The sequence below is a fragment of the Streptomyces sp. NPDC025806 genome, assembly GCF_055558275.1.
Window position 1 is genome coordinate 17796 of record NZ_JBVHMU010000015.1, and the last position, 57325, is coordinate 75120.

Consider the following 57325-nt stretch of genomic DNA (forward strand, 5'->3'; position numbering starts at 1 on the left):
GTGGTGGTGTGGCGTGGCGCCCCGGGGGGGGGGGGGGGGGGCCCCCCCCCGCCCGCCCCCGCCCCCCCCCCCCCCCCCCCCCCCCCCCCCCCCCCCCCCCCCCCCCCACCGGAGCCGCAGCCGCACACCAAGCGCACCCGGCAGACGAAGCCGCGCTCACCGCAACGCAGGCTCGGCCAGAGCCACCGTGCCGGACTCCGCGTCGAGAACGGCCCGCACCCCCAGAGGCACGGTCAAAGACCCCACCCCGTGCCCGAACCCGAAGTCGTCCACCACGGGAACCCCGAGCCCACCCAACCGGTCCACCAGAAGATCCCGCACCGGCTCGCACTCCGCCCAGGACCCGAGAACGAACCCGGCGGCCCCGTCGAACCACCCCGCCCGCGCCAACTGCGTCAGATACCGGTCGATCCGGTACGTCTCCTCCCCCACGTCCTCCAGACACACCAGCCCGCCCCGCGCGGAGTCCCGCACCGCCGGCGCCCCCAGCTCCGCCGCGAGCAGACTCAGGCACCCGCCGAGCAGCAGCCCCTCCGCGACCCCGGGCACGAGCACCCGGTGATCCGCGGCGGCGGCGATCGTGCGCACCGACTCCGGCTCGAACAGCGTGGCCCACAGATGCTTCTGCGCCCGGTCGTCCGTGGGAAAGTTCGCCGCCGCGATCATCGGCCCGTGCAGCGTCGACACCCCGAGCCGGACCGCGAACGCCTCGTGCAGCGCCGTGATGTCGCTGAACCCCAAGAACACCTTCGGCCTGGCCGCCCGCATCGACTCCCAGTCGAGGAGCTCGACCATGCGCTGCGCCCCGTATCCGCCGCGCGCGCAGAACACGGCGTCGATGCCGGGGTCGCACCAGGCCGCCTGGAGGTCGGCCGCGCGGCCCGCGTCGGAGCCGGCCAGGTAGTCGAACTCCGGGTGGGTGTCGAGGACATGGGCACCCACCACCGGCTCCAGGCCCCAGCCGCGCAGGATGTCGAGGCCCGCCGCGAGCCGCTCCCCGGGCACGGGCCCGCTCGGCGCGACGATCGCGACCCGGGCGCCGGGGGCGAGCCGCTCGGGGCGGACCAGGGACTCCGGCGATGTCACTTGTTCAGCTCCAGGGTCGGGATCCCGGTCGGGTGCAGGCCGAACACCTGGGCGTACAGGGAGAGTTCGGCCTCCAGCGCCCGCCGCATCGTGTCCGCCCTGCGGAACCCGTGGCCCTCTCCCTCGAAGGCGATGTACGCGTGCGGCACCCGCCGCCCCTCGCTCTCGACCCGCGCGAGGAAGCGCTCGCACTGCGCGGGCGGGCAGATCACGTCGTCGAGGCCCTGGAGCAGCAGGAACGGGACGGTGATCTGCTCGGGGTGCTCGGCCGGGGAGCGCTCGGCGTAGCGGGCGCCGACCTCGGCGAGCGGCCCGACGAGCGACTCCAGGTACCGGGACTCGAAGTCGTGGGTCTCGCCCTGGGCCCAGCCCGTGAGGTCCAGGATCGGGTAGATGACGGTGCCGCACGCGTACACGTCCGTGCTCGTCAGGGACGCCGCGCTGGTCCAGCCGCCGGCGCTGCCGCCGCGGATGGCGAGGCGGTCCCGGTCGGCGGTGCCCTCGTCGGCGAGCGCGAGGGCGACGGCGGCGCAGTCCTCCACGTCGACGACGCCCCACTGCTCGCGCAGCCGCTCGCGGTACTCCCGGCCGTAGCCGGTCGAGCCCCCGTAGTTGACCTCGGCGACGCCGATGCCGCGCGAGGTGAAGTAGGCGATCTCCAGGTCGAGGACGAGCGGGGCGTGCCCGGTGGGGCCGCCGTGCGCCCACACGACGTACGGCGGGAGTTCGTCGTCGGGGGCGGCGTGGGTGGGGCTGTGCGGCGGGTAGATGTGCGCGTGGACGTCCCGCCCGTCGGGCCCGGCGAAGGTGCGGATCTGCGGCTCGGGGTAGTACGCGGGGTCGACCGGGTCGTCGTGCGCGGCGCCGATGACGCGGGCCCGCCCGGTGCAGGTGTCGAGCTCGACGACCTCGGCGGCGGTGCGGGGGCTGGCGGCGACGCCGACGACGCGGGTGCCGTGCGCGGCGAGGGTCGAGCCCCACGCGGTCCAGGGTCCCGCCGTGTCGACGACCTCGCCGGTCTCCGGGTCGAGGATGCCGAGCGCGGTGGAGCCGACGCCGTGCACGACGGCGATCAGTCCGCCGGCGAGCGGCGTGAACCAGTTGAGGCCGATCTTCCACAGCGGCCCGCCGAACTCCTCCTCGCGCGGGCACAGCGGCCGGGCGGCGGCGAGCGTCGGCGTGGCGAGGGCCCCTTCGGGGGTGGTCGGTACGGACAGGGCGGGCGCCGGGCGCAGATCAACACCGCGCGGGGTGGCGCCGGACGGGGCCGGGACCTGCCATCCGGAGCGCAGGTCGAGCCGGTACAGGTTCCACCAGCCGTCGGCGTCGCCGGAGTACAGGAGTGCGCCGTCGGCGGCCCAGTCGGCCTGGCAGACGGATTCCTCCGGGCCGCCGGCGACCACCTGGGCGGGGCCGAAGGTGCCGTCCTCACGGACCTCGGCGACCAGCAGCTCGGTGCCGTCCCAGGGCATGCGCGGATGGTCCCAGGCGATCCACGCGGCGCGGCGGCCGTCCGGGGAGAGCCGGGCCCCGGTGACGAACCGGTGGGCGCCGTCGGTCAGTTCACGCACCGCGCCCCGGTCCTCGGCGGCCGATCCGTCGAGCGGGACGGCGGCGACGACGCGGCGCACGTCGCTCGGTCCCTCGCCCGTGAACTCCTCCAGGACGCACCACACCTCGCCCCGCTCGGGGTGGAGCACCGGATCGGCCCAGCGCAGGCCACCGCCGACGGCGGACACCGGGGTGAGCGGGCGCGGCTCGGCGTCCGGCGCGTCGGGCTCGTAGGCGTAGAGGCGCTGGTCGGTGAAGTGCACGAAGACGACGAGGGGGCCTTCGGGGCGGTCGGCGCCGGCCCAGGGGACGCCCCCGTACTCGATGACGCGGCTGCGCACGTTCCACGGCGCGGGCAGCACCGAGTGCTCCGTGCCGTCGGGCCTGCGGCGCACCAGGGCGCGGCGCCCGCCCTCGGCCGGCCGCGGTTCGGTCCACCACGCCTCGTCGCCGACGTAGCCCAAGTACTCCGGCCGGCCGTCGTGCGCGGCCGCCAGCGCGGCGTCGATCGGCGACGGCCACGATCCGTACGACTGGATCTCCACCATCTCGTCCCCGCCCCCCATGTGTCCTGAGGCCTCCATGTCCTTCGCGTCCGCCATCTTCGCCCAGTCCGTTCGCTTCTGTCTGCCTCGTGCGCTCAGGCCGTGCGCAGGAACCGGTCGAGGACGCGCACTCCGAAGTGCAGCGCCTCGACCGGAACCCGCTCGTCCACTCCGTGGAACAGGGCCTGGTAGTCGAATCCCTCGGGCAGCTTGAGCGGCGCGAAGCCGTAGCCCGTGATGCCGAGCCGGGAGAACTGCTTGGCGTCGGTGCCGCCCGACATGCAGTACGGGACGACGTGCCCCTCGGGGGCGAACTCCTCGACGGCGGCCCGCATCTTCGCGAAGGCCGGCGCGTCGACGGGCGCGTGGAGGGCGACCTCGCGGTGGTGGTACTCCCACTCGACGTCGGGCCCGGTCAGCGCGTCGAGCGTCGCCTTGAACTCGTCCTCGGTGCCCGGCAGATACCGACCGTCGACGTGCGCGGTGGCCTCGCCCGGAATCACGTTGATCTTGTAACCGGCGGACAGCATCGTCGGGTTGCTGCTGTTGCGGACGGTCGGCGCGACGAGGTCGGCGGCCGGTCCCAGCCGGGCGAGCAGCGCGTCCACGTCGAAGTCCGGTGCGTCGACGTCGGTGTCGATGCCGTACACCTCGGCCATCCCGGCGAGGGCGGCGCGGACGGTGGGCGTGAGCCGCACCGGCCACTGGTGGTCGCCGATCCGGGCGACGGCGGCGGCGAGCCGGCTCACCGCGTTGGCCGGATTGACCTTGGAGCCGTGGCCCGCCTTGCCGCGCGCGGTGAGCTTGAGCCAGCCTGTGCCGCGCTCGCCCGCCGCGATCGGGTAGAGCTGCCGGCCCGCGCCGTCGTGGAAGGTGAAGGCGCCGGACTCGCTGATGCCCTCGGTGCAGCCCTCGAACAGCCCGGCGTGCTCGTCGGCGAGGAAGCCGGAGCCGTCCTCCGCGCTGGCCTCCTCGTCGGCGGTGAAGGCGATGACGATGTCGCGCCGGGGCCGGAAGCCGACCCGCGCCCAGTTCCGCACCGTCGCGAGGATCATCGCGTCCATGTTCTTCATGTCGACGGCGCCGCGGCCCCAGACGACGCCGTCGCGCACCTCGCCGGAGAAGGGGTGCACGCTCCAGTCGGCGGCCTCGGCCGGGACGACGTCGAGGTGGCCGTGGACCAGGAGGGCGTCGGCGCCCGGGTCGGTGCCCTCGATGCGGGCGACGACATTGCCGCGCCCCGGGGTGCGCTCCAGGATCGTCGGCTCCAGACCCGCTTCGGACAGCAGCGCCGCCGCGTACTCGGCGGCCGGGCGCTCCTTGCAGTCGCCGCCGCCGCGGTTCGTGGTGTCGATGCGGATGAGGTCGGACGTGAAGGTGACGACCTCGTCCAGCGCCTGCTCGTCGACGGCGCCCGCCGGGGCCCTGGTGGGCTGCTCAGCCATACTGCTCCTCCACCGCGGCCGAGGCGATCGTGGTGACCGCCTTGAAGGTGCGGATGCCCTCGTACATGGTCTCGTGGGTGTAGGCGATGCGGCGCTCGCCGGTGCGCTCGACGCCGGGCACGACGGTCGACGCCATGGCGAGGTGCTCGGCGTCGAACTCGACCTCGACGGTGAACGGCCCCGCCTGCACCGGCTCGTGCCGCACGGCGATCGACGCGGCGTCCTTGGCGGCCGCCCGGATGTCGGCGGCGGTGCGGGCCGGGGTGCGGCACACGGCCGCGTACCGGGAGACGTGGTCCTTGACGGCGACCTTGCGGGCCTCCGGCGCGTACCCGAGCGCGTCGTCGCACGCGTGGTCGTCGCCGGTGACGAGAACGACGGGGACCCCGTACTCGGCGACCACGTGCGCGTTGAGCAGGCCCTCGCTCGCGCGCACGTCGTTGACCCAGACGCCCGTGATCTGGTTCGCCAGGTACGTGTGGGCGAGGACGCCCTCCATGCCGGCGCCCGCGTGATAGCCGATGAACGCGATGCCGTCGACGTCCCCGTGCTGGACGCCCTCCACCATGGACAGCGACTTGTGCCGCCCGGTGAGCATCTCGACGCGCTCGTCGAGGCGCTCCAGGAGCAGGTTGCGCATGCTCCAGTGGGCCTCGTTGATCAGCACCTCGTCGGCGCCGCCGTCGAAGAAGCCGAGCGCCGCCGCGTTCACGTCCGAGGTGAACATCGCGCGGCAGCGCTCCCACTGCGGCGTGCCCGGAAGCACGTCGGCGGGCCAGGTGACTCCCGTGGCGCCCTCCATGTCGGCGCTGATGAGGATCTTCATGGCCAGCACCGTACGCGGATCGGGCCGCCGCTCACCAGGCCTGTGGACAACCCCCAGTGGTGTAGTCCAATGTCCCACCCGGAAGGCCCAGTTCGCGCACGTCACAGCCCTGCGGCGAAAAGACTCAGGAGCGCCGCCCCACGACTGCCCATGTCGACGGCAGCTCCAGCCACGCGCCGTCCGCGGCGCGCTCGGTCGTGGTCAGCGGCAGTTCGCCGGCGGCGAGGACGTCCAGGCCCGCGGCGGCCATGTACTCGGGCACCGCCGCGTCGGACACCTCGCCGGGCGCGATGCCGTGCGCGAAGACGGGGGCCAGCTTCGGCGGCGGGCCCGACGGGGACTGGGCCAGCCCCTGCAGGATCGGCCGGGCCCGCTCGGACAGCTCGACGACGAAACCGCGGCCCCGCTCGCCGACGAGCGCCGCGACCGCGTCGACGAGCCGCTGCCGGTCGGCGGGGTCGCTCTGGTGCAGGACGCCGCGCATGTAGACGTTCACATCGCCCAGTTCGGCGTGCAACATGCCCACCTGGTCGTGGTCGGTGCCGTCGATGCGCCGGTACTCGGCCTGTTCGGCGCGGTCGGCGGCGCGGGCCCGGTCGACGGCGGCGGCGGACAGGTCGACGCCGACGACCTTGCGGTAGCGGTCGGCGAGGAAGCGGGTCTGTGTGCCGTTGCCGCAGCCGAGGTCGACCATGGGAAGCCCGGGTGACGCCAACCTCGGTTCGAACAGGGCGACATGGAGGGCGGCGGTCAGGGCGGGCTCGGCGTCCCAGAAGACGCCGCCCGGCTCGTCGGGCGCGTTCTCCCAGAAGCTCTCCCACGCATCCTTGTAGCGCTCCGTCACGCTCATGGGCCCTCCCGGTGGTACGCACAGCGCCGTCGGTCGACGTGTCCGATCGGTCTACCGTGCCCCGCGCCGTCCCACAAGCGGGCGTCGGCCGGGCACCCGGGTCAGCGTGCCGTCAGCTCGAACCAGACGGTCTTGCCGGTCGCGGTACGGCTCGTGCCCCACTCCCGCGCGAGGCGGGCGACGACCCGCAGACCGCGCCCGAACTCGTCGCCCGGACCGGCGTTGAGCAGCGTCGGCAGGGTGTGCTCGGTGTCCTCCACCTCGCACAGCAGGGTGCCGGACCGGATCAGGCGCAGCTGCACCGAGCCGCCCCGCGCGTGCCGCACCGCGTTGGTCACGAGCTCGCTCACCATCAGCTCGGCGGCATACTCGCAGCCCGACAGCCCCCACGCGGCGAGCCGCTCCCGGACCAGGGCGCGCGCCCGCGCCACCTGGGCGGGCTCGGCGGGCAGCTCCCAGTGCGCGACGTCCCCGCCCTCGATACCGGCCAGGCGGACCATGAGCAGCGCGACGTCGTCCTTGCGTCCGCCGCGCGTGGCCAGGGAGCGGATGATGGTGTCGCAGGCGTCGTCCATGGAGGCCGCCGGGTGCGCGGCGGACTCGCAGAGCGTCGCGAGCCCCACACCGATGTCCTCCCCGCGCACCTCGACCAGGCCGTCGGTGCACATCACGAGGCGGTCGCCGGGCGCGACGGGCACGGTCACCGACTCGAACGGGACGCCGCCCACGCCGATCGGCGCCCCCGTCGGCAGGGCGAGCAGCTCGCTGCGGCCGTCCTCCGCGCGCACCACGACGGGCGGGATGTGCCCCGCGTTGGCCAGGTGCAGCTCGCCCGCGATCGGGTCGTAGACGGCGTAGAGACAGGTCGCGAGGTAGGTGTCGCCGAGGCGGTGCGCCAGGTCGTCGAGGTTGCGCAGGAGCTGGGCGGGCGGCAGGTCGAGGGCGGCCATGGTCTGCACGGCGGTGCGCAACTGGCCCATCATCGCCGCCGAGTTGAGCCCGTGCCCCATCACGTCGCCGACCACGAGCGCGGTCCTGGCCCCCGGCAGCTTCACGGCGTCGAACCAGTCTCCGCCGACCCGCCCGAGCAGCGTGCCCGGCAGGTACCGGGTGGCGATGTCGCAGCCCGGCAGGCGGGGCGCGATCCGCGGCAGCATGCTGTCCTGCAGCGTCTCGGCCACCGACTCCTGGTACGTGTACATGCGGGCGTTGTCGAGCACGAGTCCGGCCCGCGCGGCGAGTTCGGCGCCGGTGACGCGGTCCATGTCGTTGAAGACCGGCCGCTCCCGGTGGCGCAGCAGGATCATGAACCCGAGGACCACGTTGCGCGCCTTGAGCGGGACGACGAGCATCGAGCGGTGCGTGATCAGCGGCCGGATGTCCCGCTTCTCGAACTGGCTCGCGATCGCGTTGCCCATCTCCTCGGAGATGTACGGGACGAGGACCGGATCCCCGCTGGTCATGCACTGGAAGAACGGCGTGTGCACGGGGAACGGCATGGACTCGCCGACCGGCACCACATCGTCCCAGCGCCCCGGTTCGTCGGTGTGCTCCAGGGCGACGCGGTGCCACAGCGTCGTCGCGTCGGGCGGCCCTTCGGGGAACCCCTCGCCGGCCACGACCTGCTCGCGCAGATAGGTGCCGGCCACGTCGGTGAAGCGGGGGACGACGGCACGGCTGACCTCGACGATGGTGCGGGACAGGTCGAGGGACGAACCGATGGCCCCGCTCACCTCGTTGAGAAACTCGAGGCGCTCGCGCACCGCCACGTACTCGAGGTCCTCGGCGTCGTCGAGGGGGCTGCGCGGGGAGGGCACTCCGGCCGCGGCGGCGCGGGCTGCTCGGGCGCGCCGCTCCTTGCGCTCGGTGCGGCGCGAGACGCCCCAGTCGGCGGTCACGGGCACGCGGTCGCGGTGGCTGAACTCCAGGACCGGATACCCCAGTTCGAGCACCTGGGCGACGATCCGGGCGCTCTCCCCGACGCTCATGCTCGGCAGGATCTCGGGCAGGGCGCGGGCCAGTTCGTCGGCGGCGGGGAAGTCGGTGTGCCGGGCGAACCCCGGGGCGAGCTGCTCGCTCACCGGCCCGGCACCGCCTTCCGCACCGGCCGCGTCCGCCGCGAGCACGAGCAGCCGTTCGGGCCCCGGTCCTGCCAGGGGGTACGCCCACCAGAGCACGTCGATCCGGTCCGGGTGCCCCGCGCCCGCGTCCAGCCGGGCCCGCCCGCAGGCCGGGTACGCGGCCCGCCCGTCCTGCGGCAGGGCGCCGCTCACGGGCAGCAGATCGGTGGCGGGGCGGCCGACGGCGTCCTCGCGGGCGGGACCGAACAGGCGGCGGGCGCCGGTGCTCCAGTGGGTGACGTCGCCGGTGTGGTCGATGACGACTACGGCGAGCGGAACGTGGCCCTGCGGGGCTTGACCCGTTCCATTCATCGCCGCGCTCCTTCTGTCCGGGTCGCCCTTCTTCAACGGTACGGGTGGGATGACGGGCCCGGGGCCCGGACGTCGAAATTCGTCCGCGGCTCTGGTGGGGCCTGGTCGCGCAGTTCCCCGCGCCCCTGATGAGGCTGCGCCTCATCGGGGAAATGCGACCCGAAGGGTCTGCATTTCAGGGGCGCGGGGAACTGCGCGAGAAGCCCCACCGGCCGTCAGCCGACGACGAACAGCCCGAAGTCACGGCGCGTCAGTCCTCGTGGCCGAGCTGGAGGTCCCGCTCGGTGCGCCCCCCGCCGGCAACCTGGAGCACGGTGGCCACCGGAGGGTAACCCGCCGCGATCACCGTGTACTCCCCGGAGGAGAGGTCGACGAACCGGAACGCCCCGTCCCCACCGGTGGTGAGCGTGTCGACGACGTTCCCGGCCGCGTCGAGCAGCGTCACCCGCGCGTCCTCGACCGGCCGCCCCCCGAGCGCCCGCACCGTCCCCCGGAGCACCGCCCCGCCCGCGAGCTCGACGTCCTGCCGGGTCTCCCGCGCGGCCATGACCGTGACGGGCAGCGCGGCGGGCCGGAACGCGGGCGCGCTGGCGGCCAGCGTGTACTCCCCGGCGACGAGTTCGGAGATGACGTAGCCGCCCTCGCGCCCGCTGCGGGTGGTCGCGACGACCTCCCCGTGGACGTTCGTCAGCGTGACGGTCGCCTCCCGGACGGGGGATCCGTCGGCCGTGACGACGGACCCCGCGAGCCGTCCCGCGCCGCCGAGGACCACGTCGAGCTCGACGGGCCGCTCCCCCACCGTGACGGTGACGGCCTGCGGCTGGTGGCCCCCGGCCGCGGCGATCAGCACGTACGAGCCGGAGCCGGGGGTCGAGAGGGCGTACCGCCCGTCGTCGCCGCTCGCGCCGCGCCCGATCTGGGTGCCGCCGACGTCGATGAGGGTGAGCGCGGCGCGCGGCACGACGGTGCCGTCGGGGTGCTGGACCGTGCCGCAGACCGGGATTCCGGCGGCGTGCGCGGCCCGCTCCTGGGCCGGGATCACGGGGTGCGCGGAGGAGGAGGTGGAGGCGGCGCTGGACAACAGAGGGGTCTCCTTGAGGAAGAAGGCGAGCAGCAGGCCGAGGACGAGGACCGGGACCAGGTAGAGGAAGATCCGGGGCATCGCGTCGGCGTACGCCTCGATGTACGGGGTGCGCAGCGCCGCGGGCATCGCGTGCACGAGCTGCGGGGTGATCGATTCGGCGTCGGGTCCGTGGCCGCCTGCGGGCAGCCGGTCGGCGAGGGAGTCGGCGAGCCGGTTCGCGAAGAGCGTGCCGAAGATGGCGGCGCCGACGCTGCCGCCGATCTGCCGGAAGTAGTTGTTGGCGCTGGTGGCGGTGCCGAGGTCGGTGGGCCGTACGGAGTTCTGCACGGCCAGGACGAGCACGGGCATGATCAGGCCGATGCCGGCGCCGAGGACGGCCATGTAGACGCTGTACTCCAGGCGCGGGGTGTCGACCTCCAGCCGGGAGAGCAGATACATGCCGAGCGTGGACAGGGCGCTGCCGAGGATCGGGTAGATCCGGTAGCGGCCGGTGCGGCTGATGAGCTGGCCGGAGAGGACGGAGGCGCCGACGACGCCGCCCATCATCGGGAGCATGAGGAGCCCGGACTCGGTGGCGCTGGCGCCGTCGACCATCTGGAGGAAGGTCGGCAGATAGCTGGCGGCGCCGAAGAGGGCGACGCCGACGACCATGCCGACGAGCCCGCTGAGGTTGAACACGGAGTCGCGGAACAGCCGCAGCGGGATGAGGGGTTCGGCCGCGTACTTCTCGGCGACGACGAAGAGCACGGCGCAGACGGCGGCGCCCGCGCCGAGTCCGACGATGACCCGGTCGCCCCACGCGTACTCGGTGCCGCCCCAACTGGTCAGCAGGACCAGGCAGGTGGAGGCGGCGGCGAGCAACAGGGCGCCCAGGACGTCGAGTCGGGCCTTCCTCGTCGGCTTGGGGAGCTTGAGGACGGCGGCCGTGACGGCGAGGGTGACCAGGCCGAAGGGCACGTTGATGTAGAAGCACCAGCGCCAGGACAGATGGTCGGTGAAGTAGCCGCCGAGCAGCGGTCCCGCGACGGAGGCGAGGCCGAACGCGGCGCCGATCAGGCCCATGTAGCGGCCTCGTTCGCGCGGCGGCACGATGTCGCCGATGATCGCCTGCACGCCGATCATGAGGCCGCCGGCGCCGACGCCCTGGACGGCGCGGAACGCGATGAGCTGGTCCATGCTCTCGGCCCGGCCCGCGAGGCCCGAGCCGATGACGAAGACGACGATCGCGAAGAGGAAGACGCCCTTGCGGCCGAAGAGGTCGCCGAGCTTTCCGTAGATCGGCAGACCGATCGTGGAGGTCAGCAGGTAGGCGGTGATCGCCCAGGACATCTTGTCGAGGCCGTGCAGCTCACCGACGATCTTCGGGAGCGCGGTGGCGACGATCATCTGCTCCAGCGCGGCGAGCAGCAGCGCGAGCATCAGACCGACGAAGACCATGCGCACCCGGCGCGGGCTCAGCCCGTGTCCGGGGAGCGGAGGCGGGGCGGCCTCCTGCGGCGGGTCGGCCGCGGTGACCGGCTCCGGGGCGGGGGCCGTCACCGGGCTCCCCACCGGCTCGGTCTCCAGCGTCGTCGTGCCCACCTGCCACTCCCCTCGTCGCCCTTGCGCCGCCCATTTCTCGCATTACGCGACAACGGGGGGCAAGCGCGACGAGATGCCGCTCAGGGGGCAGGCGGGGACGAATGCGCCGGTCGGAGCCCTACGGCGTACAACCGGCGCGAAACGAAAACCACTCGAAACGGTGAGCGGTGAATCGGTGCGCGAGGCGCGCCTGCCGGGTTACTTCTCCACCTCGGCGGCGAGCTTGGCGAGAACGGCGTCGTAGATGCGGCCGAGCCCCTTGGGCGCGAAGGTCTTCTCGAAGAAGCCGCCGATGCCGCCCGCACCGTTCCACACGGTCGTGACGACGACGCGGGACTTCCCCTCGCCGGCCGGGGTGACGCGCCAGGTCGTGACCATCGAGGAGTTGCGGTCCTTCTCGACGAGCTCGCCGTCGGTGGGCTCGGAGACCTCGAGCAGGCAGTCGCGGACGCGCTTGCTGGTGGCCTGGAGCTTCCAGTGGACGAGGGTGCCCTCACCGTCGCCGCCCTCGCGGACCTCGTACTCGCTGAAGTGCTCGGACAGCAGCTTCGGGCGGGTGCCGCTGTAGTCGGCGAGGGCGTCGAACACGTCGTCCGGCTTCGCGGCGACGACACGCTCCGTGATGGCCTCGACCTGCGCCATGACTCTTCCTCCAGCACTTGGTTCTTCAGGGGTCACCCCTTGACTGCGCCCAGCCAATCACCCGGCACTGCGGCCACCAAATCCGGCCCCGGAAAGGGTTCGCACGATCAAGGGAACATGTGTTCTATTCTGTGGCCAGTGCTAGCGAGGAGGCGTCATGCGCTGGGAGAACCTCACCGACCCGACGGGATCCACAGACCCCACGGGATCCATGGACGACGGGCGGACCGAACACGGCCGCGCGCCCGACGCCGCGCTGTTCGGCGCGGACGCGGTCACGACCCGCACGATCGACACCCCCGAGTTCGCCGGCGTCACGTTCCACGAGATCCGGGCCCGCTCGATCGTCAACCGGGTGCCGGGCGCCTCCCGGATGCCGTTCGAGTGGACGGTCAATCCGTACCGGGGCTGCACGCACGCGTGCGTGTACTGCTTCGCCCGCAACACCCACCGCTATCTCGACCTCGACACCGGCCTCGGCTTCGACAGCCAGATCGTGGTGAAGGTGAACGCGCCGACGCTGCTGCGCCACCACCTCGCCTCACGCCGCTGGCACGGCGACCACATCGCGATGGGCACCAACGTCGACTGCTACCAGCGCGCGGAGGGCCGCTACCGCCTGATGCCGGGCATCCTGGAGGCGCTGCGCGACTACGCGAACCCGTTCAGCATCCTGACGAAGGGCACGCTGATCCTGCGCGACCTGCCCCTGCTGCGGCAGGCCGCCGACGTGACCGACGTCGGGATCTCGGTGTCGGTCGGCTTCGTCGACCCGGAGCTGTGGCGCACGGTGGAGCCGGGCACGCCCGCGCCCGAGCGCCGGCTCGACGTCGTCCGGGCGCTCACCGACGCGGGGATCGGCTGCGGGGTCCTGATGGCCCCGGTGATCCCCTTCCTCGGTGACCGGCCCGAGCAACTGCGCGCCACGGTGCGGGCGGTCGCGCGGGCGGGCGCCACCTCCGTCACCCCGCTCGTGCTGCACCTGCGGCCCGGGGCCCGCGAGTGGTTCATGGCCTGGCTCGGCCGGCACCACCCGTATCTGGTGCGCCGCTACGAGCGGCTGTACGCGGAGGGCGCGTACGCCCCGAAGTGGTACCAGCGGCGGGTGACCCGTCAGGTGCACGAGCTGGCGGAGGAGTTCGGGATCGGGCCGTCCCGGGCGGCGCTGCGACGCCGGGTGCCGGAACCGGAGCCCGGGCCGCCGGCACCCACTCAGCTGACCCTCCTGTGACCGCAATCGGGTCAAATTCCCGCTGAACAGGTTCTGACGGGCCCCCACTCCGGGACGATCCGGCTGGGCCGTGGACTCGCGGTCCTCCCCTTCGCCCTGGGAGGCTCCATGAAGAAGCGCGCAGCCGCACTGTGCGGCGTCGCCGCCCTGGCCGCCGGTGCCGTCACCCCCGCCACCGCCGCCGCGGGCCCCGCGTCCGCCCCGTCCGCCGCCGCTTCCCCCACCTGGAAGAAGTGCGGCACCAAGAGCTACCCGGCCCTCCAGTGCGCCTCCCTGAAGGTGCCGCTGGACCACGACGACCCGCACGGACGGCAGATCACCCTCGCCCTGTCGCGCGTCCCGCACACCGCGAAGAAGTCGCAGGGCCCGCTCCTGGTGAATCCCGGCGGCCCCGGCGGCAGCGGCCTGACCCTCGCCGGATTCGTCGCCTCGAACCTGCCGAAGAAGATCGCCGCCCAGTACGACGTGATCGGCTTCGACCCGCGCGGCGTCGGCAAGAGCAAGCCGGCCCTGGACTGCAAGCCCGGGCACTTCGACCCGGTACGCCCCTCCAGCGTGCCGACGACGCAGGCGATCGAGACGGCGAACCTGAACCGGGCCCAGGCCTTCGCGCGCGCCTGCGGCGAGAAGTACGGGGACCTCCTGCCGTTCATGGACACCGTCTCCAGCGTCAAGGACATGGACGCGATCCGCCGCGCGCTCGGCGCCCCGAAGCTCAACTACTTCGGCTACTCGTACGGCACCTACCTGGGCGCCGTCTACGCCAAGTACTTCCCCGAGCGGGTGCGGCGCTTCGTGCTCGACTCGATCGTGGACCCGACCGGGGTCTGGTACCAGGACAACATGTCCCAGGATCTCGCCTTCAACGCCCGCCACCAGGCCTTCCTCGCCTGGGTGGCGCGGCACGACGCCACGTACCGGCTCGGCAAGGACCCGGCCGTGATCGAGGCGAAGTGGAACGCGATGCGGGACGCGCTGGCGAAGAAGCCGGCCGACGGCAAGGTCGGCGCCGGCGAGCTGGAGGACACCTTCCTGCCGGGCGGCTACTTCGACGGCTACTGGCCCTTCCTCGCCGAGGCCTTCGCCGCGTACGCGAAGAAGAAGGACACGGACCCGCTGGTCGAGGCGTACGAGAACTTCGCGGCGGTCGACGCCGAGGGCGACAACGGGTACAGCGTCTACACCGCGGTGCAGTGCCAGGACGCGCGGTGGCCGCGCAACTGGAACCGCTGGAGCGTCGACAACCGGCACATGAACGAGAAGGCGCCGTTCTCGACCTGGAACAACGCCTGGTACAACGCGCCGTGCGCCTTCTGGCCGACGCGCGCCGGGCACCCGACGAACGTCGTGAACCACGCGGTGCCGCCGGTGCTGCTGTTCCAGGCGACGGACGACGGGGCGACCCCGTACGAGGGCGGCGTCGAGATGCACCGGCGGCTCGCCGGTTCGAGCCTGGTCGTCGAGGAGGGCGGCGGCAACCACGGCATCACGCTCAGCGGCAACGACTGCCTCGACGACCACCTGTCCGCCTACCTGGCGACCGGGAAGGTCCCGCGGGGCGACGGCGGCGAGGCGGACGCGGTCTGCAAGAAGCTGCCCGACCCCAAGCCGCGCACCACGAAGGTGCTGCCCCGCTCCTCGGGCGGCACCGCGCTGCACGGGCTGCTCGGCTTCCGCGGCTGAACCGCTCCCCCTGCGCTCCCGGTCTCCGTCAGGAGGCCGGGAGCCGGGCCAGTGCCGCGGCCGCCGCCATCGCGAGCCGCGGCTGCGCGCTCGCCTCGGTCAGCACCTCACGGGCCCGGGGGTCGGCGAGACTGCCGAGGCCCTCGACGCAGGCGAGCGCCACCTTGCGGTACGGGTCGTGCGGGACCAGGCGCCGGCGCAGCGTGGTGATCAGGGCCGGGGCCGATTCGGGGGCGCGCAGCCGGGTCAGCAGCCGGATCGGGTGCAGGGCGTAGGCGACGCGCAGTTCGTTCGTGGCGAGGGCGGCGGCGGCCCGGGCGGTGCGCGGGTCGCGTAACGCGGCGAGGGCGTCGGCGGCGGCCGCGCAGCGGTCGGGATCGCGGTGGTTGAGCAGCAGGACGAGGGCCTCGAACGCGCGCCGGTCGCCCGCGAAGCCGAGCCGGTGAGCTGCCAGTTCCCGCGCCCACAGCGGCTGTTCGGGCGCGGTGAGCACCGCGGCCAGGGTGTCGCGGTCCTCGGTCGCGGCGAGCCGCTCGAAGGCGGGCGTCCCACCGGCTTCCTTCCGGATGCGTTCCGTCACCGTTCGCGACTCTTCGTCCATGGCGGCCAGAGTAGACGCGCCCGGCCTGCGGCGACATAGATCACAGCGAATGACCAACCGCGAGGACTGGCGCGCTCGTTACCCGGTGGTTAAGCTCAGTTGAGCGGGACACACCCTCCCGCAGCACCACTCCAGGCGGCCTGGTGACGCAGCCGCCCCGAGTGTCAGTCGGTTCGGTACCGCACTTCGCAGTACCAGCACTTCTTTTCTCAGTACGGCACGGCTCCGGGACAGGGCCGTCCGGTTCCGCCCCGCGACCCGCCCTGCACGGCCGGTCGCGCGGATCAACTCCCGTACGCCCTCCGCCTTTCCGGCGTCCGCGTACGACCCCTCAGTCGTCACCCTCACTCCTGGAGTTCCCGGATGGACGCTCCCCTGTCCCCTCTCTCGACGATCGCCGTCGTCGGTCTCGGCACGATGGGCACCGGCATCGCCGAGGTGCTCGCCCGCGCCGGCCGCGAGGTCATCGGCATCGACATCAGCGAGGCCGCCACCGGGCAGGCCGTCGCCGCCCTGGAGGCCTCGACGGCGCGTGCGGTGCGCCGCGAGCACCTCACCGAGCAGCAGCGGGCGGACCTGCTCGCCCGCTTCCGCACGTTCACCGATCTGCAGGCCGCGGCCGAGGCGGACCTGGTCATCGAGGTCGTGCCCGAGTCGTACGAGATCAAGCAGCAGGTCTTCCGGGACCTGGACGCGATCGTGCGGCCCGAGACGATCATCGCGACGGGCACCAACGCGCTGTCCGTGACCCGGCTCGCCGCCGACTCGGCCCGCCCCGAGCGCGTGCTCGGCCTGCACTTCTTCAACCCGGCGCCCGCGATGAAGCTCGTCGAGGTCGTCTCCAGCGTGCTGACCGCGCCGACCGCGGTCACCGCCGTCACGGAGCTCGCCGTCGAGCTGGGCAAGGAGCCCGTCGCGGTCGGCGACCGGCCCGGTTTCGTCGCGGACGGTCTGCTCTTCGGCTACCTCAACCAGGCCGCCGCGATGTACGAGGCCAAGTACGCCTCCCGCGAGGACATCGACGCCGCGATGAAGCTCGGCTGCGGTCTGCCGATGGGCCCGCTGGAACTGCTCGACCTGATCGGCATCGACACCGCGCGCACCGTCCTGGACGCGATGTACGCCGAGTCCCGCGACCGGCTGCACGCGCCCGCGCCGATCCTCAAGCAGCTCGCCGAGGCGGGCCTGACCGGCCGCAAGGCGGGCCGCGGCTTCTACTCGTACGAGGCGCCGGGCAGCGAGGTCGTCGTGCGGGACGCGCTGACACCGCTGACCGACGCGGACGCGGCGCCCACCCGCACGGTGCGCTCCGTCGGTGTCGCCGGCTCCGGGACGATGGCCTCCGGCATCGTCGAGGTGTTCGCGAAGGCCGGCTACGACGTCGTCCTCGCCGCGCGCAGCGAGGAGAAGGCCGAGACGGCAAAGGCCCGGATCGCCAAGTCGCTCCAGCGTTCCGTCGGCCGGGGCCGGATGACCGCCGAGGCCGCGGAGCAGACGCTCGCGCGGATCACGCCGGCCGGCACCTACGAGGCCTTCGCCGATGTCGACCTGGCCCTCGAGGCCGTCGCCGAGGACCTGGAGATCAAGCAGCAGCTGTTCGCCACGTTCGACAAGGTCTGCAAGCCGGGGGCGATCCTGGCGACGACCACCTCGTCGCTGCCCGTCGTCGCCTGCGCCCGCGCCACGTCGCGGCCTCAGGACGTGATCGGCATGCACTTCTTCAACCCGGCCCCGGCGATGAAGCTCGTCGAGGTCGTGCGCACGGTCCTGACCGGGGACGACGTGCACGCGACCGTCCGCGACCTCACGCTGAAGGTCCGCAAGCACCCGGTGGACTGCGGGGACCGCGCCGGCTTCATCGTGAACGCTTTGCTGTTCCCGTACCTGAACAACGCGATCAAGATGGTGCAGGAGCACTACGCGACGCTGGACGACATCGACGCCGCGATGAAGCTCGGCGGCGGCTACCCGATGGGTCCGTTCGAACTGCTCGACGTGGTGGGCCTGGACGTCTCCCTGGCCATCGAGAAGGTGCTGCACCGCGAGTTCCGCGACCCGGGGCTCGCTCCGGCGCCGCTCCTGGAGCACCTGGTGGCCGCGGGCTGCCTCGGCCGCAAGACGGGCCGTGGCTTCCGCGAATATGCCCGGCGCTGAGTCGGGGACGGGAGCCGCTTCGGACGTGGGTGCGGACTGGGGCGGGCTGCTCGGGGAACCGGGCGGCCCGCTGACCGGGGAGCGTCTGGGAACGTACATGCAGTACGTTCGGGTCATGCCCAAGGCCGATCAGACCTCCCGTACCCCAGCTCAGCCCGACGCTCCGGCGGAGATGAGCGCCGCGGGCAGCCGCGCCGCCGCCCAGCGGCTCAAGATGCGCCGGGAGCTCGCGGCGGCGGCGATGGAGCTGTTCTCCACCAAGGGGTACGAGGCGACGACGGTCGACGAGATCGCCGCCGCGGCGGGCGTCGCGCGGCGCACCTTCTTCCGGCACTTCCGCTCCAAGGAAGAGGCGATCTTCCCGGACCACGACGACACGCTCGTGCGCGCGGAGGCGGTGCTCAACGCGGCGCCGCCGCACGAGCACCCGCTCGACACGGTCTGCCGGGGCATCAAGGAAGTCATGAAGATGTACGCGTCGTCGCCGACGGTCGCCGTCGAGCGGTACCGGCTGACGCGTGAGGTGCCGACGCTGCGCGAGGCGGAGATCGCCTCGGTGGCCCGGTACGAGCGCCTCTTCACCCGGTACCTCCTCGGTCACTTCGACGAGCAGGCTCACCACGACGGCAACGACGATCCGCTGCTCGCGGAGGTCGCCGCGTCGGCCGTCGTGACGGCGCACAACCACGTGCTGCGGCGGTGGCTGCGGGCGGGCGGGCAGGGCGATGTCGAGACGCAGCTCGACCACGCCTTCGCGATCGTGCGCCGCACCTTCGGCACGGGCATCGGCGCGGGCCGCACCCCCGCCTCGCCGCCGCCGGCCCAGGTCTCGACCTCTGGAGAGGTCCTGGTCACGGTGGCCCGCACGGACGCGCCTCTCTCCGAGATCATGCACACGATCGAAGAGGCCCTGCACAACCGCTGAACCCGGCCCCGGAGGCCGTCCGGCCTCCGGGGGCACGGACCGAGCGAGGACGAGGGACCGATGGAGACCGAGCCGAGGCCCGCCCGGCAGCGCCAGGCCGCCGCTCTCGCTCTGTGGCGGTGGCGTGCGCCGCTCGTTCTGATCGAACCGGACGCGGAGTGGGGCCTCGACCGCTCCGTGCTGGAGTCACTGTTCCGGCTGGCCGCGTCGCCTCCCGGCGAGCGGTCGGACCGCGCCTACCGGGACGCCGTCGCCGAGCTGCGTACGGCCCCGCTCTTCACGTCCGAGGTCGACCCGGACACGGTCCAGCTCGTCCAGCTGGAGACCATCGACAACCTCCTGACCTTCGCCGCACTGCTGGACACCCCCGGTGAGGACGAGGCCGACCGCGTGCTCGAAACCTCGGCCGGCCTGGCGCGCCACCTCGACGGCCTCGTCGAGGACTCCCTCCACCCCCACCCTTCGGCGGGGGCCCACCGCGCGTACCTGACCTCTCTGACGGACCCGGCGCCCGGGGGCTACTTCGCCTCCCGTCACTCCACCGTGGAAACGGCCTGCCACGGCGCCCTGGAGTCCCTCCCCGACTCCACCGGCCTGACCGACTCGCCCACGGGCCGCGGACTGCTCGCGCTCTGCGAGCACTTCGGCGAAGAGCTCGCCACCACGCTCCGCTGGCTCCGCACGACGGGCTACTAGCGACGGGCGATCCGTCGCGAACCCGGGGGCGCGGCGTTCGCCCGGCGACACAACAGCCCGGCGGCCCCGAACCGACCCCGGCACGGCGGACGCCCGGCGACGGAACAGGCTCGGCCGCCGGCGGCCCCACCCCACCAGGCCGCCCCGTCACCCCATCAGCAGAACCCCCCGTGTCGCCCCACACCCCCACTGGCACGCAGTGCCACACATTCCGCCCCTCCGGCACTCCTCCCCACCCCACCCCCACCACCCGTGATCGATCATCGATCCCTTTCAGGGCACGGAAACCCCTTCTGACCACGGATGATCGATCATCGCTCAGTTGGAGCCAAAAGATTTCAGCTGAGCGAAATTGATGGCACGCAGTGCCTTGTGCACCGTCACGGCGTGCCATACGTTGAAGGTGTCCGGGCGGCCGGCGTGCAGAGAACTTCCGTACGCCGGCTGTCCCCGCAAGCCTCGACCGACCGTGGCTCGCGCGCCCGGACGCCTGCGTCACAGGCAACCTTCCGCGCCACACCAAGCGCTGCCAGAGCACCATCCGCCGAACCGACGGCACCGCACCACCACCCGCAGCAGCCCCCTACCGACCCCGACTCAGCGTTCCCCTCAGACGCTCATCGCCGGAGGCACCACCGTGAAGGAAATCCTGGACGCGATTCAGTCGCAGACCGCCACGTCTGCCGACTTCGCCGCCCTGCCACTGCCCGACTCGTACCGCGCGGTCACCGTGCACAAGGACGAGCAGGACATGTTCGCGGGGCTCAGCAGCCGCGACAAGGACCCGCGCAAGTCGCTGCACCTGGACGACGTCCCGGTCCCCGAGCTGGGCCCGGGCGAGGCGCTCGTCGCCGTCATGGCCTCCTCCGTGAACTACAACTCGGTGTGGACCTCGATCTTCGAGCCGATGTCGACCTTCGGGTTCCTGGAGCGCTACGGCCGGCTCAGCGAGCTGACGAAGCGCCACGACCTGCCGTACCACATCATCGGCTCCGACCTGGCGGGCGTCGTCCTGCGCACCGGCCCGGGCGTCAACGCCTGGAACCCGGGCGACGAGGTCGTCGCGCACTGCCTCAGCGTCGAGCTGGAGTCCTCGGACGGCCACAACGACACGATGCTCGACCCCGAGCAGCGCATCTGGGGCTTCGAGACCAACTTCGGCGGCCTGGCCGAGATCGCCCTGGTCAAGTCGAACCAGCTGATGCCGAAGCCGGACCACCTGAGCTGGGAGGAGGCCGCGGCCCCGGGCCTGGTGAACTCCACCGCCTACCGCCAGCTGGTCTCGCGCAACGGCGCCGGCATGAAGCAGGGCGACAACGTCCTGATCTGGGGCGCGAGCGGCGGCCTCGGCTCGTACGCCACCCAGTTCGCGCTGGCCGGCGGCGCCAACCCGATCTGTGTCGTCTCCTCCCCCGAGAAGGCCGACATCTGCCGGGCCATGGGCGCCGAGGCGGTCATCGACCGCAACGCCGAGGGCTACAAGTTCTGGAAGAACGAGCACGAGCAGGACCCGCGCGAGTGGAAGCGCTTCGGCAAGCGCATCCGCGAGCTCACCGGCGGCGAGGACGTCGACATCGTCTTCGAGCACCCGGGCCGCGAGACCTTCGGCGCCTCCGTCTACGTCACCCGCAAGGGCGGCACCATCGTCACCTGCGCGTCGACGTCCGGCTACAACCACGAGTACGACAACCGCTACCTGTGGATGTCGCTGAAGCGGATCATCGGCTCGCACTTCGCCAACTACCGCGAGGCCTGGGAGGCGAACCGCCTCATCGCCAAGGGCAAGATCCACCCCACCCTGTCGAAGGTCTACTCCCTGGAGGAGACCGGCCAGGCCGCCTACGACGTGCACCGCAACCTCCACCAGGGCAAGGTCGGCGTCCTCGCGCTGGCCCCCGAGGAGGGTCTGGGCGTCCGCGACCACGAGAAGCGCGCCCAGCACATCGACGCCATCAACCGCTTCCGCAACATCTGATTCCCCGGGGGAGCAAGAGCAGATGACTGAGCGTCAGAAGGACCGGCCGTGGCTCATGCGCACGTACGCCGGTCACTCCACGGCGGAAGCGTCCAACGAGCTGTACCGGCGCAACCTCGCCAAGGGCCAGACGGGTCTGTCGGTCGCCTTCGACCTGCCGACCCAGACCGGCTACGACCCGGATCACGTCCTCGCCCGCGGCGAGGTCGGCCGGGTCGGCGTCCCGGTCTCGCATCTCGGTGACATGCGACGGCTGTTCCAGGACATCCCCCTGGAGCAGATGAACACCTCGATGACCATCAACGCCACCGCCATGTGGCTTCTGGCGCTCTACCAGGTCGTCGCGGAGGAGCAGGGCGCGGACATCGCGACGCTCCAGGGCACGACGCAGAACGACATCGTCAAGGAGTACCTGTCGCGGGGCACCCACGTGTTCCCGCCCGGGCCCTCCCTGCGTCTGACGACCGACATGATCACCTACACGGTGGCCCACATCCCCAAGTGGAACCCGATCAACATCTGCTCGTACCACCTCCAGGAGGCGGGGGCCACACCGGTCCAGGAGATCGCGTACGCGATGTCCACCGCCATCGCTGTTCTCGATGCCGTACGCGACTCAGGGCAGGTCCCCGAGGAGAAGTTCGGGGACGTCGTGGCCCGCATCTCCTTCTTTGTGAACGCGGGAGTCCGCTTCATCGAGGAGATGTGCAAGATGCGGGCGTTCGGGCGGATCTGGGACCAGATCACGCGCGAGCGGTACGGCATCGAGAACGCGAAGCAGCGCCGGTTCCGCTACGGCGTGCAGGTCAACTCCCTCGGCCTGACCGAGGCCCAGCCGGAGAACAACGTCCAGCGCATCGTCCTGGAGATGCTGGCCGTCACCCTCTCCAAGGACGCGCGCGCCCGCGCCGTCCAGCTGCCGGCCTGGAACGAGGCCCTGGGCCTGCCGCGGCCGTGGGACCAGCAGTGGTCGCTGCGCATCCAGCAGGTCCTCGCCCACGAGAGCGATCTGCTGGAGTACGAGGACATCTTCGCGGGCTCGCACGTCATCGAGAAGAAGGTCGACGAGCTCGTCGCGGAGTGCCTCGCCGAGATCGACCGGATCCAGGAGATGGGCGGCGCGATGGCCGCCGTCGAGTCCGGCTACCTCAAGTCGCAGCTCGTCTCCTCGCACGCCGAGCGGCGCGCCCGCATCGAGGCCGGTGACGAGAAGATCGTCGGCGTGAACATCTACGAGTCGACCGAGCCGAACCCGCTCACGGCCGACCTGGACGCCGCGATCATGACCGTCGACCACGCCGTCGAGGCGAAGGTCGTCCGGGCCATCGGCGAGTGGAAGACCACCCGTCAGGAGTCCTCCGACCGCCAGGGCATGGGCGACCCGTTCCACTACCCGACCACCGGTCAGGCCCTGGAGCGCCTCAAGGAGGCCGCGGCCGGCACCGAGAACCTGATGGAGGCCACGCTGGAGTGCGCCCGCGCGGGTGTCACGACCGGCGAGTGGGCCGGCGCGCTGCGCGAGGTCTTCGGCGAGTTCCGCGCCCCCACCGGCGTCTCGTCCGCCCCGGTCGCGGTGACCGCCGAGGCGGGCACCCCGCTCGCCGAGGTCCGCGAGAAGGTCCGCCGCACCGGCGAGGAGCTCGGCGGCAAGCTGCGCCTCCTGGTCGGCAAGCCGGGCCTGGACGGGCACTCCAACGGCGCCGAGCAGATCGCCGTGCGGGCCCGCGACGCCGGGTTCGAGGTGGTCTACCAGGGCATCCGGCTCACCCCCGAACAGATCGTGTCCGCCGCGCTCGCCGAGGACGTGCACTGCGTCGGCCTGTCGATCCTCTCCGGGTCGCACGCCGAGCTGGTGCCCGACGTCCTGGACCGGATGCGCGAGGCGGGCGCCACCGACGTCCCCGTGATCGTCGGCGGCATCATCCCCAACGCCGACGCCGAGGACCTGAAGCGGGCGGGAGTGGCCGCCGTCTTCACCCCCAAGGACTTCGGCATCACCGAGATCATCGGCCGTATCGTCGACGAGATCCGGAAAGCGAACCAGCTCGACCCTCTGGAGGTCCCCGCATGACTGTGAACCGTCTCCGTCCGCGCCGCTCCTGCCTCGCGGTGCCCGGAAGCAACCCCCGCTTCCTGGAGAAGGCCCAGGGTCTCGCCGCCGACCAGGTCTTCCTCGACCTGGAGGACGCCTGCGCCCCGCTCGCGAAGCCGGACGCCCGGCACACCATCGTCAAGTTCCTGAACGAGGGTGACTGGACGGGCAAGACGCGCGTCGTGCGGGTCAACGACTGGACCACCGAGTGGACCTACCGCGACGTCGTCACGGTCGTCGAGGGCGCGGGCCAGAACCTCGACTGCATCATGCTCCCGAAGGTGCAGACGGCCGACCAGGTCGTCGCCCTGGACCTGCTGCTGACCCAGATCGAGAAGACGATGGGCTTCGAGGTCGGCAAGATCGGCATCGAGGCGCAGATCGAGAACGCGCAGGGCCTCAACAACGTCAACGCGATCGCGGAGGCCTCGCCCCGCCTCGAGACGATCATCTTCGGCCCGGCCGACTTCATGGCGTCCATCAACATGAAGTCCCTGGTCGTCGGCGAGCAGCCGCCCGGCTACGGCGCCGACGCCTACCACTACATCCTGATGAAGATCCTGATGGCCGCCCGCGCCAACGACCTCCAGGCGATCGACGGCCCCTACCTGCAGATCCGCAACGTGGACGGCTACCGCGAGGTCGCCCGGCGCGCCGCCGCGCTCGGCTTCGACGGCAAGTGGGTGCTGCACCCCGGTCAGGTCGAGGCGTCGAACGAGATCTTCTCGCCCTCGCAGGAGGACTTCGACCACGCCGAGCTGATCCTGGACGCGTACGACTACTACACGTCCGAGGCCGGCGGCAAGAAGGGCTCGGCCATGCTCGGCGACGAGATGATCGACGAGGCCTCCCGCAAGATGGCCCTGGTCATCTCGGGCAAGGGCCGCGCGGCCGGCATGCAGCGCACCAGCAAGTTCGAGGCCCCGGAGGCGTAAGACACATGCAGTTCGGCCGCACCTACGAAGAGTTCACCGTCGGGGACGTCTACAAGCACTGGCCCGGGAAGACGGTCACCGAGTACGACGACCACCTCTTCTGTCTCCTGACGATGAACCACCACCCCCTCCACATGGACACGAACTATGCGGAGAAGACGACGGACTTCGGCAAGAACGTCGTCGTCGGCAACTACATCTACTCCCTGCTGCTCGGCATGTCCGTCCCGGACGTCTCCGGCAAGGCGATCGCCAACCTGGAGATCGAGTCGCTCAAGCACGTGGCGCCGACCTTCCACGGCGACACCATCTACGGCGAGACCACGGTCCTCGACAAGACCCCGTCGAGGTCGAAGAACGACCGCGGCATCGTCTACGTGGAGACCAAGGGCTACAAGCAGGACGGCACGCTCGTGTGCGTCTTCCGCCGCAAGGTGATGGTGCCCACCGAGACGTACATCAAGGAGCGCGGCGGCGAGCAGCCCGGCCGCCCGGACCTTCAGGAGAAGCAGAAGTGAGCCGACTCGCCCAGACCCACGGCCTGACGGATGTGCAGCGAGAGATCCTGTCCACCGTCCGGGACTTCGTGGACAAGGAGATCATCCCCGTCGCGACGGAGCTGGAGCACCGCGACGAGTACCCGCAGCAGATCGTCGACGGGCTCAAGGAACTGGGTCTGTTCGGTCTCATGATCCCCGAGGAGTACGGGGGTCTGGGCGAGTCGCTGCTGACGTACGCCCTGTGCGTGGAGGAGATCGCGCGCGGCTGGATGTCGGTCTCCGGCATCATCAACACGCACTTCATCGTGGCGTACATGCTCAAGCAGCACGGCACGCAGGAGCAGAAGGAGTACTTCCTTCCGCGGATGGCGCTCGGCGAGGTGCGTGGCGCGTTCTCGATGTCCGAGCCGGCGCTCGGCTCCGACGTCTCGGCGATCTCGTCGAAGGCGGTCAAGGACGGCGACGAGTACGTCCTGAACGGTCAGAAGATGTGGCTGACCAACGGCGGAACGTCAACGCTCGTGGCGGTTCTCACACGAAGTGACGAAGGACACCCCGAGGGCACGGCCCCGCACAAGTCGATGACGACCTTCCTCGTGGAGAAGGAGCCCGGTTTCGGTGAGGTCCGTCCCGGACTCACGATCCCCGGGAAGATCGACAAGATGGGTTACAAGGGCGTCGACACCACCGAGCTGGTGATGGACGACCTGCGCATTCCGGCCAATCGTGTGCTCGGCGGCGAGACCGGCCGAGGATTTTACCAAATGATGGACGGCGTCGAGGTCGGCCGCGTGAATGTCGCGGCGCGTGGCTGCGGTGTCGCGCAGCGTGCCTTCGAACTGGGTGTCTCGTATGCCCAGCAGCGCCACACTTTCGGCAAGGCGATCGCCCAGCACCAGGCCATCCAGTTCAAGCTGGCCGAGATGGCTACCAAGGTCGAGGCCGCGCATGCGATGATGGTGAATGCAGCACGCAAAAAGGACTCCGGGGAACGAAACGATCTCGAAGCGGGAATGGCCAAGTACCTGGCCTCCGAATACTGCAAGGAAGTCGTGGAGGACGCGTTCCGGATCCATGGTGGATACGGCTTCTCGAAGGAGTACGAGATCGAGCGTCTCTACCGTGAGGCTCCGATGCTGCTGATCGGCGAAGGTACCGCCGAAATCCAGAAAATGATCATTGGTCGTCGACTGCTCGAAGAGTATCGGTTCCAGGGCTGAGCCTGGGCGTGATGTCCGGTTACGGGGTGTTTTCTTCGCAAGGAAGATCACACCCCGTCAACACTCTTCGGCCGCCGACTCGGCTTCCTGGCTTGCCCAGTTGTGGCTCGCAACCGATAGCATCCCCGGAAAAGCCGCCGTCCCCCCGTAACCAGCGCGGCCTCATCCGCTACGAAGGTCATCCATGCCCCACAGCCAAACCTCTGCACCACGCGACGGCTTCCTCGGTGGTCGCCTTGCGCGCGGAGCATCGCCGTGGCTCCTTCCGACCGTCGCCACGGCCGCCCTGAGCCTGGCCCGTTCGCGTCGGTCCAAGAAGGCCGCAGCACTCGCCGTCCCGACCACCGCTCTGGCGGCCGGCATGCTGTGGTTCTTCCGCGACCCCGAGCGCGAGATCGCCTCCGGCCGGGTCATCTCCCCGGCCGACGGCGTGGTGCAGAGCATCATGCCGTGGAAGGACGGCCGCACCCGCGTCGCGATCTTCATGAGCCCGCTGAACGTCCACGTGAACCGCGCGCCGCTCTCCGGCACCGTGACCTCCGTCGAGCACATCCCCGGCGGATTCGTCCCGGCGTTCAACAAGGAGAGCGAGAACAACGAGCGCGTCGTCTGGCACTTCGACACCGAGCTCGGTGACATCGAGATGATCCAGATCGCCGGCGCCGTCGCCCGCCGCATCGTGCCCTACATCCCCCAGGGCACGAAGGTCGAGCAGGGCGAGCGCATCGGTCTGATCCGGTTCGGCTCGCGCGTGGACATCTACCTGCCCGAGGGCGTCGAGGTCGACGTCGAGGTCGGGCAGAAGACGGTGGCTGGGGTGACTCGCATTGACCGTGACTGATCCCGAGACCCAGGCCTGGGCCTCCGACGCCGACGGCGCCGACGAGGCGGAGGAGATGCCGCTCTCCCTGCGTCTGTCGATAGCGGACACGCTCACGCTCGGCAACGCCACGTGCGGCTTCATGGCGGTCTACTTCACGACGACCGGCATCCTGATCCCGCACATCCAGGGCAGCAACGACTCCGGCATGGCGCGGCACTCCGCCGCGACCGCCGTGATCCTGATGCTGGCCGCCGCGATCTTCGACCTGTTCGACGGTCTGGTGGCCCGCAAGCTGCGTTCGTCGCCGATGGGCGCGGAGCTGGACAACCTCTCCGACCTCATCAGCTTCGGGCTCGCGCCCGCCTACTTCGTGCTCGTCTACGGCATGGTCGCCGACGACGCGCACCAGAGAGTGGCCGCGGTCGGAGCGATCGTGGTGCTCCTGGCGGTGGTGCTGAGACTCGCGCGGTTCTCCTGCGTGACCGTGAAGGACGGCACGTTCCAGGGCATGCCGTCGCCGTTCGGCGCGCTGACCGTCGTCTCGATCGTTCTGCTGGAGCTGCCCTTCGTGGCGACGCTCCTGGCGATCATCGGCACGGCGTGGCTGATGGTGAGCCGGGTCGAGTACCCGAAGCCGCGGGGCCGCACGGCGGTCGCGATGCTGTCGTGGATCGTCCTGAGCATGGCTCTGCTGGCCGCGTGGGCCTTCGACGCCCCCGGGGGCCAGCTGCTCCTCCAGACGGGCTGTGCGCTCCAGCTGGTGCTCGGAGCGGTCATTCCGCTGTTCGCCACGGCTCGCCGCGTGAACAACTTCCGCGACAACCGTCGCGAGGCGCGTGCCGCGCAGCTTCCGTAGTTCGCCGGGTACGCAATTTTGAAGGGCCCCGAACCTTTGAGGTTCGGGGCCCTTCGTCATGCGTTCGGCGTGCGGCCCGGTGGGGGCTGGTCGCGCAGTTCCCCGCGCCCCTGAGATGCACACCCTTCGGGCGGCATCTCCCCGATGAGGCGCAGCCTCATCAGGGGCGCGGGGCTGTATCTATAGCGGCTTCGCCGCGGGGCGCGAGAAGCCCCACCGGGCCGCACTCGGTGACGGACCGGCGGAGCTACGGCGCGTGGCCGGGCCTCAGCTCAAGAAGTCCCGCGCGATGCGCTCCGCCACGTCCTCCAGGATGGGCCCCGCCTCGGCGATGCAGCGAGCCACATCCGGCTCGAGATCCGTCAGCGCGTAGGCCCGGCGAATCCCGGCCCGCCCGAGCGCCTCCGGCGGAAGCGCCAGCCGCCCGCACACCGCGACGACCTCGACCCCGGCCGCCCGGGCCGCCGCCGCGACACCCGCCGGCGCCTTCCCGTGCAGGGTCTGCTCGTCCAGCGACCCCTCACCGGTGATCACCAGCGTCGCCCTCGCGAGCGCGGGCGCGAACCCGAGGACGTCGAGCATGACCTCGATGCCGGGCCGGAAGCTCGCGCCGAGGCCGACCAGCGCCCCGTACCCGATGCCGCCGGCGGCACCCGCCCCCGGCGACGCCGCGTACTCGAGCGCGGCGGGCCCGACGGACTCGCCGAGCACCTTCGCGAAGTGGTCCAGGGCGGCGTCGAGCTCAGCCACGTCCTCGGGCGTCGCGCCCTTCTGCGGGCCGTACACCGCGGGCGCGCCCTTGGGGCCCGTCAGCGGGTTGTCCACGTCGCTGGCGAGCACGATCTCGACGTCGGCGAGGCGCGGGTCGAGGCCCGACAGGTCGGCCGAGGCCAGCGTCGCCAGCGGACCGCCGCCGGGCGCGACCGGGTTGCCCGACGCGTCCAGGAAACGGGCGCCGAGCGCGGCGAGCATGCCCGCGCCGCCGTCGGTCGTGGCGCTGCCGCCGACGCCGAAGACGATGCTGCGCGCGCCCGCGTCGAGCGCGGCCAGGAGGACCTCGCCGGATCCGTACGTGGTCGACGTCAGCGGGGCGAAGACGCCCTCGGGCAGGAGCTGGAGGCCGGAGGCCTCCGCCATCTCGACGACCGCGGTGCCCTCGCGCAGCGCGTACGCCGCCGTGACCTTCTCGCCGAGCGGCCCGGTCACCTCGACCTCACGGCGCTCGAAGCCCGCCGCGACGGCCGCCGCGACGGTCCCGTCGCCGCCGTCCGCGACCGGCACCGACTCGACCTCGACGTCGGGCGCGATCCGGCGCAGTCCCGCCGTCACACGCTGTGCGACCTGCACCGCGGTCAGCGAGCCCTTGAACTTGTCCGCCGCGATCAACACGTGCCGCGCGGCCTGTGCAGCGTCCGCCACCTTGCTCTCCCCTTGCTGTTCGGGCCTTGCTCGAAACAAGGCAGTCGCGCCGCTGCGACCTTAACCTCAGGAGGGCCTCCCTGCCCATGGTCGTCCGCCTCGCGGGACGCCCTCGCGCCCGAATACATCCGGACATGTGCGTGGACAGTAGGGCGTCCGGACCTGCGAAACGATCGATCAAGTGGCCTCGCGCTCGCTAGGCTGGGCCGGATGAGCACCCTGGACTACGCCACGTACATCGCCGGACTCCCCCGTGTCCTGGTCGGCGCCGCCGCGCTGTTCCGGGACGAGCGCGGGCACGTCCTGGTGGTCGAGCCGAACTACCGGGAGGGCTGGGCGCTGCCCGGCGGCACCGTGGAGTCGGACGACGGGGAGACGCCCCGGCAGGGCGCCCGGCGCGAGACGCTGGAGGAGATCGGGCTCGACGTGGACCTCGGGCGGCTGCTCGTCGTGGACTGGGTGCCGGGCCCGGGACGGCCGCCGATCGTGGCCTACGTCTACGACGGCGGGGTGCTGGACAGCGGGCGGATCGCCGCGATCCGGCTCCAGGAGGAGGAACTGCTGTCGTGGCGCTTCGTCCCCCACGACGAGCTGGGCAGCTACCTCCTGGGGACGCTGCACGGCCGGGTGAGCACCGCCCTGGACGTCCTCTCCTCCGGCTCCGGCACCGTCGAGCTGGAGAGCGGGCGGCCCGTCGGCGACCACCGGAGGTGAGGTCGTCTTCTAGAACAGGGCGGTGCCGCGCTCGAAGTCGAGCAGGCGGCGCTTGCGGCTCAGGCCGCCGCCGTAGCCGGTGAGGCTGCCGTCCGCGCCGACCACGCGGTGGCAGGGCACGATGACGCCGACCGGGTTCTTCCCGTTGGCGAGGCCGACCGCGCGGGAGGCCCCCGGATTGCCGAGCTCCTCCGCGAGCTCGCCGTAGGTGCGGGTCTCGCCGTACGGGATCTGCCGCAGTCGCTCCCACACGGACCGCTGGAACGGGGTGCCGTGCAGGTCGAGCGGCAGGTCGAACTCCGTCAACTCGCCCTGGAAGTAGGCCTCCAGCTGCTCGACGACGGCGCCGAACGGCCGGTCGTCACGCTCGCCGAAGGTCTCCTCGGCGGGGCGGTGGCGCTGGCCGGTCATGTAGAGGCCGGACAGGACGCCGTCGGTGGCGACGAGGGTGAACGGTTCGTACGGGGTGTCGATGACGGTGTGCTGTCTGCTCTGTTCCATGATGTTCGCCTTACGCGGGCAGGAAGTTGATCGGGTGGTCGTCGGTGGCCCAGAGGTACTGGGTCGCGTAGGCGCGCCAGGGCCGCCAGGCCGCCGCCCTCGCGGTGAGCGCGGCCGGGGTGTGCGGCAGGCCCAGCGCCTGGGCGGCGCGGCGCATGCCGAGGTCGGTGGGCAGGAAGGCGTCGGGGTCGCCGAGGGCCCGCATGGCGACGGCCTCGATGGTCCAGGGGCCGAAGCCCGGCAGGGCGGCGAGCGCGGCCCGCGCCTCGTCCCAGTCCGACTCGGGGCCCAACGTGAGCCCTCCGTCGGCCAGTTCCCGTACGAGCGTCAGCAGGGTGGTGCGACGGGTGCCGGGCAGCGCGAGGGACTCCGGGTCGAGGGAGGCGAGGGCGTCGGGGGTCGGGAAGAGGTGCGTGAGGCCGCCCTCGGGGTCCTCGACGGGGTCTCCGTGGGCGCGGACGAGCCGGGCCGCGTGGGTGCGGGCGGCGGCCGTGGACACCTGCTGCCCGAGCACGGCGCGCACCGCGAACTCCGCCTCGTCGACGGTGCGGGGCACGCGGCGTCCCGGCGCCTTGTCGACGAGCGGGGCGAGCAGCGGGTCGGCGCGCAGCTGGTCGTCGACGGCCACGGGGTCGGCGTCGAGGTCGAGCAGGCGGCGGCAGCGGCTGATGGCGACGGTGAGGTCGCGCTGGTCGGTGAGGATCAGCCGGCAGCCGATGTGCTCGGGTCCGGGGGTCAGCGCCACGATCCCGTACCCGTACGGGAGCCGCAGCGTGCGCCGGTACGCCCCGTCGCGCCACTCCTCGACGCCGGGCACGGCGGTGGCGGCGAGGTGGCCGAAGAGGTTGTCGGGATTCAGTGGGGTGCGGAACGGCAGGCGCAGGGTGATGGCCCCGGGCGCCCCCGTCCTCGCGCGCGGTGCCCGGTCGCGCAGTGCGCTCGGCGACAGGGCGAAGACCTCGCGGACCGTGTCGTTGAACGAGCGGATGGAGGCGAACCCGGCGGCGAAGGCGATGTCGGCCATCGCAAGACCTGTCGTCTCGATCAGCAGCCGCGCCGTCTGGGCGCGCTGGGCGCGGGCCAGGGCGAGCGGGCCCGCGCCCAGCTCGGCGCGGAGCTGGCGCTCGACCTGGCGCTCGCTGTAGCGCAGCCGGCGCGCGAGGCCGGGCACGCCCTCGCGGTCCACGACGCCGTCGCCGATGAGCCGCATGGCGCGGGCGGTGAGGTCCGCGCGCCGGTTCCACTCGGGCGAGCCCGGGGTCGAGTCGGGCCGGCAGCGCTTGCAGGCCCGGAACCCGGCCTGCTGGCAGGCGGCGGCACTCGGGTAGAACGTCATGTTCCGGGGCCGGGGCGGAACGGCGGGGCAGCCCGGCCGGCAGTAGATCCGGGTCGTCACGACGGCGGTGAAGAACACCCCGTCGAACCGGCTGTCCTTGGCCTGCACGGCCCGCACGCACCGCTCGGTATCGGTGTACATGCCTCAAGCATCGGTCACGGAAGAAGCGCGCCGCTGGCGAAATTCCGACATGTACGTGAGCACGGGGCAGGGCCGCCGGTCACTCCACATACGCCGAGAACGCCTCGAACGCCCGCTCGTCGAAGACCACGAACCGGACCTCGTCCAGGCCCGCCCTTCCGGCCCCCACGAACGCCCGGACCGCCGCGACGGCGACCCGCGCCCCGTCCTCCAGCGGCCACCCGTAGATGCCGGTGGAGATCGCCGGGAACGCGACGCTGCGCGCCCCCAGCTCCCCGGCCACCCGCAACGACTCCCGGTAGCAGGACTCCAGCACCGCGCTCCGGTCCTCCGAGGCGGACCAGCGGGGCCCGACCGTGTGGATGACCCAGCGGGCCGGCAGCCGCCCGGCCGTGGTCGCGACGGCCCGACCGGCCGGCAGCCCCTTGCCGTAGTGCGAGGCCCGCAGCGCGCGGCAGTCCGCGAGGATCTCCGGCCCGCCCTTGCGGTGGATCGCCCCGTCGACGCCACCACCCCCGAGCAGCGAGGAGTTGGCCGCGTTGACGACCGCGTCGACCTCCTGCTCGGTGATGTCGCCCCGCACGAGCGTGATCCGTGTGTCGCGTGTGTTCATGACCGGTCCCTCAGTCTCCGCCAGACGGCCTTCGCCGCGTTGTGCCCCGACATGCCGTGCACGCCCGGACCGGGCGGCGTGGACGACGAGCAGATGAAGACCGCCGGGTGCGGGGTCGTGTACGGGGAGAGGGACAGTTTGGGCCGCAGGAGGACCTGGAGCCCGGCCGCGGCCCCGGCGGCGATGTCCCCGCCCACATAGTTCGCGTTGCGCGCGGCGAGCTCGGGCGGCCCCATGGTCGCGCGGGCCAGCACGAGATCCCGGAACCCGGGTGCGAACCGCTCCAGTTGACGCTCGATCGCGTCGGTCAGATCCCCGTCCCACCCGTTCGGCACGTGCCCGTACGCCCAGAACGTGTGCTTGCCCTCGGGCGCCCGTGTCGGGTCGGCGAGGCTGGACTGCACGGTGATGAGGAACGGCGTCTCGGGCGCCCGCTCCCCGCCGGAGGCCTCCCGCAGCGCCCGCCCGATGTCGGAGCGGTACGGGCCGACCTGGACCGTGCCGGCGGATCGGGCCTCCTTCGCGGCCCACGGCACGGGCCCGTCGAGCGCGTAGTCCACCTTGAACACGCTGGCCCCGTAGCGGAACCGGTCGTAGTAGCGGCCGAGCCCCGCGATGCGGGCGAGGGCGGTCGGCGAGGTGTCGAAGACGTAGGCGCGGGCGGGCGGCAGGTCGTCGAGCCGCTTGACCTCGTAGCCGGTGTGGATCTCGCCGCCGAGGTCCTTCAGGTACCCGGCGAGCGCGTCGGAGACGGCCTGGGAGCCGCCGCGGGCGACGGGCCAGCCGCGGGCGTGCGCGGCGAGGGCGAAGACGAGGCCGATGCCGCCGGTGGCGAGGCCGTTCAGCGGGGCGATGGTGTGCGCGGCGAGGCCGGAGAAGAGGGCGGGCGCTCGCTCGTCGCGGAAGCGCCGCATGAGCCAGGTCGCGGGCAGCAGTCCGTTCACCCCGAAGCGCGCGAGGCCGACGGGGTCGCGGGGCAGCGAACTCAGCGGCAGCGACATGAAGTCCCGTACGAGGGTGTCCCAGCGGTGCAGGAGCGGCTCGATCAGGCGGCGGTACGTGCCCGCGTCGCGCGGCCCGAAGGAGGCGGCGGTCTCGGCGACGGAGCGGGACAGGACGGCCGCGGTGCCGTCGGGGAACGGATGGGCCATGGGCAGGTCGGCGTGCACCCACTCCAGGCCGTACCGGTCCAGCGGCATCGCCCTGAACGCCGGGGAGTTGATGCCGAGGGGATGGGCGGCCGAGCAGGGGTCGTGGCGGAAGCCGGGCAGCGTCAGCTCCTCGGTGCGGGCTCCGCCGCCGATCGCGTCCCGCGCCTCGAACAGGGCCACGGAGAAGCCTCTCCTGGCCAGTTCGACGGCAGCGGTCAGCCCGTTCGGCCCCGCACCCACCACGACGGCATCGAACATCGACGGCACCTTCGGGCTCCTTCGTCAGGCGACGGCCACTGCCCGCCCAGGATATGCCGGGGTGCCGACAGTGCCGGGGTCAGGCCCCGGCCGACAGCGCCTGCGCCACGCGCCGCGCGGTGGCGGCGTCCCGGGCGGCCGTGAAGGGCAGCACATTGCCCCCGGTCACGGCGAAGGGGACGCCCGCGCCGGTGAGGTGGGCGCCGCCCGCCTCCTCGACGAGGAGCAGCCCCGCGGCGTGGTCCCAGGCGAGCTCCCAGCTGAACGCCGTGGCGTCCAGCGCTCCGCGGGCGACCGCGAGGTACTCCAGGCCGGCCGAGCCGCACGGGCGTGGTGCGAAGCCGTCCGCGCGCAGGCCGAGCAGGGCGCGCTTCTGGTCGTCCGTCGTGTAGTCGGGGTGCGAGGTGGCGATGCGCAGGTCCTCGCCGGGGGCCGGGGAGCCGGAGACGAGCAGCTCGCCGTCGAGCCGGGCGCCGCGGCCGCGGACGGCGACGGCCATCTCGCCGAGCGCCGGCGCGTACGTCCACGAGGCGAGGACGACGCCGTCGAGCGCGAGGGCGACGAGGGTGCAGAAGCCGGGGTCGCCGTGGACGAACTGGCGGGTGCCGTCGACGGGGTCGACGATCCAGACGGGGGCGGAGCCGCGCAGCGCCTCGTATGTCGTCGGGTCGGCGGCGACGGCCTCCTCGCCGACCACGACGGAGCCGGGGAGCAGGGCGGGCAGCTCGCGGGTGAGGTACTCCTCGGCGCGCTTGTCCGCGACGGTGACGAGGTCGTGCGGGGCGCTCTTCTGCTCGATCTCGTGCGCGGCGAGCTGCCGGAAGCGCGGGGTGATCTCGGCGGCGGCCGCGGCGCGGACGATCCGCTCGACGTCCGTGACGAGCCGGTCGGTGACATGGCGGGACAGAAAGTCGTCGATGCTTTCCGTGATGGTTTCGATCATGCGTCCATGAGAACACGCCCCACTGACATCGCGTTCCCGCGGGGTGAACGGGCGGTGGAATCGCCTTGAAATCGCGGCTCCACCGCCGTCCCGTGCACGGGGTCGTCGGGGTCAGCGGCCGACGGCGTAGCCCTGCATGCCGCGGGGGTTCGCCGCGGCCGACAGGACGCCGGTGCGCGGGTCGCGGGCCACGGCGCACAGCCGGCCTTCCGACCAGGCGTCCCCGACGGTCACGTCGTGGCCGCGCCGGCGCAGCTCGGCGACGACGTCCTCGTTCATGCGCGACTCGACGGTGACGGATCCGGGCCGCATGCCGCGCGGGAAGAAGGAACCGGGGAAGGCGTCGGTGTGCCAGTTCGGGGCGTCGATCGCGCCCTGGAGGTCGAGTCCGCCGCGCACGCGGTCGCGCAGCGCCACCGCGAGGAAGAAGTGCACCTGCCACTGGTCCTGCTGGTCGCCGCCGGGCGTGCCGAACGCCATGACGGGGACGCCGTCATTGAGCGCGAGGGAGGGGGTGAGCGTGGTGCGGGGGCGGCGGCCCGGGGTGAGGGAGTTCGGCAGGCCCTCCTCCAGCCAGGTCATCTGGAGCCGGGTGCCGAGCGGGAAGCCGAGCTCGGGCACGACGGGGTTGGACTGGAGCCAGCCGCCGGACGGGGTCGCGGCGACCATGTTGCCCCAGCGGTCGACGATGTCGAGGTGGCAGGTGTCGCCGCGGGTCAGTCCGTCCTCGCGCACGTCGGGATCGCCCGGCACCGGGGACGTGGGGCGCTTGGCGACCGTCGGCTCGCCCGCGCCCGCGACGCCCAGCGCGTCGAACTCGTCCGCTCCGGAGGCCACCGCGAGGGCGTGCGCGCTCAGCCGCGGCTCCTCCCCCAGCGGGCTGCCCGGCCGCAGTTCGTACGAGGCCTTCTCGGGGTCGACCAGGGCGCGGCGGGCGGCGTTGTAGGCGTCCGAGAGGAGCGCGTCGACCGGGACCTCGGCGGCGTCCCCGTACCAGGCCTCGCGGTCGGCCATGGCGAGCTTGCAGCCCTCGACGAGGAGGTGGACCCAGTCGGCGGAGCCGTAGGCGGGCAGCTCGGGCGGGAGCAGGGCGAGCTGCTGGAGGAAGGCCGGGCCCTGGCTCCAGCCGGCGGCCTTGCACAGGGTCCAGCCGCGCCAGTCGTAGGTGGCGGGCGCCTCGTAGGTCGCCTCCCAGGAGGCGAGGTCGGCGGCGGTGAGGGTGCCGGTGTGGCGGGCGCCGCTGGTGTCCAGGGTGGGGCGGCCCGCCTGCCGGACCAGGGCCTCGGCGATGAAGCCCTCGCGCCAGACGCGGCGGGCGGCCTCGATCCGCGCCTCGCGTCCGGCGCCGCCCGCCTCCTCCTCGGCCTCTTCTACGAGGCGCTGCCAGGTGGCGGCGAGCTGCGGGTTGCGCAGCAGCTCACCGGGGCGCGGGGCCTCGCCGTCGACGAGGTAGATCTCGGCGGACGACGGCCATGCGGTCTCGAAGAGCTCGCGCACCGTCTCGACGGTCTCGCCGACCCGCTCGACGGGGGCGTGGCCGTCGCGCGCGTACCCGATCGCGTAGGAGAGGACGTCGGCGAGCTCCATGGTGCCGTGGTCGCGCAGGAGCAGCATCCAGGCGTCGAAGGCGCCGGGGACGGCGGCGGCGAGGGGGCCGGTGCCGGGGACCAGGTCGAGGCCCAGCTCGTCGCGGTAGTGGGCGACGGTGGCGCCGGCCGGGGCGACTCCCTGTCCGCACAGCACGCGGACCTCGCCGCCGGCCGGGGCGAGGATGATCGGCACCTCGCCCGCGGGCCCGTTCAGGTGCGGCTCGACGACGTGCAACACGAAGCCCGCGGCGACCGCCGCGTCGTAGGCGTTGCCCCCGCGCTCCAGGACCGCCATCGCGGACTGGGAGGCGAGGTAGTGCGTGGAGGACACCATGCCGAAGGTGCCCTGCAGGGTCGGCCGGGTCGTGAACATATGGGCTCTCACCTCGCTATTTACGCGCGTCGGACGGTCGAATCTGCACTCAGGATCGAGCCCTGGGGAGAATCTGGGGAGTTTGGACCAGCACTCTCCTCCGCCGGCTCCCCCAGCAGGCTATCGATCGCCCTGCGCCCCTTCTTCCCCGCCTCCGGTATGAAGTGCGCGTAGTGATCGAGCGTGATGGTCGGCGATGAATGCCCCAACCACTTGGCAAGGGTGACGACCGACTCTCCGGCCTCCAGCACGAGGGATGCATACGTGTGCCTCAACACATGGAACCCGTCCTTCGGTGCCGCTTGCCACTGCCAACGCCGCGTCCCCTTGACACGCGGAGGGATGACACCTGCCCTGGCCAGGGCAGGCTTCCAGATCTCGGTGTTCCACGTGTTGGCGGCAACCGCGTTCCCGTATTTCGTTGTCAGTACGAGGCCGAACTTCTTGCGCTCCCTGTCCGATTCAGGACCGCCCCAGGGAAGCTCGACCTTGTTCCCGGGGTAGGCCCTGGCATGCTTCACCAGCTCGTCGGATACGGAACGCGGCATGTCTACAACGCGCGTTTTGCCGCCCTTTGGAAGGGTAAAGTACTTCCGGCCATTGACAATTTGCACCTGCCGTCGAACGTGGAGGACTCCGCGCGCGCGGTCCACATCCTCCATGCTCAGACCGAAGACTTCCCCCTGACGCAGACCGCACCCAACCCCGAGAACTACCGCTATACGGTGCCTCTGGCTGATCTCATCACGCACCCTCCGAGCGAGCACCTCAGGCCATGCCTCGCGACGCTCATCGGGCAGCTTCGACCACCGGACCGACTTGGACCTCATCGGGTTCCGAGCAAGACGCTTGTCATCAACCGCTGTCTCCAGGACGCTCGACAGCGTCGAGAGGATGCTGCGGGCGTACCGCGGCGAGCACGAGGATTCGAGCTTGACTATGTAGGCACGCAGCTCGGCCGCAGACACCTTGTTCAGCGATACATCACCCAGGTGCGGTATCACGTGTAGCCGTATCCGCTCATCGATCCCCTTGCGCGTCTTGACCTCACCACGCACACCCGGCATCCAGTACCGCTCAACGTATTCAGCGAGCGTTATGGAACCGTCCCGTGGATCGACGAACTCGCCGCGCTCCTGGTCGGTACTTGACCGCCGGAGCCACGCCTTGGCGTCCTCCAGGACGTCAAAGGATCGGTCCCGGACTCCGGGTATACCAGCGACCTTGTATCGCTTGCCCTTTCCGTAGCGGGCGGTTCGCTCTCGTTTCCCGGTGATCGGGTCCTTCTTCTTCTTGATCCAACGGTCCTCGATATAGCCGGCCAGGGGACTCTCCTTTTTCGCGAGGATGCAAACGGTGCTCAATGACGAACGCAACGTCAGGCGCTGCGGCGGGTGCGTTGCTGTGGATCTGCGCTCAGCGGGTTCAGGGCCAGGTTGGAACGGGAGTCGGCCTGCTCCTGTTCGCGGATCCAGGCATCGAGGGCTTCCCGCCGGTACATGACGCGACCGCGGGGGCCCATACGGAAGCTCGGTGGTCCCTGGCGGCGGTGGCGCCAGACGTAAAGGGTGTGGGGTGAGAGGCCGAGGTAATCGGCGGCGTCCTTCACCGTCAGGAAGGCCGCGCGTACGGCTGCGGAGGAAGCGGTGGGGGCGAGGTAGGGCCGTGCAGACATCGGAGTTCTCTGTGAGTGCGGGAGAGGGGAGCCCGGATGGGCGGAATCCAATGCTCCGCCTAACCTTTGCCCGTTGCGAGATAAGAAAGGATCGCGGACAAGCCGCGCCTCGGACTGCCGTTACGCAGGCCGTGCGGTCGAGATCGGCTCACCCGGCAGATCAGGAAAGGCCAGGGCAGCTTCGAGTCGATCCCAAGGAATTCGCCCCGTGTCGGCTTGCGAAGGCAGTACGCGAAGCGTTCGGCGAGACGAGGTGCGCTCATTCGCTCTACTGCCATGACGAGACCTGCTGCTGCGCACATTATGAAGGCAGGGACGAACCGCCTCGCAGCGAAGTTGGGCACGGGGCATCGCAAATCCATACATGGGATGAGGCTCCTCACAATGGGGCACGCAGAGCGCCAGGGCGGAGTCAACAACGACGGGCCCCCTCCAGCACAGAGAGGCATCACTGGCTATCAGCCTGTCGGCGTTGCAATTCAGGTCAACAGCAGTCACGATCCGGTCGTTACCTCCCTATGTCTCTACGCCGCGGTCAACTGCATCCGCCACGGCTCCACCGCCAAGCACAGCCGGGTGCGAACTCCCTCAATGGTCTGCATGATCCCCGGTTTCGGTAACCGGGGATCATGGCCTATATTCCGCGCCGAAATCGAGGGCTACGAGGTCATTGAACGGGGGGGGGGAAGGAACACCGGCGGCGCAGACGCAGAGATAGGGCTGCAGAGACGACGGCGTAGTCCGCCTTCGCCTAGGCGGCCCACGCGTTCACGAGCCGAGCTCCACGTGGATCGGAGCGGTAATGCGGGCAGGTCGAAGCGCGACTTTCGGCAGCTGGGCCTCCTTGCTAGGGACCATGGCGCGAGACCGGAGGCGGACGCCGCGCCGGAGTGCCGACGCCCACGCCACGAGAACGTCTCTAACCTGTAGTTTTCCGGGGGAGCCTGTACGTTGGCATGGTCCCTCGGAGTGGTTCCAGTCCCTCGAGGCTTTCTCTCGTCTGCCGTGGGCGAATCCACGTTTGGCTGTGGTCTTGTGTAAGACGCCACACGGCGCACTTGTTGCGCCCCTCGGGCCGCGAGGGCTGGGAGCCGGGGAGGTTGACCGCTGGCCTGCTCGCGGGCAGCCAGCCCTTCAGGAACCTGGGCTCGCTACCGCAACGAGTCAACGAGACGCCCACGACCGCCGGGCGCTCAGATCCAGGTCCTCCTCACCTTTCAGTTCCGGAACGCCAGGCAAGGTTGGTCCAGTAGTCCGTCAGCATCTCTCCCGGCCACGCGGGCTCGCGAACCTCCCCGCGCGGCCCCATCTCCGCAAACCATGGCGACAGGTCGTAGATCTTCGTCCCGACCACAGCGTCAAGGTCGGTCACATGCAAGCTAAGCCCGTCGACCTTCAGCAAGCGGGGAAAGCTCTGCGCCAACTGATTGGGGCGGCGGTGGTTACGGTGGGCGAAAGTGCCGGTGGCCGGCCAGTCTGTGTTTCCGCGTGGGCTGCGCGCGTGGTACTCAACGGCATCGGGGGACGCCTGGTCGAAATGCCACACGACGACCAGGTGGGAGAACTCTTCCAGGCCCTGCACGGAATCGAGCGGGAACCTCCCGTCGAGCTGGATCACCGACTCGACGCCTCCCCAGTAGTCGTCGGCCACCTCGGTACGGCCCGCGACAACTTCCCCGATCGGCTCGATCTCCAACGCCATGGCCCCAGCCCTTCGATTAGGTCTCGACGACACGGGTGATCAATCTACTTGGGTCAGGTACGACACCGCTCGGGCGTCAAGCGCCCCTACCGCGGGGATGCCGCGCTTACGGTAGGGCGACATGAGGCGTCGCATGTCGACCACCGTCTGGCGGGCTCGACCTGAGTAGATACCGCCCTCCATCGCGTCGAGGACTTTGGCCCATGTCGCGCATGCCTCCTCGACGCCGCCCTGCGCGATCTGCGTGGCGCCCATGTATCCGAGGGTGACCGCATGCGTGCGCCGGAACGCGGCGCCTCGTGTGCGCACGGAGCGCCGGAACTCCTTGACCGCGCGCCGGGGATCGCCAAGGTCCCGCAACGTGCAGGCGGTCTCGTGCGCGAGGGACGCTTCGCCGAAGAAGAAGGTCCGGTCAGGCTCCCTGATCCCTTCGCTGGCGTCAGCTAGGTCGTCTTCGGCTCGGAGCAGCGCCTTTGCCGCCTCCTGCTTGTGGCCATTCGCGGCGAGTGTGCGCGCGTGGACTACGCCCAAGAGCGCCCGCTCGCGCGGGGTGGCTGCCGCGTACCGCTCGCCGTAGACGGAGGTCTGGGCGATCTGGAGGGCTTTGCGCCGGAACCCGAGGTCCAGGGCCTGGTGCGCCATGGCGCGCAGGATGTGTCCGCACAGGGGGGCGTCCCCGGAGCGGGCGGCCAGCTTCACCGCGGTGTTGAAACGCCGGAGGGCGACCGCGTGCTCGCTGTTGTCGAAGGCCATCCAGCCGGACACGTAGGCAAGCTCCGCAGAGGCGGAGAACATCGCGCGCCGCGTCGAGTCATCGGCGAACCTCCCCTGAAGCAAGTCGTGGGCTTCGTGCTTCAGGTACTCGTCAACCGCCCGGCGTCCATGGCCACCGCCGCGCTTCTGGTCCATGCGGGAGAATGCCAAGGTCAGTTCTCGGACGGTCTCAACATCCCCGCGTCCGACGCGCTTGCCCGTCGACGCCTCCTTCACCGGGGGCCGCGACATGGCGTCCCACCAGGTCTCCTCCGGAAGGATCAGGGCCGCCGCGGAGTACACACCACCCGCCAGCACACGACGCCGGTCCGTGTCCACGTCACTCCCCAGTTCATTCAGCGCGATCAAGGGATCGACGCGCCAGTCCAGCGCTCCTTGCGCTGGTGAGGTAGATGCTGCGAACCCGGCTTCTTCCGGCGTGATCTCACGCTTCAAACGACGGGTCAGCGCCTGGCACAAGATAGCGGGCGCGACCCCTGTCGGCTGGACGCCTCCGACCCACATGCTCACGTGGGAGCGGCCGATCTTCGAGTTCTCTCGAACCTCGCCGTTCAGCGACTCGGCGGCGACCCGATTGTACGCGGATACCGCTTGTGCCCGTGTCCAGCAAGCTTCCAGAAGAAGTGCGGCTAGCCGCTCGTTCCTCTCGCGCGCCATCGTGCGCCCCCGCCACTGATAACGATCTTTGACCACGTTGACCGAGCCGCCCGGCTCAAATCTCAGGACGGCGCGGATCCAAAGTAGTGCTCAACTGATCTGTGGCGCAGGGAAGATAGCCGAAGGCATCCCGCGTGGCGCACCGTCAAGCCGTTGAGCGAATCATCACGGTGAGACGCGGCGAGGCCGGAGACGGCTGGCTGTGGCCAATGTCCTCGTACCCCCATGACCGGTACAGGGCGTGAACCTTCCCGTCTCCAGCTGCTTCGTTGACCATGAGCGTCACGTACGGCTCCTCCCGGCCGGCCAAGAGCGCGTCGTGGATGCGTCGCGCTACGCCGGAGCCTCGCCACGCTGGAGAAACGCCGATCTCCTTCAGCGCCAGGACCGCGTGCGCCGTGTATTTCTCGTCGGGTGCCGGGCTGGTGCGCTGCCAGTACCGGTCTCCGTCCTCGATCGTGTTGCCGTAGGCGTACCCCACGGGCCTCTCGCCCTCGTAGGCGAGGACCGCTTGAAAGCCGGGTTCGACTCCGTGCCGGTCCAGCCGCTCGCCGAAAGAAGAGACCGCATAGTTCGCGAGGTGGAGCAGAGGTGCCCGTACTTCGGCGTAAACGTCGAGCAAGTCGCCGCGCACGGCTTCCAGTTCGGTGAATGATCGGAGTTCGATGGCAGGTGCCGAGGTCATGCGGTGGCCCTCCAGGAGGCGGTGTGCTCGGTCCAGATGCGTGCGCTGGCACTGCCCGGTGCAGTAGCTCGCAGGGCAGCACCAAACTCCTGAAGCATGCGCGATACCCGGGGGTGATGGGTAGCCGCCTCCGCCGGAACGTGCATGGCCGTGCCAGTGGCTGTGTCGACATCGCCCTGTGCGAGCTGGGCCTGTGCGAGGCGGCTGGTGGCGATGGCGCGTGAGCGCTTCATGTGCGGTCTGAGCGCGGCCAAGCACTGGTGCGCGTGGTACTCGGCGGTGGACCAGTCACCCGCGGCGAGGTGGGCGGTGAGGGCGAGGGAGTGAAGTTCCGCTTCGTCGTAGAATGCCAGGAGCCATACCGGCCGGGAGGCACCGGGATCAGCGCGATGCATGGCTTCGTGCGCTTGGTCGAAAGTGCGCGGGAGACCTCGCCGCTCGTGAGCGGCGCCCTGGATAGCCATCTGGCGGGCCATACCCAGAGAAGCGAACATCGGGTCACGGCGCGTGATGTGCAGGTGCCGTGCTACGTCGTTGGCTGCTCGGGCGTCCGTGGGGCGCCCCATGTGCCGGTAGAGGCTGCCGGCGTGCGACCAGATTCGGAACTTGATGCCCTGATCCCCGGACAACTCGGCGAGCGCCTGGGCTTCCCGCATGTGGGCGACGGCGTCTTGGAAGCGGCGGCCGTCGATGGCAGCCCACATCGCAGAAGATCGGAAGCTCGCCGCGGTGGCGTAGAGACTGCTCCGCACGCGCTGGGTTGCGCTTCCCGAGTTCTGGAGATTCAGGGCTGCGCTGGCAAGGTCGACGGCGCGCTTCTCGATGTCCAGTTGTCCGCCGCGCTTGTGGTCGCTGGCGACCACGGCAGCGAACTTCTCTTGAAGCCGTCCGACATCACTCATGCCGATCTTGCGCGATGAGGCGGTGGCTGGGGTGGCGGCAGCCACGGCCGCCGAGATAGTCCCAGCGACGAGGGTGCGGCGGTGCATGGGGTCCTCCTGCGGTGGGGCTGCCGTGGAAGAGGAGCGGCCCCGTGGCACGAACCCTAAGTCGACAGCGGACATCCCCGAGATGTCCTCCAGGGCCTTCCTCGTAGCCGTGTTGGGCCATCGAACGCGCCCGGATCGCCACTCCCGGACATGACGGCCGTCGTACGTTCCGAGTTTGCCGGTGAGGTCTTCCAGGGCTTCATTTACGGCTTTGGCCAGGCTGTTTGAGCTGTACCGATGGTCTTCCATCCACGCTCTAAGAGCCTCGTTGCGCGTGGCATCCATGACCGCACCGTAGACCGTTGCGCACGCACAGCTAGGTAAAGGACTCACCAAAACCCCCTAGGTGACTCGCCTCTGTTCCGCACCTCATCCCCTAACCAGCCGCTGCAGACGCGGAGTTACCTGTTCCACACGGCACCGGACTGCTCGCGCACTCCGCGGCAGACCGGCATGACGGTCCCGCCAAGAAGAGCAGACGAACGACAAACGATCTTTGACCACCTTGACCACCACCAAGCCCTTGACCCCATGCCGATTCCACCGGCCACGCGGTTCGCTCTTAGTAGGCCAGCCTCACGACGAGCGGGAGTACCCCACATGAACTCCTTCACGGACAGCTCCAGCGTCACGCGTGATGTGTGCCCGCCTGACGTTGGTCAGTGGCTGCGACAGGTCACAGGTGCTGAACGTCCCGAGGGGCCCGTGCCTCGCGCTCTACTCCGACCTGTCCATTTGGGAGGCTCCCGATGACCTTGGCCACAGCAGTCGCGCCTGCGGCGATGCCGCCCCTGCCGCGGACGTCGCACGCCTTCGAGGTGGCCTTCGCTCCCTCCCGGCGTCGGGTCGGAGCCATGCGCCGAATCACCAGAGCTTTCCTGGGGCTTTGGGAGATGCACGGCCCGTTAGCCGACAACGTGGTACTCGCCGTTTCTGAGCTGGTCACCAACGCCATCGAACACGGCGAGGGAGACGTCGCCCTACGGGCGCAGTACGCAGACAACGAACTGCACGTCGCGGTCACCGACGGAAGTCCGGCTCCGGCGAGCCTACGTGCCCCCAAAGACAACGACGACTCCGGCCGCGGCCTGCTCCTCGTCACGGCCCTCGCGGACGCATGGGGCGTCAGTGAGGACGGCAAGACGACCTGGTGCGTCTTCCGCGTCCCCGCGGGGAGGCCGTGATCCCTCGGGAGGCCGCTGCGCAGATAGGCGAGCAGTGCTCCGCTGGCGACGTTACGGCCGACTTGGTCCTCTTCGGCCTGCGTTCCTGGCAGTTCCAGATCCAAACCGCAGACGAGGTAAACGCATGGCTGCACTGACCGCCATGCCCGAGAGGAGTTGTGTCGTGCGCCTTCCGATGGCTTTCCGCCGGCGCTTTGCCATTGACAGACCGGTTATGACCGGCGCCGTGTCGAGGCAGCAGCGTGATCCGTCGGCAGCCGCCTTGGAGACGGTGGCACTCGTGTTGGACGAGGCAGCGCCACTGCCGGAGTGTGCTGAGGACGTAGAGGAACTCGCGCAGCGCCTCCGCGGTCACATCAGCCAACTCGGGCTCTTGCTCCCGCCGGGAGCGCCCGGGTTGCGCGGCGCACAGCGGCTCGCTTCGGAGGACGTCCCGGACGGCTACATGCCCAGCAAAGTGCATCTGATCATGCTGGCCGAGGCAACGCAGGCTCTTGTCTCGACCGTGCCAGCTCGCGGTGTTGACCTCGCGAAGCCCACGCAGAGACGGCGTTGGCGGAAGCCGGGGATCAACCTGCTGCGCGGATCGGTCTTCGCGGTTGCCTTCGCCTGCTTGATTCTGGCCGCGTCGGTGCCCCGACCATGACCATCACCGGAGCAGTTCTGATCTCGCTGATTCTCGGCCCCATGGCGTGGCTGACCCTGCGGGGTGGAAGACCAGCTCGCCGAGTCGCTCCGCTGAGCGAGGACTCACCAACAGAGCAGAGCGAACCTGCTGTCGACACAGCCCTCCCCTCACCTAGGCACGGGGAGAGCTGTCGGCGGTACGCAAGTGGAACGGAAGTAGAACGGCTGGTGATTGGCCCCGAGTTGGCCGAGCGCCACGCTCAAGAACGTCTCCAGTCCGCGCCAGAAGTTCCAGACCCCGACGCCGCAGCACGCTTAGCCGCCCGACCCACTGACAAGGATTCCCATGTCTGACAGCGCGTTTCCGACACGGCCGGCCGCGTCCGGCCGCCGCCGAAGGCGCCCCCCGCAGATCGGCGCGTTCACGGTGCACTGCGTCCGGCGCGCCGTGACACCGCCCCTGGCTCTTCTTGGAGCGTTGCTGCGCGACTTCCCTCAGGCATTCATCCACAGCGGGGGCAGTGGATCCGCGCGAGTGCAGCAGCGTGGCGCGGGAGCGTCTGCGACTGAGGCGTACGTCCTCATGGCGGTGGGTGCCTGATGAACACGCTCGTCATCACCACTCTCGTCCTCATGACGGTCGTCGCCGGAGCGGCAGCCTGGGTCGCTCGTCGCGACCGGCTCGCGGCACGGCAGCAGGCGCATCTCCTGGCCCGCGAGAAGCAGGCCACCGAGCAGGCTCTGGACCGGCTGATCCAGGAGGCGCTGCCGCAGATCCACAGGGCTGGAGGCCAGGCTGCCTTGCCTGTTCTGGCGCCGGAGTTGGCCGGCACCGCGCTCGGCGAACGGCTGGAGCTCGCGGTCCGGGCGACCGCCAGTCTTGCCCAGGTCATCGTCCGGGACGTCGAGCACGCCGCGCACCAGGAGATCGACCAAGTCAGGACACGCGGAGCGGAGGAGCTGCGCCGTGCGCACACCGATGCGCAGGCGGAGATCTCCCGGGTGCAGGCGAACGCCGTGCGGTCGACAGATGCCGCGGTGCGGAGCCTGTCGTCGGCACTGGTGCTCTTGGCCACCCGCACCAGCCGCAGAGTCAGCACGGGAATCCGGGAACACCAGGACGATGCCGTCTTCGAGACACTGACCGAGATCGACCGCACGGTCCAACAGACGCTGCTGGTCGCCCAGGGCTGGACCATTCTGGCCGGTGGGAAGCTGACCCGGCACTGGACCACCACCACGTTGACCGATGTCGTTCGCGCCGCGATGGGCTACGTCGAGGACTTCAGGCGCGTGGAGCCACAGGAGCTGTCGCTCGCGGTGAAGACCCGCGTCGTCGGGCCCGTCGTGCACACCCTTGCCCTCCTGCTCAACAACGCGCTGCGGTTTTCCCCGCCGTCGTCCCACGTGCACGTCTCCTTCGAGCAGGGCCATAACGCGGTCACCATCATCGTGGACGACAGCGGCCTGCAGATGACGCCGGAACAGCTCGACGAAGCACGGGAGATCCTCACCGGCCAGCAGACCGACGACATCACGCAGCTCGGCCCACAGCCCAAGACCGGATTCCGGGTCGCCGCCGCGCTCGCGCGCTCCTACGGCTTCCGCGTCGAGGTGCAAGCCCCCAACGCGCTGCTGGGCACCCGGGCGCTGCTCACCCTGCCCCAGGACCTGCTCACCAGCGTGGACGACGCCGACCCCATGCCTGCGAAGCACAGCGTTCCGCAGGGCGCGCTCGCCGCGGTCCCAGAGACCCGTCTGGCGCTGGCCTCGCCGGCGCGGAACCCGCAGCCCGTCCCGGCACCGGCACCCCCGCTGGCCGAGGAGCGCCTCGATGCGTCGGCCGCTGCCGGGACGACGGCCAGCGGCTTGACGGTGCGCAATCGACGCGGCCCCCGGGCATCTGGTCCGGCCCGCCGCCCGGTCAATGCGGAGCCGGGGCGAGCGAGCGTGATCGTCGACTGGGCGCGCGGTACCCAGGCAGCACGTGGCGACCTCGACGGCACCCCTTCCCTGAACCCTGATGAGCAAGGACACGAGGCATGAGCGAGATGAACATCGGCTGGCTCCTGGAGCGTCTGGAGGAGACCGATGGCGTGGAATACGCCGTGCTGGTTTCGGCCGACGGCATGAACCCGGACTACACGCCCCGCCTCCCGCGGGAGCAGGCGGAGAAGATCGCCGCCATCACCTCCACCCTGTGGGCGTCGTCACGGTCCTTCGACCACGAGATCGGCGGCGGGGGCGTGCGCCAGCTCGTCATGGAGTTGGTCGACCACATCTCTCTTCTCATCCCGGCCGGAGAGAACACGGTTCTCGCCGTCGGCACCAGCAGCCCTCACGTCGACATCGGCGTGATCAGCGAGGCGGCCTTGCGGCTGGCAGGCAGCGTCAGAAAGCAGCTGAGTGTCCAGACCCGGGTAAGCAGCGGCGCGGAAGCACCGCCGGCATGAGCAGGCCGCGGCTGGATCCCGATCTGGTCAGGCCGTATGTCCGCACGGGCGGACGTACCCGCCCGAGCACGGATGTGCGTCTGGAGAGCGTGGTCTTCGCCGCGACCGGCACCCACCCCGGACTTCGTGCCGACGGACGCCGCCTGCTGGGGTTGTTTGCCGACTCTCGTGGCGGCGGCCTGTCCGTCGCCGACATCTCCGCCGCACTCGACCTGCCGTCCTCGGCCGCCCGCATCCTCGTCGCCGACCTCATCGGACTCGGCCTGATGACGCTCGCCCAAGCACAGGCCGACGATGCCCCGTCCACCTCACTGCTCGAAAGGGTCCTTCATGGCCTCATCGCTGCCCCCTGACCGGTTCGTCGCCCCGACGGTGACGCAGACCGCGAAGATCGTGGTCGCGGGATGCTTCGGCGTGGGCAAGACCACCTTCGTGGGCAGCGTCTCCGAAGTACCGCCCGTGCGCATGGACGAGACCATCACCCGGGCCAGCTCCCCGGTCGACGATCTGGCCCGCACGCCGGGGAAGTCCACCACCACTGTCGGCATCGACTTCGGGCGCAAGCATCTCGCCGACGACCTGGTGCTGTACCTATTCGGCACCCCGGGCCAGGCCCGGTTCCGTTTCCTGTGGGAGGAGTTGATCGTCGGCGCCCTCGGCGCCCTGGTCCTGGTGGACCCCCGCGATCTCGATGCCTCCCACGAGATCCTCGCCCTGCTCGAAGACAACGGCGTGGCCTACGCGGTCGCGGTCAATCAGTTCGACGGCGCACCCCACTACCCGCTCGCCGAGATCCACGAGGCGCTCGCCCTGGAGGGGCACACGCCGCTGAGCGTTTGTGATGCGCGCGAGCGGGCGTCGTGCATGCAGGCCCTGATCCAGCTCACCAAATACCTCGTACGTCTGGAGCACCGACCGTGAGCACCGCACTCCCTCGCATCTCCCTGTACGAGCCGGAATTCGCCCAGGACCCGCACGACTTCTACCGGCGCATGCGCAAGCAGTTCGGTCCCCTGGTCCCGGTGGACCTGGCGCCTGGCGTGCCCGCCACCCTGGTCGTCGGCTACGAGGCGGCCCGCCGCATTCTCGGGGACCCGCAACGCTTCCCTGCCGACCCGCGCCGGTGGCAGACCACCGTTCCGGACACGTGCCCCATCCGGCCGATGATGGAGTACCGGCCCAACGCCCTTCGCTCCGCCGGCGCCGAGCACGCCCGCTACCGGGCCGCGAACACCGCAGCGCTCAAGGCTGTCGACCAGCACGCACTGCGCGATCACGTCGAGCAGGTCGCCGCCCGGACGATCAGCGCGTTCGCTCTCGACGGGAAGGCCGACATGCTGGCCCAGTACGCCTGGCCGCTCGCCTTCCACACGCTCAGCCACCTGCTTGGCTGCCCCGACGAGATCGGCGAGCGCATCGCGGACGGCATGTCCAAGATTTTCGACGGGGTGAACGCCACGATCGGCAACCAAATCCTCGGTCAGGCCGTCAGCGATCTCGTCGCCCTGCGCCGGGCGCATCCCGGTGACGACGTGACCAGCCGCCTCCTCGCCCACATCGCCCGGCTCGACAACGCCGAGATGAGCCACCAGCTCGTCACCCTCTACGGCGCCGGCATCGAGCCGCTGACCAACCTGATCACCAACACGCTCCTGGAGATGCTCACCAACCCCGACTTCTCCGGAGACCTGCATGCCGGCGACTCCTCCGTCCGCGAAGCCCTGGACACGGTCCTCTACCGAGACCCTCCGCTCGCCAACTTCTCCATGAGCTACCCGCCCCGCCCGGCCGACGTCGGCGGCTACCTGCTTCCGGCTAACGAGCCGGTGGTCATCAGCTATACCGCCTGCAACAACGACGCCGCGCTAGGGCGGGCTCCGCTGGGAAACCGCGCCCATCTCGCGTGGGGCGCCGGCCCGCACAGTTGCCCGGCCAGCTCGCACGCCTACCTCATCGCGGAGACCGCCATCCTCCACATCCTCGACGCCCTGCCCGAGATGGACCTCGCCATCAGCCGCGAGGACCTCACCTGGCGCCCTGGCCCCTTCCACCGCTCCCTGGTGACCCTGCCGGTCCGTTTCTCCACCAGCTGAAGGAGACCTCGCTGTGCCCGAACAGCAGATACTTGTCCTCGACCCCACCGGCAGCAACCCGGACGCCGAACACCAGGCCCTGCGCGAGCGCGGCCCCGCCACCCTCGTGGACATACTCGGTGTGCGCGCCTGGTCCGTCTCTGACCCGGCCCTCCTCAAGCAGCTGCTCACTAGCAAGGACGTCTCCAAGGACGCCCGCGCCCACTGGCCGGCCTTCGCAGACACCGTCACCACCTGGCCGCTGGCCCTGTGGGTCGCGGTGGAGAACATGTTCACCGCCTACGGCGCGAACCACAGCCGCCTGCGCCGCATGATCGCCCCCACCCTCTCCGCCCGCCGGACCGCCGCGCTCAAGACGGACATCGAGACCCTGGTCACCGGCCTGCTCGACGACCTCGCCGCACGCCCGGCCGGAGAGAGCGTCGACCTGCGCGAGTACCTCGCCTACCCACTTCCGATCGCCGTCATCGGACAGCTCATGGGCGTCCCCGCCGACCAGCGCGCCGAGTTCCGCTCTGTGGTCGACAACGTGTTCGCCACCCACCTCACCGCCGACGAACAGGCCGCCAACACCGCAGCCCTCTACGGCCTGCTGGACGCCCTCATCGCCACCAAGCGGACCACTCCCGGCGAGGACATGACCTCACTACTCATCGCCACCCGCGACGAGGAAGGCGACGGCTCCGCCCTCAGCAACGCCGAACTGCGCGACACGCTCCTGCTGATGATCAGCGCCGGGTACGAGACCACGGTCAACGTCATCGACCAGGCCCTCACCACACTACTGTCCGACCCACGCCAGCTCGCCCACGTCCGGGACGGCCAGTGCACCTGGCAGGACATCGTCGAAGAGACACTGCGGCACCAGCCCGCGGTCAAGCACCTGCCACTGCGGTACGCCCTCGCCGACATCCCGCTTCCCGACGGGCAGACCATCCCCTCCGGCGACGCCATCCTCGCCTCCTACGCCGCCGCCAACCGCCACCCCAACCTGCACCAGGACGCCGACCAGTTCGACGCCACCCGCATCAGCAAGGAGCACCTCGCCTTCGGGCACGGCGTCCACTTCTGCCTCGGTGCCCCGCTGGCCCGCCTCGAAGTCGCAACAGCGCTCCGCCTGTTCTTCGAGCGCTTCCCCGACGCCCAGCTCGCCACCAGCTACGAGGACCTGCCGCGGCTGCCGAGCCTGATCAGCAACGGACACACCACCGTCCCCGTACTCCTGCGTCCGACAACCACCAGGTGAACTCAACGAGGAATCCCGCCATGACCACCATCGCCCCCAGCTCAAGTGCAAGGGCGCTGCCACGCGCTCACCCCATGCCCGTTACGAGTGCCTGCGCCTCCGAAATGCCGGCGCGCGACGAGCCCGCCTACAGCGAAATCCTGGTTGCGCTGCAGAACTTCGCGCGCTTGAACCTCCCGATCAATCGCAACGCGCGGTCCGACCGCATGTTGATCCGAGAGTTCGTCGACCCGTGGCTAGCAGTAGCCGAGGACCGGCTTCGTGAGGCCAGTGGATCGCCTTCCAACGAAGCTCGCTGGCGGAAGATCATCGCCGACATGCGCAAGCCCGAGGGCGAGGTGGATGTCGTGGCTTTGTCCATCGCTGCCCAGGTCCTTCTTCGAGCTCTGCTGGAAGCCTCTAAGCGAGGGCCGAGGGTGCGAGAGGTCGCCGACCACATCCGAGAGAGCATCAACAACGGCACCTACCTGCCGGGCAGTTCCCTGTCCGCCGGACGGATCGCCGCCGAGATGGGGTGTCCGCGCAACCTTCTCGGCCGCGTGCAACTGGCCCTCAAGGACTTGGAGCAGGAAGGGCTGGTGACGCCTTCCCAGCGGAATCGAATGCGGGTTGCCGGCGAGCAGACAACACGGCCCGACCCCATCAGCCGCGTGACGGACTGGCTGCGGCTGCTCATCCAGGCAGGCGTATATCCGCCACTAACCACCCTGCCCACTCGGCGCGACCTCGCACGCCTCCTCGTCACCCCCACAGTCGTCGTCACCCAGGCCCTCCGTGTGCTACACGAGGAGAAAGCGGTCACGGCCTACCAAGGGACACGCTCAAGGGTCCGCCATGCGCTCCCGTTCAAGACCGCAGAGCCTTCAGACCTGACCGTCCTTCTCCCCCGGCTGGCAGCAGGGGCTCTGCCCCATGCTGACTTACGGCGCGACAGCATCGTGGAGATGCGTCGACAAGCCTGGGCATGGTGGCATACGCGGTCTACGCCCCACCCCGACGCCCTCGCTCGCACATTCAGTGCGCTGACGGCTGCGGCCGAGCAGTTGCTCCCTCTGGCAGCGCAGCAGCATCCGGGTGACCGGCACGTCCAGGCGCTGCTGCGGCTGACGGCTGTGACCGCGCTGGCCGAGCAGGCACAGGAGTCCGACTACCGGGTGTGGAGGACCGCGTGCCTGGGGGCCGCGGTCGTCGAGGTTCTCGGACTGATCCCCGAAGACGCGACCCTGCAGGCATCCCCCGCAGCTGCCTGAGAGCACCACACCGACCCCGGACACGCGACTGATCAGGCGGCTTCGCGCCCGTCGACGTCCGGCAGTTAAACCCCGAGGCCCGGCCGGGCCTCGGCATCTCGCACCATCCACCACTCCTAGGAGGCATGTATGACCGCCATCCAGGCCGAAAGGCCGACCACCTCCAAGCAGGCGAACCTCGTGACACCCGATGACGACCCGTTCGGGCTCGACATCACGTTCATCGAGGGCACGCCGGCGACCGAGACGGTCCTGATGTGCAGCACGGGCGACACCTGCGGCAGCTCCTGCCCCAGCGCCTGCACCACCTCGTAGCCGGATCACCCGGGCAAGGCAGGCCGGACGGGGGTTCCCCCCGTCCGGCCTGCCCCCGCCGCCACGCAGAAGATGAGGAGAGCTGAATGACACGGCACCGGCGCAGCCTGTACGAGGCCGCGGGGAAGGCCATGCTGCGCGCCGCGGTCCACACGACCGAGCCCGCCATGCCGCCCTGGCCAGCACGCACGGCGCCCGTGGACGAGTGGCGCACGTGGCTGAGCACGGTGTGGTCCGACACCGACTTTCGCCGGACCGTGTCGCGGGCGAGCCCTCACCTGGCGGACCAGGTGCAGGCCATCATCGACGGCCGCACTCCGAAAGCACGCCGCATGCGCCGGGCGGCGCTGGCCACCGCCCGCTACGCGATCCGCTACGCCCACCGCTCCACACCGTACGGCCTGTTCGCCGGCGTCGCCCCACTCGGCTTCGACCAGACCACCTCCGTCCGCATCGGCGACGAGCACCAGGCCGTTGCCCGCCCCGAGCCAACCGGGCTCGAGGAGATGCTCAGTGCCTGGGAGAGCGACGCGGCGCACATGGCCGACGCCGAGGTCTGCGTCAACACCCTGATCCAACAGCGCGACCAGCACATCCACGTGCCCTCCGAGGGCGACGCCGAATTCCGCCTCGCTCTCAGCCCCGCGCTGCGTCTCGTACTCGACCTGGCCCGATCGCCCATCGGGTACCGCCAGTTGTCCGCCAAACTGGCCGCGGAGTTCCCTGCCGTGGACGCCACCGCGCGCGACCGGCTGCTCGGTGAACTGCTGCGGGTGCGGCTGCTGCGTTCCTCGCTGCGCGCACCCGCCACCGTCGTCGACCCCACCGACGTCTTACGGCCTGCGGAGCGCGCGCAGACAGCCGGCCTGCGGACAGCGTGCGACGTGCGGTTGGACGCCGATGTGCGGGTGCCCGAACAGGTGCTGACCGAGGTGGAGACTGCGGCGACCGTCCTGGCCCGCCTGGTCACCCATCCGACCGGGACACCGACCTGGCGTCGGTGGATCGACGAGTTCTCCGATCGCTACGGCGAGGACACCGCGGTGCCGGTGGAGGCGGTGACGGACCCTGACCGGGGCGTGGGCTTCCCGGCCGGATTCGTCACGGCGAGCGAACCGCCCCGGCCGATGTCCCGGCGCGACCGCCTGCTGCTGGAGCTGGCTGGCACTGCCGCCACCGAAGGCAGCCGCACCGTCGCGGTGACCGGGGCGATGATCGATGAACTGGAGGCAGCGGCCGGCGACAAGCCCCGCGACCTGGCGCCTCACCTCGAACTGGCCGCGCAGGTCCACGCCGCCTCCGTCCCTGCTCTGGACCGGGGCGACTTCCGGCTGCGCGTGCTGACCGTCTCCCGCTCGGCCGGATCGATGACCGGCCGGTTCTGGCACCTCTTTCCCGGCTCCGAGGCCGCGTACGCGAACCTGCCCACCGCCGATCCGGAGGCCGAACTCGCACAGCTCTCCTTCCACGCCGGACGGGTGCCGGCCGACCTACTCACACGCGCCCCGCAGGCCCTGCCCCGCGTCGTCAGTGTCGGCGAATTCCGCCGTCCCGAACCACACGTCCTCTTCCCCCGCGACCTCTCGGTCACCGTCACGGACGGACGCCCCCAGCTGGTGGAGTCCGCGACGGGCAAGCCGTTGGAGCTGCTGGCCCCCACCGCCATCAACTTCCTGTGGAACAACTACACCCCGCCGATTGCCCGCTTCCTCGGCGAGATCAGCCGGGCGACCTCCCCTCAGGTGACCTGGTTCGACTGGGGTGCCGCTTGGGCCCTGCCCTTCACCCCGGCCCTCACCTACCGGCGCACCATCCTCACCGCCGCCCGGTGGAAAATCCGCAGCCGCACGCTGCCCACCCGCTCCGCACCACTCCAGCAGTGGGCCGACCAACTTCATGCCTGGCGGGGCCGGTCCGGGGTACCGGAGCGGGTGCTGCTCTCCGAGGACGACCAGCAGCTGCCCCTGGATCTCACTCGCGATGTCGACCTAGACCTGCTGCGCGCGCATCTGGACGCCAGTCCCTTTGGGATCGCCACTCTGCACGAGGCTCCCTCGGTGGACGCCGACGGGTGGATCGGCGGCCGGGCCCACAGCATCGTCGTACCCCTGGCCAGGCGCTCATGACCACGACGACCGTGCCCCGTACGCAGGACCTGTCCGAGGGAGCCCTGGGGATGGCCCTGCTCGACATCGAGCGCCGTGACCTGTCCACCGCCCGCCGCCACCTCACCCAGGCCACCGCCCAAGGCGTGAGCACCGGCAGCAACGCCAGCCTCTTCCACGGCGCACCCGCCCTGGAGTTCGTCCTGGCCCGCGCCCACGCAGCTGACGACGACATCCGTACGGCGGTCGACCGCGTCGTGGACGCCCGGCTCGCAGCCGCCCACCGCCGTCAGGCGGCCGGCGCGCTGCCCCATCTCGCCGAATGGGACCTCATCCGTGGCATGACCGGGCTCGCCGCCCTGTTGCTGTCCCGGCGCCCGCTCGCTCCCCAGCTGTCCGACGTGCTCGCCTGCCTCGTCGCACTCGCACGCCGCGCCCGCGTTGACGACCGGACGCTGCCCGGGTGGTGGTCGGCCACCGGCCCGGACGGACAGCCAATGGCCGGCGGGCACGGCAACAACGGCATGGCCCACGGCATCGCAGGGCCGCTCGCCGTGCTCTCCCTCGCCCTGCGCGAAGGCGTCAGGGTCCCCGGGCAGGAGGAAGCCGTCGGTACCTTCGTGACCTGGCTCGACCGGCACGGCGCCCACTACTGGTCCACCGCAGCGCACCTGGACGCCGAGCAGCCGCCAGAGGCGGAACCGGCCCGCCAGTCCTGGTGCTACGGCCAGCCCGGCATCGCCCGCGCCCAGCAGCTCGCCGCGCTCGCCCTCGGCGACCCCGTCCGCCGCCGGGCGGCCGAGGACACCGTCGCAGCCATCCTGACCGACCCGCTGTGCCTCGCCCGGATCACCGACTCCACGCTCTGCCACGGATGGGCCGGCCTGCTGGCGCTCACCCGCGCGGTCGCGGCCGACAGCCCCGCACCCGACGGCTTCACCCCGATCATCAACGACCTGCACCGGCGGCTGGCCGCCGACTGGGAACGCCTGCCCAAACCCGGATTCATGGAAGGCCGTGCCGGAGCCCAACTCGCCCTGAACGCCACCGACAACACCGGCTGGTCCCGCGTCCTCCTGCTCACCTGACCGCCGCCCTGCCGTCTCGCAAGGAGCCTCCTGCCCATGACCTTCGACGATGAGAACCTGCCGATCCGCCCGGACTTGCCCTGGTGGCACGCCTCCGTGGCCTTCCCCGTCCCGCGCGCGGACGCCGCACGGGCGCTGGCGACCGCGCTGGCCGGGTACCGCTTCCACTTCCTGCGCAAGGACGCCGGCGTGCGCCTGCGCATCGAACAGCCCGTCGGCGGCCTGCTGGACCAGCTCGTCGCCGACCGCGTGATCACCGGCTGGACGGGCGGGATCTACGAGCCGGAGACCTATGCCTTCGGCGGCATGGAGGGCATGGCGGTCGCGCACGACGTGTTCTGCGCCGACAGCCCGGCCGCGCTCGCCGCGACCGGGTCTCCCGGCGCCCGCGAGCGCAGCGTGATGTTGCTGTCCGCCATGATCCGCGAAGCCGGGCTGGACCCGTTCGAAGCCGGAGACGTGTACGCCCGGTGGGCCGCCCTGCGTCCCCCTGTCACCCCGCCCCAGGGCCTCGCCCTGGACAGGGCCGTCTCCGCAATGCGGCGCCTGATGAACGCGGACGCCGCCCTGCGCCCGGACGCGGAAGCCGGCTGGGCCGAGAGGGTCGCCGCGTTCGAGGACGCCGGCCGCCGCCTGCGTCAGCTCGCCGCCGACGGCCGACTGATACGCGGAATCCGGGGCGTCCTCGCCCATCACGCGATCTTCGCGTTCAACCGCGCAGGCGTGCCTGCCGACGCGCAGGCCGCCACCGCGTGGCTCGGCCGTCACGTCGCCTTCTCCACCGGAGAAGGCTCCGACGTGTCTACCCGCAAGTCCGCCCCCGCGGACCCTAGCCTCCCCCGAATGGAGACCACCGTGACACCCGAAACCAACCCCAGTCAGCTGCGCGAAGCCCTCGCCCAGCGGCTCGTCGACAGCGGCCACCTGCGCAGCCAGGCGGCCATCGACGCCTTCCGCACCACCGACCGGCACGCCTTCCTGCCCGGCGTCGACCTGGAGAGCGCGTACAAGGAGGACGCTGTCCCGATCAAGCACGACGAGCACGGAGAGATGATCTCCTGCATCTCCGCACCGTCCATTGTCGCCACCCAGCTCGAACAGCTCGGCGCCCAGCCCGGCCACAAGGTCCTGGAAGCCGGAGCCGCCACGGGCTACAACGCCGCCCTCCTCGGCAAGATCGTCTCCCCCGGCGGGCAGGTGTGGACCCTGGACGTCGACCAGGACCTCGTCGCCGGCGCGGGCCAGCACCTCGCCGAGGCCGGCGTAGACAACGCCACCGCGGTCATGGCCGACGGCGCGGCCGGGCTGCCCGAGCACGCCCCCTACGACCGCATCCAGTTCACGGTCGGCGCCGGCGATGTCCCCGTGAAGATCCTCGACCAGCTCGCCCCCGGCGGACGCCTGGTCCTCCCGATGCGCATCCGCGGCAGCATCTCCCGCTCCTTCGCCTTCGAACGCGACGGGGAGACGTGGAAGACCGTCTCCTGCGAGATGGCCACCTTCATCCCGCTGCGCAAGGGCGTCTGCGACGACGTGTACACCCTCGTGCCGATGGCCGGCGAGGGCACCGTCCGCCTGGAGACGTTCAGCGAGCAGGACGTGGACCGCGATGCCCTGCGTACTGTCCTCGACCAGCAGCAGACCAAGCTCTACACCGGAGTGAAGTTCCGGCAGGGCTCGGCGTGGGAGTGGCTGTACCTGTACCTGGCTT

The 57325-nt window shown here is 70.9% G+C and carries 48 protein-coding genes (1 of these 48 running past the window's edge); 26 read left to right on the plus strand and 22 right to left on the minus strand.

What is annotated here, in order from left to right; translation table 11 throughout:
* Positions 1-156: 156 nt before the first annotated feature.
* From ACZ4E1_RS29075 to ACZ4E1_RS29110, 8 genes are all read right to left on the minus strand, one after another.
* Positions 157-1086 (minus strand): S66 peptidase family protein, encoded by a 930-nt coding sequence (locus ACZ4E1_RS29075; RefSeq protein WP_467544850.1) that lies wholly within the window; start codon positions 1084-1086, stop codon positions 157-159.
* Positions 1083-3185, minus strand: a complete 2103-nt coding sequence (locus ACZ4E1_RS29080) for a prolyl oligopeptidase family serine peptidase (protein WP_467545329.1) — start codon at positions 3183-3185, stop codon at positions 1083-1085. The genes ACZ4E1_RS29075 and ACZ4E1_RS29080 overlap by 4 nt, the downstream gene beginning before the upstream one ends.
* Positions 3186-3277: 92 nt before the next feature.
* The gene (locus ACZ4E1_RS29085) at positions 3278-4627 is read right to left on the minus strand and encodes a M20/M25/M40 family metallo-hydrolase (protein WP_467544853.1); all 1350 of its coding nucleotides are present in this window, start codon (positions 4625-4627) and stop codon (positions 3278-3280) included.
* Positions 4620-5453, minus strand: coding sequence for a M55 family metallopeptidase (locus ACZ4E1_RS29090; RefSeq protein WP_188336037.1), 834 nt, complete (start codon positions 5451-5453; stop codon positions 4620-4622). Before ACZ4E1_RS29090 ends, ACZ4E1_RS29085 begins: the two co-directional genes overlap by 8 nt.
* Before the next feature lie 124 nt (positions 5454-5577).
* Positions 5578-6303 carry a class I SAM-dependent methyltransferase gene (locus tag ACZ4E1_RS29095; protein ID WP_467544857.1) on the minus strand — a complete coding sequence of 242 codons (726 nt, stop codon included), beginning with the start codon at positions 6301-6303 and terminating at the stop codon, positions 5578-5580.
* 101 nt (positions 6304-6404) lie between these two features.
* A complete protein-coding gene (locus ACZ4E1_RS29100; protein WP_467544860.1) occupies positions 6405-8735 on the minus strand; it encodes an ATP-binding SpoIIE family protein phosphatase in 2331 nt (776 codons plus the stop codon).
* Positions 8736-8985: 250 nt separating this feature from the next.
* Positions 8986-11400 carry an MFS transporter gene (locus ACZ4E1_RS29105; protein WP_467544862.1) on the minus strand — a complete coding sequence of 805 codons (2415 nt, stop codon included), beginning with the start codon at positions 11398-11400 and terminating at the stop codon, positions 8986-8988.
* 198 nt (positions 11401-11598) lie between these two features.
* The gene (locus ACZ4E1_RS29110; RefSeq protein WP_467544864.1) at positions 11599-12042 is read right to left on the minus strand and encodes an SRPBCC family protein; all 444 of its coding nucleotides are present in this window, start codon (positions 12040-12042) and stop codon (positions 11599-11601) included.
* Positions 12043-12199: 157 nt separating this feature from the next.
* On the opposite strand from ACZ4E1_RS29110, the gene ACZ4E1_RS29115 reads away from it, so the two are divergent.
* Together ACZ4E1_RS29115 and ACZ4E1_RS29120 are read left to right on the plus strand one after the other, a co-directional pair.
* Entirely contained in the window at positions 12200-13273 is a 1074-nt protein-coding gene (locus tag ACZ4E1_RS29115) for an Rv2578c family radical SAM protein (protein WP_467544868.1), read from the plus strand.
* Positions 13274-13381: 108 nt separating this feature from the next.
* Positions 13382-14956, plus strand: a complete 1575-nt coding sequence (locus ACZ4E1_RS29120) for an alpha/beta hydrolase (RefSeq protein WP_467544871.1) — start codon at positions 13382-13384, stop codon at positions 14954-14956.
* Positions 14957-14984: 28 nt separating this feature from the next.
* Here the strand turns inward: ACZ4E1_RS29120 and ACZ4E1_RS29125 are convergent, their stop codons facing one another.
* A complete protein-coding gene (locus ACZ4E1_RS29125) occupies positions 14985-15557 on the minus strand; it encodes an adenylosuccinate lyase (protein ID WP_467544874.1) in 573 nt (190 codons plus the stop codon).
* Between the two features lie 363 nt (positions 15558-15920).
* Between ACZ4E1_RS29125 and ACZ4E1_RS29130 the strand changes: the two genes are divergently transcribed.
* From ACZ4E1_RS29130 to pssA, 10 genes are all read left to right on the plus strand, one after another.
* The gene (locus ACZ4E1_RS29130) at positions 15921-17711 is read left to right on the plus strand and encodes a 3-hydroxyacyl-CoA dehydrogenase family protein (RefSeq protein ID WP_467544877.1); all 1791 of its coding nucleotides are present in this window, start codon (positions 15921-15923) and stop codon (positions 17709-17711) included.
* Positions 17712-17808: 97 nt separating this feature from the next.
* Positions 17809-18636, plus strand: coding sequence for a TetR family transcriptional regulator (locus tag ACZ4E1_RS29135; protein WP_467544881.1), 828 nt, complete (start codon positions 17809-17811; stop codon positions 18634-18636).
* Between the two features lie 60 nt (positions 18637-18696).
* Positions 18697-19332: a hypothetical protein gene (locus ACZ4E1_RS29140; RefSeq protein ID WP_467544884.1), complete on the plus strand. Its 636-nt coding sequence runs from the start codon at positions 18697-18699 to the stop codon at positions 19330-19332.
* Between the two features lie 637 nt (positions 19333-19969).
* Entirely contained in the window at positions 19970-21307 is a 1338-nt protein-coding gene (gene ccrA / locus ACZ4E1_RS29145) for a crotonyl-CoA carboxylase/reductase (protein WP_467544887.1), read from the plus strand.
* 22 nt (positions 21308-21329) lie between these two features.
* On the plus strand, positions 21330-23378 hold the full coding sequence (locus ACZ4E1_RS29150; RefSeq protein ID WP_467544891.1) for a protein meaA: 2049 nt from the start codon (positions 21330-21332) through the stop codon (positions 23376-23378).
* On the plus strand, positions 23375-24334 hold the full coding sequence (locus tag ACZ4E1_RS29155; protein ID WP_467544894.1) for an HpcH/HpaI aldolase/citrate lyase family protein: 960 nt from the start codon (positions 23375-23377) through the stop codon (positions 24332-24334). Before ACZ4E1_RS29150 ends, ACZ4E1_RS29155 begins: the two co-directional genes overlap by 4 nt.
* A gap of 5 nt (positions 24335-24339) precedes the next feature.
* Positions 24340-24852 (plus strand): MaoC family dehydratase, encoded by a 513-nt coding sequence (locus ACZ4E1_RS29160; RefSeq protein ID WP_467544898.1) that lies wholly within the window; start codon positions 24340-24342, stop codon positions 24850-24852.
* Entirely contained in the window at positions 24849-26054 is a 1206-nt protein-coding gene (locus ACZ4E1_RS29165) for an acyl-CoA dehydrogenase family protein (RefSeq protein WP_188336052.1), read from the plus strand. The genes ACZ4E1_RS29160 and ACZ4E1_RS29165 overlap by 4 nt, the downstream gene beginning before the upstream one ends.
* Positions 26055-26238: 184 nt before the next feature.
* On the plus strand, positions 26239-26895 hold the full coding sequence (locus tag ACZ4E1_RS29170) for a phosphatidylserine decarboxylase (protein WP_188336053.1): 657 nt from the start codon (positions 26239-26241) through the stop codon (positions 26893-26895).
* A 55-nt stretch (positions 26896-26950) separates the two neighbouring features.
* On the plus strand, positions 26951-27733 hold the full coding sequence (gene pssA, locus ACZ4E1_RS29175; RefSeq protein WP_188341220.1) for a CDP-diacylglycerol--serine O-phosphatidyltransferase: 783 nt from the start codon (positions 26951-26953) through the stop codon (positions 27731-27733).
* Between the two features lie 267 nt (positions 27734-28000).
* Here pssA and ACZ4E1_RS29180 read toward each other — a convergent pair whose 3' ends face one another.
* Entirely contained in the window at positions 28001-29152 is a 1152-nt protein-coding gene (locus ACZ4E1_RS29180) for a glycerate kinase (RefSeq protein WP_467544903.1), read from the minus strand.
* Between the two features lie 210 nt (positions 29153-29362).
* Here ACZ4E1_RS29180 and ACZ4E1_RS29185 point away from each other — a divergent pair, with 210 nt between their 5' ends.
* Positions 29363-29866: an NUDIX domain-containing protein gene (locus ACZ4E1_RS29185; RefSeq protein WP_467544906.1), complete on the plus strand. Its 504-nt coding sequence runs from the start codon at positions 29363-29365 to the stop codon at positions 29864-29866.
* Positions 29867-29875: 9 nt separating this feature from the next.
* Here ACZ4E1_RS29185 and ACZ4E1_RS29190 read toward each other — a convergent pair whose 3' ends face one another.
* From ACZ4E1_RS29190 to ACZ4E1_RS29245, 12 genes are all read right to left on the minus strand, one after another.
* Positions 29876-30367 (minus strand): methylated-DNA--[protein]-cysteine S-methyltransferase, encoded by a 492-nt coding sequence (locus ACZ4E1_RS29190; protein WP_467544908.1) that lies wholly within the window; start codon positions 30365-30367, stop codon positions 29876-29878.
* Positions 30368-30377: 10 nt separating this feature from the next.
* The gene (locus ACZ4E1_RS29195) at positions 30378-31844 is read right to left on the minus strand and encodes an AlkA N-terminal domain-containing protein (protein ID WP_467544912.1); all 1467 of its coding nucleotides are present in this window, start codon (positions 31842-31844) and stop codon (positions 30378-30380) included.
* Positions 31845-31923: 79 nt separating this feature from the next.
* Entirely contained in the window at positions 31924-32457 is a 534-nt protein-coding gene (locus ACZ4E1_RS29200; RefSeq protein WP_467544915.1) for an O-acetyl-ADP-ribose deacetylase, read from the minus strand.
* Positions 32454-33866 (minus strand): phytoene desaturase family protein, encoded by a 1413-nt coding sequence (locus tag ACZ4E1_RS29205; protein WP_467544918.1) that lies wholly within the window; start codon positions 33864-33866, stop codon positions 32454-32456. Before ACZ4E1_RS29205 ends, ACZ4E1_RS29200 begins: the two co-directional genes overlap by 4 nt.
* Before the next feature lie 79 nt (positions 33867-33945).
* Positions 33946-34809 (minus strand): inositol monophosphatase family protein, encoded by an 864-nt coding sequence (locus ACZ4E1_RS29210; protein ID WP_467544920.1) that lies wholly within the window; start codon positions 34807-34809, stop codon positions 33946-33948.
* 111 nt (positions 34810-34920) lie between these two features.
* Positions 34921-36771 carry a gamma-glutamyltransferase family protein gene (locus tag ACZ4E1_RS29215; RefSeq protein ID WP_467544922.1) on the minus strand — a complete coding sequence of 617 codons (1851 nt, stop codon included), beginning with the start codon at positions 36769-36771 and terminating at the stop codon, positions 34921-34923.
* Between the two features lie 20 nt (positions 36772-36791).
* A complete protein-coding gene (locus ACZ4E1_RS29220) occupies positions 36792-38135 on the minus strand; it encodes a tyrosine-type recombinase/integrase (RefSeq protein WP_467544926.1) in 1344 nt (447 codons plus the stop codon).
* A 14-nt stretch (positions 38136-38149) separates the two neighbouring features.
* Positions 38150-38446 (minus strand): helix-turn-helix transcriptional regulator, encoded by a 297-nt coding sequence (locus tag ACZ4E1_RS29225; RefSeq protein ID WP_467544929.1) that lies wholly within the window; start codon positions 38444-38446, stop codon positions 38150-38152.
* Positions 38447-39656: 1210 nt separating this feature from the next.
* Positions 39657-40148, minus strand: a complete 492-nt coding sequence (locus ACZ4E1_RS29230; RefSeq protein WP_467544932.1) for a TrmO family methyltransferase domain-containing protein — start codon at positions 40146-40148, stop codon at positions 39657-39659.
* A gap of 39 nt (positions 40149-40187) precedes the next feature.
* The gene (locus tag ACZ4E1_RS29235) at positions 40188-41579 is read right to left on the minus strand and encodes a Tat pathway signal protein (protein WP_467544935.1); all 1392 of its coding nucleotides are present in this window, start codon (positions 41577-41579) and stop codon (positions 40188-40190) included.
* Positions 41580-41724: 145 nt separating this feature from the next.
* Positions 41725-42264: a GNAT family N-acetyltransferase gene (locus ACZ4E1_RS29240; RefSeq protein ID WP_467544939.1), complete on the minus strand. Its 540-nt coding sequence runs from the start codon at positions 42262-42264 to the stop codon at positions 41725-41727.
* Positions 42261-43538, minus strand: coding sequence for an XRE family transcriptional regulator (locus ACZ4E1_RS29245; RefSeq protein WP_467544943.1), 1278 nt, complete (start codon positions 43536-43538; stop codon positions 42261-42263). The genes ACZ4E1_RS29240 and ACZ4E1_RS29245 overlap by 4 nt, the downstream gene beginning before the upstream one ends.
* Before the next feature lie 497 nt (positions 43539-44035).
* Between ACZ4E1_RS29245 and ACZ4E1_RS29250 the strand changes: the two genes are divergently transcribed.
* From ACZ4E1_RS29250 to fxlM, 13 genes are all read left to right on the plus strand, one after another.
* Complete coding sequence (locus ACZ4E1_RS29250; protein WP_467545332.1) at positions 44036-44437, plus strand: ATP-binding protein; 402 nt, start codon at positions 44036-44038, stop codon at positions 44435-44437.
* Positions 44438-44561: 124 nt separating this feature from the next.
* Entirely contained in the window at positions 44562-45083 is a 522-nt protein-coding gene (locus ACZ4E1_RS29255; RefSeq protein WP_467544947.1) for a DUF6415 family natural product biosynthesis protein, read from the plus strand.
* 581 nt (positions 45084-45664) lie between these two features.
* The gene (locus ACZ4E1_RS29260; RefSeq protein WP_467544950.1) at positions 45665-47110 is read left to right on the plus strand and encodes an ATP-binding protein; all 1446 of its coding nucleotides are present in this window, start codon (positions 45665-45667) and stop codon (positions 47108-47110) included.
* Positions 47107-47517, plus strand: coding sequence for a roadblock/LC7 domain-containing protein (locus ACZ4E1_RS29265; RefSeq protein ID WP_467544953.1), 411 nt, complete (start codon positions 47107-47109; stop codon positions 47515-47517). Before ACZ4E1_RS29260 ends, ACZ4E1_RS29265 begins: the two co-directional genes overlap by 4 nt.
* Complete coding sequence (locus ACZ4E1_RS29270; RefSeq protein WP_467544956.1) at positions 47514-47870, plus strand: DUF742 domain-containing protein; 357 nt, start codon at positions 47514-47516, stop codon at positions 47868-47870. The genes ACZ4E1_RS29265 and ACZ4E1_RS29270 overlap by 4 nt, the downstream gene beginning before the upstream one ends.
* Positions 47848-48438 (plus strand): GTP-binding protein, encoded by a 591-nt coding sequence (locus tag ACZ4E1_RS29275; protein WP_467544960.1) that lies wholly within the window; start codon positions 47848-47850, stop codon positions 48436-48438. The genes ACZ4E1_RS29270 and ACZ4E1_RS29275 overlap by 23 nt, the downstream gene beginning before the upstream one ends.
* Positions 48435-49610 carry a cytochrome P450 gene (locus tag ACZ4E1_RS29280; RefSeq protein ID WP_467544964.1) on the plus strand — a complete coding sequence of 392 codons (1176 nt, stop codon included), beginning with the start codon at positions 48435-48437 and terminating at the stop codon, positions 49608-49610. The genes ACZ4E1_RS29275 and ACZ4E1_RS29280 overlap by 4 nt, the downstream gene beginning before the upstream one ends.
* Before the next feature lie 13 nt (positions 49611-49623).
* Positions 49624-50856, plus strand: coding sequence for a cytochrome P450 family protein (locus ACZ4E1_RS29285; protein WP_467544966.1), 1233 nt, complete (start codon positions 49624-49626; stop codon positions 50854-50856).
* 20 nt (positions 50857-50876) lie between these two features.
* Entirely contained in the window at positions 50877-52106 is a 1230-nt protein-coding gene (locus ACZ4E1_RS29290; protein WP_467544969.1) for a GntR family transcriptional regulator, read from the plus strand.
* A gap of 129 nt (positions 52107-52235) precedes the next feature.
* Positions 52236-52421, plus strand: a complete 186-nt coding sequence (locus ACZ4E1_RS29295; protein WP_467544972.1) for an FxLD family lanthipeptide — start codon at positions 52236-52238, stop codon at positions 52419-52421.
* Positions 52422-52507: 86 nt separating this feature from the next.
* Complete coding sequence (locus tag ACZ4E1_RS29300) at positions 52508-54547, plus strand: lantibiotic dehydratase family protein (protein ID WP_467544976.1); 2040 nt, start codon at positions 52508-52510, stop codon at positions 54545-54547.
* Complete coding sequence (locus tag ACZ4E1_RS29305) at positions 54544-55614, plus strand: lanthionine synthetase C family protein (protein WP_467544979.1); 1071 nt, start codon at positions 54544-54546, stop codon at positions 55612-55614. The genes ACZ4E1_RS29300 and ACZ4E1_RS29305 overlap by 4 nt, the downstream gene beginning before the upstream one ends.
* A 36-nt stretch (positions 55615-55650) precedes the next feature.
* A protein-coding gene (gene fxlM, locus ACZ4E1_RS29310) for a methyltransferase, FxLD system (protein ID WP_467544981.1) crosses the window boundary here: on the plus strand, positions 55651-57325 show its 5' portion. The gene runs 371 nt beyond the window's last position; the window shows 1675 of its 2046 coding nt (coding positions 1-1675); the start codon lies at positions 55651-55653; its stop codon lies beyond the right edge, outside the window.

What these genes read in the sequence shown, in the direction of transcription:
- ACZ4E1_RS29080 (WP_467545329.1), bottom strand. Translation starts at nt 3,185, where the DNA reads ATGGTGGAGATCCAGTCGTACGGATCGTGGCCGTCGCCGATCGACGCC.
- ACZ4E1_RS29085 (WP_467544853.1), bottom strand. Translation starts at nt 4,627, where the DNA reads ATGGCTGAGCAGCCCACCAGGGCCCCGGCGGGCGCCGTCGACGAGCAG.
- ACZ4E1_RS29090 (WP_188336037.1), bottom strand. Translation starts at nt 5,453, where the DNA reads ATGAAGATCCTCATCAGCGCCGACATGGAGGGCGCCACGGGAGTCACC.
- ACZ4E1_RS29095 (WP_467544857.1), bottom strand. Translation starts at nt 6,303, where the DNA reads ATGAGCGTGACGGAGCGCTACAAGGATGCGTGGGAGAGCTTCTGGGAG.
- ACZ4E1_RS29100 (WP_467544860.1), bottom strand. Translation starts at nt 8,735, where the DNA reads ATGAATGGAACGGGTCAAGCCCCGCAGGGCCACGTTCCGCTCGCCGTA.
- ACZ4E1_RS29110 (WP_467544864.1), bottom strand. Translation starts at nt 12,042, where the DNA reads ATGGCGCAGGTCGAGGCCATCACGGAGCGTGTCGTCGCCGCGAAGCCG.
- ACZ4E1_RS29115 (WP_467544868.1), top strand. Translation starts at nt 12,200, where the DNA reads ATGCGCTGGGAGAACCTCACCGACCCGACGGGATCCACAGACCCCACG.
- ACZ4E1_RS29120 (WP_467544871.1), top strand. Translation starts at nt 13,382, where the DNA reads ATGAAGAAGCGCGCAGCCGCACTGTGCGGCGTCGCCGCCCTGGCCGCC.
- ACZ4E1_RS29125 (WP_467544874.1), bottom strand. Translation starts at nt 15,557, where the DNA reads ATGGACGAAGAGTCGCGAACGGTGACGGAACGCATCCGGAAGGAAGCC.
- ACZ4E1_RS29130 (WP_467544877.1), top strand. Translation starts at nt 15,921, where the DNA reads ATGGACGCTCCCCTGTCCCCTCTCTCGACGATCGCCGTCGTCGGTCTC.
- ACZ4E1_RS29135 (WP_467544881.1), top strand. Translation starts at nt 17,809, where the DNA reads ATGCAGTACGTTCGGGTCATGCCCAAGGCCGATCAGACCTCCCGTACC.
- ACZ4E1_RS29140 (WP_467544884.1), top strand. Translation starts at nt 18,697, where the DNA reads ATGGAGACCGAGCCGAGGCCCGCCCGGCAGCGCCAGGCCGCCGCTCTC.
- ACZ4E1_RS29150 (WP_467544891.1), top strand. Translation starts at nt 21,330, where the DNA reads ATGACTGAGCGTCAGAAGGACCGGCCGTGGCTCATGCGCACGTACGCC.
- ACZ4E1_RS29155 (WP_467544894.1), top strand. Translation starts at nt 23,375, where the DNA reads ATGACTGTGAACCGTCTCCGTCCGCGCCGCTCCTGCCTCGCGGTGCCC.
- ACZ4E1_RS29160 (WP_467544898.1), top strand. Translation starts at nt 24,340, where the DNA reads ATGCAGTTCGGCCGCACCTACGAAGAGTTCACCGTCGGGGACGTCTAC.
- ACZ4E1_RS29170 (WP_188336053.1), top strand. Translation starts at nt 26,239, where the DNA reads ATGCCCCACAGCCAAACCTCTGCACCACGCGACGGCTTCCTCGGTGGT.
- pssA (WP_188341220.1), top strand. Translation starts at nt 26,951, where the DNA reads ATGCCGCTCTCCCTGCGTCTGTCGATAGCGGACACGCTCACGCTCGGC.
- ACZ4E1_RS29185 (WP_467544906.1), top strand. Translation starts at nt 29,363, where the DNA reads ATGAGCACCCTGGACTACGCCACGTACATCGCCGGACTCCCCCGTGTC.
- ACZ4E1_RS29190 (WP_467544908.1), bottom strand. Translation starts at nt 30,367, where the DNA reads ATGGAACAGAGCAGACAGCACACCGTCATCGACACCCCGTACGAACCG.
- ACZ4E1_RS29195 (WP_467544912.1), bottom strand. Translation starts at nt 31,844, where the DNA reads ATGTACACCGATACCGAGCGGTGCGTGCGGGCCGTGCAGGCCAAGGAC.
- ACZ4E1_RS29200 (WP_467544915.1), bottom strand. Translation starts at nt 32,457, where the DNA reads ATGAACACACGCGACACACGGATCACGCTCGTGCGGGGCGACATCACC.
- ACZ4E1_RS29205 (WP_467544918.1), bottom strand. Translation starts at nt 33,866, where the DNA reads ATGTTCGATGCCGTCGTGGTGGGTGCGGGGCCGAACGGGCTGACCGCT.
- ACZ4E1_RS29210 (WP_467544920.1), bottom strand. Translation starts at nt 34,809, where the DNA reads ATGATCGAAACCATCACGGAAAGCATCGACGACTTTCTGTCCCGCCAT.
- ACZ4E1_RS29215 (WP_467544922.1), bottom strand. Translation starts at nt 36,771, where the DNA reads ATGTTCACGACCCGGCCGACCCTGCAGGGCACCTTCGGCATGGTGTCC.
- ACZ4E1_RS29225 (WP_467544929.1), bottom strand. Translation starts at nt 38,446, where the DNA reads ATGTCTGCACGGCCCTACCTCGCCCCCACCGCTTCCTCCGCAGCCGTA.
- ACZ4E1_RS29230 (WP_467544932.1), bottom strand. Translation starts at nt 40,148, where the DNA reads ATGGCGTTGGAGATCGAGCCGATCGGGGAAGTTGTCGCGGGCCGTACC.
- ACZ4E1_RS29235 (WP_467544935.1), bottom strand. Translation starts at nt 41,579, where the DNA reads ATGGCGCGCGAGAGGAACGAGCGGCTAGCCGCACTTCTTCTGGAAGCT.
- ACZ4E1_RS29240 (WP_467544939.1), bottom strand. Translation starts at nt 42,264, where the DNA reads ATGACCTCGGCACCTGCCATCGAACTCCGATCATTCACCGAACTGGAA.
- ACZ4E1_RS29245 (WP_467544943.1), bottom strand. Translation starts at nt 43,538, where the DNA reads ATGGATGCCACGCGCAACGAGGCTCTTAGAGCGTGGATGGAAGACCAT.
- ACZ4E1_RS29250 (WP_467545332.1), top strand. Translation starts at nt 44,036, where the DNA reads ATGCCGCCCCTGCCGCGGACGTCGCACGCCTTCGAGGTGGCCTTCGCT.
- ACZ4E1_RS29255 (WP_467544947.1), top strand. Translation starts at nt 44,562, where the DNA reads ATGGCTGCACTGACCGCCATGCCCGAGAGGAGTTGTGTCGTGCGCCTT.
- ACZ4E1_RS29260 (WP_467544950.1), top strand. Translation starts at nt 45,665, where the DNA reads ATGAACACGCTCGTCATCACCACTCTCGTCCTCATGACGGTCGTCGCC.
- ACZ4E1_RS29265 (WP_467544953.1), top strand. Translation starts at nt 47,107, where the DNA reads ATGAGCGAGATGAACATCGGCTGGCTCCTGGAGCGTCTGGAGGAGACC.
- ACZ4E1_RS29270 (WP_467544956.1), top strand. Translation starts at nt 47,514, where the DNA reads ATGAGCAGGCCGCGGCTGGATCCCGATCTGGTCAGGCCGTATGTCCGC.
- ACZ4E1_RS29275 (WP_467544960.1), top strand. Translation starts at nt 47,848, where the DNA reads ATGGCCTCATCGCTGCCCCCTGACCGGTTCGTCGCCCCGACGGTGACG.
- ACZ4E1_RS29290 (WP_467544969.1), top strand. Translation starts at nt 50,877, where the DNA reads ATGACCACCATCGCCCCCAGCTCAAGTGCAAGGGCGCTGCCACGCGCT.
- ACZ4E1_RS29295 (WP_467544972.1), top strand. Translation starts at nt 52,236, where the DNA reads ATGACCGCCATCCAGGCCGAAAGGCCGACCACCTCCAAGCAGGCGAAC.
- ACZ4E1_RS29300 (WP_467544976.1), top strand. Translation starts at nt 52,508, where the DNA reads ATGACACGGCACCGGCGCAGCCTGTACGAGGCCGCGGGGAAGGCCATG.
- ACZ4E1_RS29305 (WP_467544979.1), top strand. Translation starts at nt 54,544, where the DNA reads ATGACCACGACGACCGTGCCCCGTACGCAGGACCTGTCCGAGGGAGCC.